Below are 57,671 nucleotides of genomic sequence, written 5' to 3'. Positions count from 1 at the left end.
CACGCTCGTGCTCGCCGGGCTCGCGTTCGCGATGGTGGTCCTGCTCGCCGTCCCCGCCGGGCTCGGCATGGCCGTGCACACCCGCGAAGACCGGCACCCCGGCGTCGAATTCGGCTTCACCGGGCTGTCCGCGACGATGGGCCTGGTGCCCAACTTCGTCCTGGCCACCGTGCTCGTCGCCGTCTTCGCGGTGGCCGTGCGCGCGCTGCCGGTCGCGGGGATGGCCGGACCGGGTTCGTACGTGCTGCCGGTGCTTTCGCTCGCGCTGGGCCCGGCGGCGCTGCTCGCGAGGATCGTCCGGGTGGAAGGCCGCAAGGTGCTCGGCGAGGACTACATCCGCACCGCGCGGGCGAAACGGCTGCCCGCGCGGCTGATCTACCTTCGGCACGCGCTGCCCGGCATGCTCACCGCGACGCTCACCGTCGGCGGCATGCTCCTGCCCGGGATGGTCGCCGGGACAGTGCTCGTCGAGAACGTCTTCGCCTGGCCGGGACTGGGCAGCCAGATCACCGGGGCGGTGCTGGTGAAGGACTATCCGGTGGCCCAGGCGGTGGTGCTGCTGCTCGGCCTCCTGGTGCTGGCCGTCAACGTCGTGGTCGATCTCGCGCTGGCCGTGCTCGATCCGCGCTCCACGATCAGGAACGGGTGAGCCGGTGAAGCGATTCCGTGCGCTGACCGGCTCCCCGGCCGGCCTGGCCGCGACCCTGCTGCTGGCCGTGGTCCTGCTGCTCGCGCTGATCGGCCCGGTCGTGTGGGGGCCCGCCGCCGAGACTGTCGACACCGGCGCGCTTTGGCAGCCACCTTCGGCGGAGCATCTTCTCGGCACCGACAGCCTCGGCCGTGACCTGCTGGCCAGGGTGCTCGTCGCGGCCAGGCTGTCGCTGACGCTCGCGGTCGCCGCGACGCTGCTCGGCGCGGTGACCGGGGTGCTGCTGGGAGTGCTGCCGTCGGTGCTCGGGCCCCTCGCCGGGCAGGTGATCGGCACCGTGATCGACATCCTGCTGATGTTTCCCGCGTTACTGCTGGTCATGTTCCTGGCCATCGTCTTCGGTGCCGGGACGACCGGGGTGCTGGTCGCGTTCGCGATCGCTTCGATGCCCGGCTTCGCGAGGCTGACCCAGACGCTGGCCGCCTCGGTGGCGGGCGCGGACTTCATGGCCGCCGCGCGCGTGCTCGGTGTGCGGCGGCACCGGCTGCTGTACCGCCACGTGCTGCCCAACATCGTCGAACCGCTGGCGATCACGGTCACCTCGTCGCTGGCGTTCGCGCTCGTGGCCATCAGCGGGCTGAGCTTCCTCGGTCTCGGGGTCGGCTCGCCTTCCTACGACTGGGGACTGCTGCTCGGCCAGGGCCTGGACCGGATCTACCTGTCGCCCGCGGCCGCGCTGGGGCCGGGCGTGGCGATCGTGGTGGCGGGGCTGGGTTTCCAGCTGTTCGGCGAGGCGCTCGCACGGGCCGCGGGCGGCCGTCGGCGAGAAGCGCGTTGCGTCGGCGGCGAAGCCTCGGCCTCGCCGCCGGAAGGTGATCACGCGCTGCGGGCGCGGGCGCTGACGGTCGACTTCCCCGGTTCACGGCCGGTCCGGGGAGTGGATCTCACGATCGGGCGAGGCGAGATCGTGGGAGTGGTGGGGGAGTCGGGTTCGGGCAAGACCCTCACCGCGCTCGCTGTCGCCGGTCTCGTCCCGCATCCCGGCAGGGTGTCGGTGGGAGAACTCGAGGTCGACCGCGACGCGCTCGCCATGGTGTTCCAGAACCCCGGCACGGCGCTGCATCCGACGATGCGGGTCGGCAGGCAGCTGGCCGAGATCGCCGAGGTGCACGCCGGACTGTCCAAAAAGGACGCGATGAGCAGGGCCGTCTCGCGGCTGCGCGCGGTGGCGATCCAGGATCCGCCCAGGCGGGCCCGCCAGTACGCGCACGAGCTGTCCGGCGGGATGCAGCAACGGGCGGTCATCGGGATGGGCTTGATGGGGACACCGAAACTCATCGTCGCGGACGAGCCGACCACCGCGCTGGACGTCACCGTGCAGCGCCGGATCCTGGGGCTGCTCGCCTCGATCAACGCCGACACCGGGGCCTCGGTGCTGCTGATCAGCCACGACCTGGCGGTGGTCGCCGAGATCAGCGGCCGCGTGCTGGTCATGTACGCCGGCCTGATCGTCGAAGAGCTGCCTGTGAGTGCCCTGCGCGCCAGAACACCCGCCCATCCCTACACGGCCGCTCTCCTGGCGACCAGCGTCGACCTGGACACCGACCGGGACAGGCCACTCGCGACCATTCCCGGCCGCCCGCCCGCCGAAGTGCCGGACGGCTGCCCGTTCGCCCCGCGCTGCCCACGGGCCACCCGCCGGTGCACCACCGAAACCCCGCCCCTGCGCGCGCACGCGCGTGCGCACCGAGTCGCCTGCTGGCATCCGCTGTGAGCGGCCTGAGCTTCGACGGGCTCACCGTCCGGTACCGGGGCCTGACCGCGGTGAACGACGTCAGTCTCGACATCCCGCACGGCCGGATCGTCGGGCTGGTCGGCGAATCCGGCTCGGGCAAGTCCACCCTCGCCCGCGCCGCCGTCGGCCTGTCCCCGGTGAAGGCCGGGAGGGTGCTGCTCGGCGGCGAGGACATCACGCACGCGAAAGGGGCCCGGCGGCGACGGCTCGGCAGCCGGATCCACCTGGTGTTCCAGAACCCGCACAGCGCGCTCGACCCGCGGATGACGGTCGGCGAGACGATCTCGGAGGCGCTGACCGCGCACCGCGGCCTGCGCAGGAGCGAGCGGCGTTCCGAGATCGACCGGCTGCTCGACCTGCTCGCGCTGGACCCGGCGCTGGCGTCGGCCCTGCCCAGCGCGCTTTCGGGCGGGCAACGGCAGCGGGTGGCCCTGGCCAGAGCGCTCGCGGTGGAGCCGGAGGTGCTGATCGCGGACGAGATCACCTCCGCGCTGGACGCTTCGGTGCAGTCGGCGATGCTCAATTTGATTCGCGACCTGCGGGACAAGCTGGATCTGACGATCCTGTTCATCGGGCACAACCTGGGCGCCGTCCGCTACGTCGCCGACGTGATCGCTGTGCTGCGTCAAGGCGAACTCGTCGAAGTGGCACCCACCGACAAGCTGTTCGCCGACCCTCGGCACCCGTACACCCGCGGCCTGCTGGACTCCGTCCCCCGCATCGGACGGTGACGTCCCGGGATCATTCGCGAGCGGGTCCGGGGTCGGCGGCCATGGCGAACCTGATCGCCAAGGTCGCGGCCCTGGTCGCGTTGAGGGCTTCCTGACAGGTATCGGCGGTGGTGCGGCGCTCGGCGAGGGCGGCGCAGATTCGTTCGGCCGCTTCGAGACAGGCGAGGCCGGCTTCGGCGAGGGGGTCGGTGCGGGCGTTCGCGAGACGGAGGGTCAGGCGGTGGATCTCGGTGTGCAACTCCTCGGCGACCAACATCGAGGTCAGGCCGGGGTGAGGGTGAAGAAGCGGTCCTGCCAGAGCGCGTACAGCTCCGCGTGCAGATCCTCGGTGAGCCCCAGCTCGCCCAGCGTGGTCCGCCCGTCGGCCTTTTCCACCACGGCGAACAGGTCCGAGGACACCGAGGCGCGCGGGCCGGTCGAGTAGTCGAGGAAGATTTCCCTTGTCACGACCCGGCATTTCGTGATCTGCAGATGCTCGGCCAGCCGGGTGGTGGGCCGGAAGTGGAGGACGGCGTCGGTGAGGTGTTTTGTCCAGTGGGGTTTGCGTTTGACGAGGTGGTTTTCGATGACGAGGTAGTCGAGTTCGGTGGTGAGGTAGCAGGTGAGTGCGTCGTGGACGGTTTGGACGATGGGTTCGGCGTTGTTGTTGAAGGAGGTGTTGAGGAGGACGGGTGTTCCGGTGAGTTCTCCGAATCTGGTGACCAGCCGGTGAAAACGTTCATTGGTGTCGGGGTCGATGATCTGGAGGCGTGCTGTTCCGTCGATGTGGGTGACGGCGCCGAGCGTTTCTCGTTGTTCTTCGCGGACGTTGAGGACGAAGGACATGAAGTCGTGGTTGCCTTGCGCCGCGGGGATTTCGAAGTAGGTGTGGGCGGCTTCGGGTGTGGTGACGGGTGCGAAGGGGCGGAAGCTTTCGCGTTTCTTGACCATGGCGTTGATGCGGGTTTGGTTGGTTTTGGGTCTTGGGTCGGCGATGATGCTGCGGTTGCCGAGGGCGCGTGGTCCGAATTCGGAGCCGCCTTGGGCCCATCCGAGCACGGCTCCCTCGGCGAGAAGTTGGGCTGCTCGTTCGATGATGTCGTCCGGTTGCTCGACGTCGACCCAGGGACTCCACTCGCGAAGGGTCGACTCGATCTCTTGCCGTGTGCCGAGGGGGGGACCGAAGTCCGCGGTACGCAATCGGGTCGAGACGGGTGTGGCACCGAGTCGATCTCCGGCCAGCAGTGCCGCGCCTTCGCCGGCTCCGGAGTCGTGGGAGGCGGGGTGGATGAAGACTTCGTCGAAGAGGCCGGAGCGGAGGATGACGCCGTTGAGGCTGGAGTTGTGGGCGACGCCGCCGCCGAAGGCCAGCTGTCGGAGTCCGGTGAGTTCGGCCCAGTGGGACAGGACGTGCAGGACGATCGTTTCGACGGCCTCTTGGATTCCGGCGGCGATGTCCTTGTGCTGCTGGGTGAACTCCTCGCCCTTGCGCCTCGGCAGGATGCCGTGGCCGAACAATGTGGGGCCGACGACGTTCAACCCGAGATTGCTCGGCGCGATCTCGTAGTTTCCCTTCTCCTGTAACGTGTAGATGGATTTGAAGATGTCCCGATACGTGCCGGGGTCGCCGTACGGCGCCAAGCCCATCACCTTGTACTCGTCACCGAATCCGTAGCCGAGTTGCTGGGTCGCCGTCAGATAGAGCCTGCCCAGCGACTTCGGGATCGAGTAGGACGCGATGCTTTCCAGGCGCTGGCCGCTTCCTCGGTACACGGTGCCCGAGTTCTCCTCGCCGGCGGCGTCCATCACCACCACGAGCGCCTCGCTCATGCCCGAGCGGGCGAAGGTGGAGCGCGCGTGCGCGAGATGATGGGGGCTGTAGAAGAGCTTGTCGTCGGGCAGGTCCCAGCCGAGCTCCGACTTGAGCCAATCCTTGATGAGCCGCCTGCTGTACCGGACGGGTACCGAGTTGCTTTCGGTGTAGAGGAAGTTCAGCGACAGGTCGATGGTCTCTTCGGGAAAGTAGTAGCCGACGGCGTCGATGTCGGCGGGGGTGACGTTCGCGCGTTCGAGGCAGGCGCGGATGGCGTTGACGGGGAACTTGGTGGTCTTCTTGATCCGGTTGAGCCGTTCCTCCTCCACCGCCGCGATCAGCTCGCCGTCGCGGACCAGGCAAGCGGCGGCGTCGTGGAAGAAGTACTCCATCATGCCGTCCACCAGATCGGTGTCCGCGGGGGAGAAGTTGCCGTTCAGTCCGAGCACCAGCATCTCGTTCACCGGCCAATCGGGGTGAGGGTGAAGAAGCGGTCCTGCCAGAGTGCGTACAGCTCCGCGTGCAGATCCTCGGTGAGCCCGAGTTCGCCCAGCGGCCTCCGCCCGTCGGCTTGCTTCAGCACCGCGTACAGCGGTGGCGACACATCGGATCGCGGACCCGTCGAATAGTCGAGCCGGATCTCACTTCCTTCACCCTGCGGACCGGACTTCACGAACCGGGTCAGCCGGGTGGTGGGCCGGAAAGCGAGGACGGCGTCGGTGAGGTGTTTTGTCCAGTGGGGTTTGCGTTTGACGAGGTGGTTTTCGATGACGAGGTAGTCGAGTTCGGTGGTGAGGTAGCAGGTGAGTGCGTCGTGGACGGTTTGGACGATGGGTTCGGCGTTGTTGTTGAAGGAGGTGTTGAGGAGGACGGGTGTTCCGGTGAGTTCTCCGAATCTGGTGACGAGACGGTGGAATTCCTTGTTGGTGTCGGGGTCGATGATTTGGAGGCGTGCTGTTCCGTCGATGTGGGTGACGGCGCCGAGCGTTTCTCGTTGTTCTTCGCGGACGTTGAGGACGAAGGACATGAAGTCGTGGTTGCCTTGCGCTGCGGGGATTTCGAAGTAGGTGTGGGCGGCTTCGGGTGTGGTGACGGGTGCGAAGGGGCGGAAGCTTTCGCGTTTCTTGACCATGGCGTTGATGCGGGTTTGGTTGGTTTTGGGTCTTGGGTCGGCGATGATGCTGCGGTTGCCGAGGGCGCGTGGTCCGAATTCGGAGCCGCCTTGGGCCCATCCGAGCACGGCTCCCTCGGCGAGAAGTTGGGCTGCTCGTTCGACGATGTCGTCCGGTCGCTCGACGTCGACCCAGGGACTCCACTCGCGAAGGGTCGACTCGATCTCTTGCGGCGTGCCGAGCAGGGGGCCGAGGTCCGCGCCGCGTAGCCGTACTGGAATCTGAGGAGCGCCGAGTTGGCGCTGGGCGGCCAATGCCGCACCCTCCCCGGCCCCGGAGTCGTGGGAGGCGGGGTGGATGAAGACTTCGTCGAAGAGGCCGGAGCGGAGGATGACGCCGTTGAGGCTGGAGTTGTGGGCGACGCCGCCGCCGAAGGCGAGCTGTCGGAGTCCGGTGAGTTCGGCCCAGTAGGACAGGACGTGCAGGACGATCTTCTCGACCGCTTCCTGGATGCCGGCCGCGAGATCCTTGTGCTGCTGCGTGAACTCCTCGCCCTTGCGTCTCGGCGGGATTCCCTTGGCGAACAACGCCGGCCCCAGATTGTTGAGCCCGAGCGCGCCCGGCGTCAGTTCGTACTCTCCCTTTTCCTGCAACGTGTACAGTGAGTCGAAGAGCTCCCGATAGGTGCCGGGGTCGCCGTACGGCGCCAGGCCCATCACCTTGTACTCGTCACCGAACTTGTACCCCAGCTGCTGGGTCGCGTTGAGGTAGAGCGATCCCAGCGACTTCGGGATCGGATACGAAGTCAGGGCGTTCAGGTGCCCGCCTTCGGCACGGTAGATGGTGCCCGAACTCTCTTCCCCCATGCCGTCCATGATGACCACCAGCGCCTCCGTCATCCCCGAGTGGAGATAAGTGGACAGCGCGTGCGTCGTATGGTGCGGACTGTAGAAGAGCTTCTCGTCGGGCAGATCCCAGTCCAGCTCCGACTTGAGCCAATCCTTGATCAGCTGCCGGGTGTACCGCGTCGGCGCTTCCCGGTGCTCGGTGTACAACTGGTTGAGGACCATGTCCATGTGATCTTCGGGAAAGTAGTACCCGACGGCGTCGATCTCGCCCACGCGGACGTTCGCTCGCTCGAGGCACGCGCGGATGGCGTTGACGGGAAACTTGGTCGTTTTCTTGATCCGGTTCAGCCGTTCCTCTTCGACAGCCGCGATCAGGACACCGTCGCGGATCAGGCTGGCCGAGGAATCATGGCAGAAGAACTCCAGCATGCCGTCCACCAGATCGGTGTTCTCGGCGGAGAAGTTCCCGTTCAAACCGAGCACGAGCATTGTTTCACCGGACCAATCGGTGTCGATGGGAACCGCCGGAGCCAGCCTAGCCAGCGTGCTGCCGGGACCGGGAGTTCCGTGGTTCCACTGGCCGCCCACTCGCTCCCAAGCGAGCACGCGACTTCTGTCCGGCTCTGGGGTCGCTCGGTTGCGATTCGTGTGTGGGTGGCGGAAGCGGTGTTGCGAAAGTGGCTTTCGCAACATGGCGCTGGCGCTCCGGGTGGCGGGCCGCGGTGGTCGGGGTGGTCGTGAGTGTTTCGGGTCGTTAGAACGACACTTAGCACTCACGACCACGCCGACCGACGCCTCACTGCCACGTCGGCTGTCGTGAAAGCCACTTTCGGGACGTCAGGTGTCGCGAAAGTGGCTTTCGCAACACGCCCGCCGCCCGGACCGACGAAACCACTCACGACCACAGCGACGTCTTCGAGGCGGCAACCGAAGCCAGCCTCTCGGCGACCTCGTCGACATGAGGCAGCGCAAGCAACTCACGCTGCGCATGCCGGGAACGCGCGCCGATTTCCTGACTGTCGAGCGCTTTCTGACACACGCCGGCCATATCCGAGGCGTCCCCGACCTGCTCGCCCAGCCCAAGCTCCGCCACTTTCCGCGCATTGTCGAGCTGATCGCCGAACAGCGGAGCGACCACCATCGGCACACCCGCGCGGATGGCTTCACGGACGCTGTTGTAGCCGCCGTGGGTGACGAACAGCTGGACGGTCTGCAGGAGCAGCGGCTGGGGGACGTGGTCGACCACCCGCACCCGAGGGGGAGCGCCTGCGCGCGGAAACGGGACACCGCCTGTCGAAACCACCGCCTCGCAGTCCAGTTCGGACAGTGCGTCGACCATCGAGGCCAAGGCTCTCACCGGGTCCGCGGGGATGGTCGCAGCCATCCCGTTGTCCCTTAGCGACGCGGCCATCGGCAACGCGATACCGATGGCGCCGTACACCAAGGGCTTGCCGGGGTCGAGGTCGGCGATCCACGCCGGGAGCGGGGTGAACCGGTCGGCCGTCTCGGGTTGCCGGTACGCCACCGCCCGCGGGATCCCGCGCGCCGCGAACGAGTATCGCGCTGGGAGGGAATCGATACGGCCGTACCGGTAGATCGCGAGCGGATCGTCCTGGACGTCCAGCCCGAGTTCGGCGCGACGCTCGTTCAGCACCGGCGCGATCGCGGCCGGGTCGAGGGTGTTGACCGCGCCGGACGGGGTCGCCACGTGCGGGATGCCGAGACGCTCGGCGACAAGACAGCCGCACAGCTCCATGCCGTCGCGGAGCACGAGATCCGGCCGGTACCCGGAGGCGATCTTGAGCAGATCCGGATAGCCCCGCGCGATGAGGGTCCGCCCGGCGACGACCTTGATCACCTGATCGTGGCCGGTGTCGGTGATCTCGGACCAGCTTTCGCTCTGATCCGGCAACCCGGCAACGGCTTTCAGCCCCACCGAGGTGAACTCCTCGACGAGCTGAGGGACGCACACGACCAGCACCTCGTGCCCCGCCCGTGCCAGCGCGCCTGCCGCCGGCAGCATCTCCCTCGCGTGGGAGGGCGCGCCGGTCACCGTGCACAGTATCCGCAGCCCGCTCACGAACCCACGCTCGCACGGGGGATCATCTCGGCCCCGCGCTGCGCGGGTACGTGTTTCGCCGTGAGTGACTTCGAGCGGTGGTACGCCAGCAGGAGCGCGTCCCGTGCGGGTTGGAGCTCGACCCAGGTCGCGGCCCGCTGGTGTTTGTCCGCGCGGACGGCCTGCGGGATCGTCTGGTAGGCGATGTCGCGGATCAGCTTGTGCCGGAACTCGTAGGTGGTCACGCCCGGTTCCCTGGTGCGCACCCGGGTGAGCAGGCCGTGCCGCTCGAGATGTTCCAGCGCGCCCGAAACCTCGTCCTCCGCTTGGCCGCCCACCGCGCTCACCCCTTCCGCGCGGATGCCGGAACGGATGACCGCCGCGTCGACCAGTACCGCCTTGGTGGCGATCGGCAGACTGTCCAAACGGGACGCGACGGTCCGGTGCACCAGCTGCGGCACGGGCGGGCCGGGGCTGCCGGGGTCCTCGGCCGCGTTCTCGCGCAGCATGCGCGCGAAAGCGCCCGCGAAGAGCGGATTCCCGCCGATATGCGAGACGTAGGACCGAAGCGCCCGCCCGGTACCCCTGCCGTCCTGCAGGATGGCCAGCAGCCGTGTGATGTCCTCGTCGGAGAGCGGATCGAGGGTGATCGTGGTGGCACCGGCCTTGCCACCCGCCCACGTGGGCCGCCGGTCCAGCAACTCGGTCCGCGCGGTGACCACCACCAGGATCGGGAACAGGCCGGCGTTGCCGGTGAGGTGGTCGATGAAGTCCAGCAACAGGTCCTCGGCGAGATGGAGGTCTTCGACGACGAGCACGAGCGGTTCCTCACCGCTCGCCGCGTCGAGGAACTGCCGCCAGGCGGGGAAGGATTCGCGCGAGATCTCCAGGTCCGTGCCCAGCCCGAGCAGGGTGCGCAGATGGGCGAGCAGCCAGGCCGACCTGGTCCCGCCGCCGGTCAGTTTCGCCACCGTTTCGGTCAGCTTGAGGTCCGCGCGCTCCGCGGTGTCGATGTCGCTTATTCCCGCGTAGGACCGCACGCAGTCGGCCAGCGCGGCCAGCGTGCCCGGCGTTTCGAAACGCGAAGACCTGCCGGTGGCGAACCGGGCCCTGGCCGCGGTCGTGTGATGGAACTCGGCGATCAGCCTGCTCTTGCCGATCCCCGGTTCGCCGAGCACGGTGACCAGATGCGGCCTGCTTCGGGTGCCGACCTGGTTCAGCGCGCCGAGCAGCATCCCGAGCTCCCGGTCCCGGCCGACGAACGGCGCCGTCGACCGGGCTTGAGACTGCCTCGGCAGCACGGTGACGGCCGGCGAGCCTTCGTCATGGCTCCCGGCGATGGCGTAGGCGATTTCGGAGTCGCTGGCCGACCGGGTTTCGGCGCAGACCCGGACCTCGTCGTCCGGGACCTGGGTGAGCAGGCGGAGACAGCGGTCGAGCACCGCGCCGGTGACCATCGGTGGTTCGCCGACCTCGCCCTGGTGCCGCCGGACGAGCGCGTCGCCCGTCGCGACGGCGACCGCGACGGTCAGCGTGCTGGCCCGGCCGGTGGGGCGGAGCAGCCGGTCCCTGATGGCCAGCGCCGCGCGGACAGCCCGCGCCGCGTCGTCCTCCCGGCAGCGCAACGGCCCGAACAGGGCGAGCCACAGCGGGCCGATCGTGCCGCCGATGATGCCGCCGAGCTGTTCGGTCTCTTCCCGGATCGTCGCCGCGACATGCTGCAGTTCGGCGTCGACGTGTTCGGGGCCCGCGTTGCGGACGTCGCGGCCGAACCGGGTCATCACGACGACGACACTGACCCACTTGAGTTCCGCGATCTGCCCGGACGGTTCGCGCTGTTTCACCGGACGCGGGGTGACGTCGACAGGTCGCCGGGGTTCGGCGGGCGAGACGGGCCGGGCGGGTTCGAGCACCAGCTCCTGGTTGAGGATCGCCTGCTCCAGCTCCTGCAGCTCGCGGCCGGGGTCGAGCCCGAGGCCGTCGATCATCCTGGTCCGGATGCGGCGGTAGACGCCGAGAGCGTCGGCCTGGCGGCCGTTGTGATAGAGCGCGCGCATGAGCTGGCCGCACAGTCGTTCCCGCAGCGGCTCGGCCTCGACCCAGGTCTCCAGCTCGTGCATCACCTCGCCGAAGCGGCCGCAGGCGAACTCGGCTTCGACGTAGTCCTCGATCGCGGCCAGCCGCGCGTTGCGGACGGTCGTCAGCACCGGCCAGTCGATGCCGAGCTCGACGAGGTCGGCGAGCACGGGGCCGCGCCACAGTGCCAGCGCGTCGCGCAGCGTGCTCGCGGCCTGGAGCCAGTCGCCGTCCGCCAGCTTCGTCCGGCCGTCGTTCACCTTGTCGTGGAAGCGGTTCAGGTCGACGCTGTCCGACGGCGCGCGGAGCAGGTAGCCGGGAGCGTGGGTCAGTAGCACGGTGGAATCCGAGTTGTAGCCGCTGGGGGACAGCAACTGGCGCAGCCCGGAAACGGCGTTCTGCAGCATCTTCCGGCCCGTGGTCGGCATTTCGACCGGCCAGAGCGCCTTGAGCAGGGTGCTGGTGGCGACCACGCTGTTGACGTGCAGGAGCAGGAAACCGAGCGCGGCACGCTGTTTGCTGCCGTTCACCGCCAGCGGTCTGTCGTCGTCGACGACCTCCAGCGGGCCTAGCAACTGGAATCGCATGTCTCCCCCTGGCGTGAGGTTGCGGTGGTGGCAGGGCGGTTCGGGCACCGGTCAACCGGCCTCCCCGACCTGCAGCCGCCAGAGCGAGGCGTAGATGCCGCCGAGACGCAGCAACTCCTCGTGCGTGCCCTCCTCGGCGGGCACCCCGTCCGTGCCCATGACATAGATGTGGTCGGCGTGCCGGATGGTCGACAACCGGTGCGCGATGACGACGAGGGTCCTGTCCCGCGCGAAATCCCTGAGCGCGTGCTGGATCGCGGCCTCGGTCTCGTTGTCCACGGCGGACGTCGCCTCGTCCAGTACGACGATCGGCGCGTCCTTCACGAACGCGCGGGCCAGCGAGACGCGTTGCTTCTGGCCGCCGGAGAGGGAGACACCACGCTCGCCGATCGCCGTGGCGTACTTCGACGGCAGCGTTTCGACGAACTCGTCCACGGCCGCCATCCGGGCGGCGTCCACCACCCGCCGATGGCTTGCCTGGAAGGTCCCGTAGCGGATGTTGTCCTCGATCGTCCCGTCGAACAGGAACGCGTCCTGCGCGACGAAACCGATCGCCTTGCGCAGATCGCGCAGCCGGAGCTCGGCGACGTCCTGCCCGTCGAGGAGGACCCGTCCCGATTCCGGCCGCTGGAACCGCAGCAGAAGCTTGGCGATCGTCGTCTTGCCCGCGCCGGTCACCCCGACGATGCCGGTGACCTTCTTCGGCGCGACGCGCAGGGTCAGCCCCCGCAGGACCGGGGGACGGCCGGGGTAGCCGAAGGTGACGTCCTCCAGCACCATTTCGCCCTTGACCTGCGCCACGTCCAGCCGCCGGCCGCGAGCGTCGGACTCGACAGGGAGGTCTTCGAGGTAGCGGACCCGACGCAGCGCGGCCGCTGTCTGCTGGTAGCCGTCGACGACGTTGCCGAGGTTCGGCAGCTTCCACAGCACCTGCTGCGGCAGGCCGACCAGCGGGTTGAAGATCTCGAACCGGAGGGTCTCCGCCAGCACCGCGCGCCCGCCGAGCAGCAGGATGCCCGCGAGTGACACAGTCGCGGACACTCGCACGGTCTCGGTGTAGGAGACGGCGCCGCGGTCGAGCCGCTTGCCGCTGTCCCGGTACCGCGCGCTGAGCGCGCTGACCCGCTTGATCTCGTGGTTCTCCGCGGAAAAGCTCTTCACCGTCGCTGTCGCCGCCAGGTTGTCCGTGAGCCTGCTGTTGAGCGCGGACTCGTTCTCGGCGACGTCCAGATAGTCCGGGCCCACCTTGTCGTGGTGACGGAACGAGAGCCAGGTGACGATCGGCACCGGCAGGAAGGCGACCCACGCGATCTGCGGCGCGAAGACGAGGAACACCGGTACCAGGACGAGGAAGCTGGTGGTCAGCGAAAGCACCTCGTGCGCCGAGGAGGCGAGGAAAGTGCCCAGCTGGTTGATGTCGTCGGTCAGCAGCCTGGCCACCCGCGTGGTGCGCTCGTCCTCGAGATGGCGGAGTTCGAGGCGCTGCACGTGGGGGTACAGCCGGTCCCGCCACTCGTGCCGGACGTCGTGCGCGAGGGCACGCCACTGGATCCCGGCGGTGTAGGAAAGGGCGGCGAGGCCGAGGCAGACCAGCGCGGCCGCCGCGGCGAGCACCCAGATCTGGGTGGTGGCACCGGTCAGGCCGAGGCTGATCAGCGCGGCGCTCTCGCCGCGGACCAGGACGAGCACGATCCAGCCGATGACCAGCACCAGCAGCATGTCCATGAGCTGCCCGAGAACCGAAAGGGCCGCCGCGAAGTAGAAGCGCCTGCGGTGCTTGCCGACGATCGTCAGCAGCGGTGGCTGTTTCGCCCATTTCGGTGGCGACGGCTCTCGCAGGGCCGCACGGGCGGACTTCCGCCACGCGGTGCGGATGATGATCGCGGTGGTGCCGAGCACGGCGCCGAGCCCGATGAGGGGCGCGGGCACCACCACCGCGACGATCGTCGCCGAAGCACCGGCGGCGATCAGGGCGAGGCCGCCGTCGGTCTTGGCCTGTCCGGCCGTCGTGACCTGGCCGGAGCCGGTGATCCCGCGGACCACGCCGGCGACGGCTCTCAGCACTATCCGGGCGACCTGATCACCGCTCAGCCGGGTGTCGTGGTGAATGAGCAGCCTGCCGGTGACCGGATTCGCGCGTGCCGCCAGCACACCCGGCGTGCCGCACAGGTTCGTCTCGAGCGTTCCGGCCAGCCGGGGTCGCCCACTCACCACGCCGATGTCCCAGCGCTGGCGCCCCGGAATGACCGATCTCGGCCGCGCGCTCAGCTTTTCGTGCCGTCGCCCCTTTGTTAATGGCATGTTTCGCTGTCACCGATTTCGTGGTCGGGGAATTTCGCGTTCACCGGGGGCGGTCAGGAGGTGCTTCTCTTCTTCTTTTCCGCTAGCTCGGCGTCTCTGACCTCGGCCGCGAGATCCTGCAACTCTTCGCTGGTCTGTGCGGCCATCTTGCGCACTTCCAGCGCTACTCCGACCGTGGCCCGGACGGCGCCGCGGGCGAGCGGCTTCACCATCTTGCCGGCGAGCGGGGCGATTATCAGTCCGATCAAGAAAGCTGGCAGTGGTGGTAGCATCTCGCATCCGTCCTCGTACCCTACATTTTCCTGATGAGTGCGAAGCATCTGTTGCATCGAGTCGGACTTGCTTTTTTGAATGGCAAGAACTCCGCAGGGGCGGGCTCGCTGATTTCTCCCGTATTCCCAAGTTATCGCCGGGACCGGGACCGGTCAAGGTAATCGGTGCGCGTCACCGGTCCGGGGCACCGGCGCCGGTCGGAAACCATGCGACTTTGCCACTGTTTTGCCACTGTGTGGGGATATTTCACGTTGTCTCGGGCGGGATCCCGACACGCGGTCGTGGTCGGCGTTGCTCCGTTGAGGGGGTCGTTCCACTTGATCAGTCGCGCTGGGTCGCCGTTTACCCGGCAGTCGGATATTCACTTTCCGGTCGCCACCTCTTTTTCCTGGCCAGCGTGATTCCGTCGGCCATCACGATCAGGGAGAGCTCGACCCGGTCGTCGTCGCGGAGCATGCTGTTGAGCTTGCGAATCGCGAGAGTGTCCTGGTCGTTCGAGCCGGGATCCGCGACCTTGCCGAGGAACAGCGTGTTGTCGATGACGATCAGGCCATCCGGACGGGTGAGGAGCATTGCTTCCTCGTAATACCAGGGATAATTCACCTTATCGGCGTCTATGAAAACCAGGTCGAACCGGCCGCCGCCTTGTTCGGTGCGGAGTCCGGCCAGGGTCTCGATGGCGTCGCCGACTCGGACCTCGATGCGATCCGCGACCCCCGCGCGGCGCCAGAAGGGTTCGGCGATCGCCGGCCATTTCGCGCTGACGTCGCAGGTGACGACCCGGCCGCCGGGAGGAAGCGCGCGTGCCATGCTCAGCGTGCTGTACCCGGTGAAGGTGCCGATCTCCAGCACCCGTTTCGCCGAGACGAGCCCGACGAGCATCCCGAGCAACTGTCCTTCCTCGGGCATCACCTGAAGGTGCCGTCCTGCCGGGAGCCTTGCCGTTTCCGCGCGCAGGTCTCGGAGAATCTCGTCCTCCCGCAAGGAGACCCGTCTGACATAGTCGATCAGGCGATCGGTGGTGCCGACCTGCTCACCCATGGCCATTCCGTTCCAGTGCCGGTGACAAGATCTGGATGGTCTCGGATTCCGGTTGGGGAACCGGGGCGAGGTGCATTCGCCGCACCCCGGACTGCTCGCCGAACGTGGTGGCGCAGGAACAGCCGTGCCGGGGGAGGTCGTCGAACCCGGCGAACCGGTAGGCGATCTCCATCATCCGGTTGCGGCCGGTCCGCCGGAAGTCGGCCACGAGGTGGACGCCGGCCGCGACGGCCCGGCAGGCGAGCCACGAAAGCAGGGCGCTGCCCGCGCCGAACGAGACCACCCGGCACGAGGTGGCGAGCAGCTTGAGGTGCCAGGACAGCGGATGCCGTTCGAGCAGGACGATGCCGACGGCGCCGTGCGGCCCGAACCGGTCGGACATGCTGACCACCAGCACGTCGTGGCCGGGAGCCGAGAGCAGTTCGCGCAGCGTCCGGTGGGAGTAGACCACGCCGGTCGCGTTCATCTGGCTGGTCCGGGCGGTCAGCTCGGAGACCCGCGACAGATCCTCCTCGGTCGCCGGGCCGATCCGCATCACCAGGGACAGCGACTTCAGGAACTCGGTGTCCGGGCCCTGGAAATCGGCGCGCTCGGCCTCGCGCCGGAACCCGGCCTGGTACAGCTGCCTGCGCCGCCGGGAGTCGATCGTGATCACCGCCGGGCTGAACTCGGGCAGCCGGGTCAGCGCGGCGGCCTGCTCCGCGGGGTAGCACCGTATCTCCGGGAGGTGGAAGCCGACTTCGGCGCGCTCGGCGGGCTGATCGTCGATGAACGCGATCGTGTGCTGTGCGAAGCCCAGCTTGTCGGCGATCCTGCGCAGCGCGCCGGACTTGGCTCCCCAGCCGATCTGGGGGAGCACGAAGTATCCGGCGAGGCCGAGCTCCACCAGCCGTTCCCAGGCCCGGTCGTGGTCGTTCTTGCTGGCGACCGACTGCAGGATGCCGCGCGCGTCCAGCTCCACGATCGTCGCGCGGACCTGGTCGGGCAGCGTGACGTGGTCCCCTTCGCTCAGGGTCCCTTGCCACAGGGTGTCGTCCAGGTCCCAGACGAGGCATTTCACGTCGCCGGTCACCGGCCGGCCCCGCCCAGCGCGTGCCCGGCGAGCATGACCAGGCACAACTCGTTGGTGCCCTCGATGATTTCCATGAGCTTCGCGTCCCGGTACGCCCGCGCCACCAGGCTCCCGGCGTGCGCGCCCGCCGAGGCGAGCACCTGCACCGCGGCCGACGCACCGGCGGCGGCGTTGACCGCGCTGACCTGTTTGGCCAGCACCGTCGTCATCACCACATCCGGTGAACCGGAATCCCAGTGCTCGCTGGCGTGCTCGCAGACCCGCGCGCTGACCTGCTCGGCGATCAGCAGCCTGCCGAGATGCCCGGAGACCAGCTGGTGATCGGCGAGGGGCTTGCCGAACTGCGATCGTGAACGCGCGTGGTCCGTCGTCGCCGCGAGACAGCCGCGGAGCATTCCGGCGCAGCCCCACGCGACGGACAACCGGCCATAGGTCAGCACGGACGTGACCAGCAGCGAAAGCGATTGCCCGACGCCGCCGAGCAGACTGTCCGCGGGCAGCCGTACCGCGTCGAGTTCCACATCGGCGTGGCCGGCGGCGCGGCACCCGAGCGGATCGGGGATCCGGCGTACTCGCACCCCCGGCGCGTCCGCGGGGACGACCACGGCGGCGCCTCCGTCGCCGTACCTGCCGAACACGACGATCAGGTCGGCGTAGTGCCCGCCGGTCACCCACACCTTGTGGCCGTCGAGCACCACGGTGTCGCCCTCGTCGCGGATCCGCGTCGTCATCGCCGACAGATCGCTGCCCGCCCCCGGCTCACTGAACGCCACGGCGGCCAGCTCGCTGCCGGTCAGCCTCGGCAGCAGGCGGGCGCGCTGCGCCGCGTCACCCAGCCGCTGGATCGCCCACGCCGCCATCCCCTGCGTCGTCATGACACTGCGGACCGAACCGCACAGGCTGCCGGTGTGCGCGGTGAGTTCGCCGTTGTCACGGCTGCTCAACCCGAGGCCGCCGTGTTCGGCGGCGACCTGCGCGCACAGCACCGGACCGAGTTTGCCGAGCAGTTCCGGCGGCAGCAGCCCGGTCCGGTCCCACTCTTCGGCCTGCCCCTCGACCAGTTCGGTGATCAGGGCCGTGGCCCGCGCGAGCGCGTCACCCGGCATGGTTGTCCCGTAGCCGGTCCACCAGGGCCGTCATCGCGTGCACCGTGCGGAAATTGTCCAGCCGCAGGTCGGCACCGGCGATCACCACGTCGAAGACCTGCTCGATGTGGACCACCAGTTCCATGGCGAACAGCGACGACAGGCCGCCCGCGGTGAACAGGTCGCGATCGGGCTCCCAACTCGCCTTGGTGCGGGATTCCAGATAGCGCAACAGGTCCTGCTCAACGGTGGGTGCGGTCATGGCATCGCCTCCTGGTAGTCGAAGAATCCGCGGCCGCTTTTGCGCCCGAGGCTGCCTTCGCGGACCTTGGCCAGCAGCAGCTCGCAGGGCAGGCAGTCTTCGTCCCCGGTCCGGGCGTGCAGTACCGCGAGCGAGTCGACGAGGTTGTCCAGGCCGATCAGGTCGGCGGTGCGCAGCGGTCCGGTGCGATGCCCGAGGCAGTCGCGCATCAGCGTGTCGACGGCTTCGGCGGTCGCCGTGCCCGCCTGCACGACGCGGGCGGCGGCGTTGATCATCGGATGCAGGATGCGGCTGGTCACGAACCCGGGGGCGTCGCCGACGACCACGGGGACCCGGCCGAGCGCGGTCAGCAGCCCGGTCACCGCGTCCATCGTCGCCCGCGCGGTCCCGGCGGCCCTGACCACTTCCACCGTGCCGATGAGGTACGCCGGGTTCATGAAATGCGTCCCGGCGAGGTCTTCCGGGCGATCGAGGACGGCGGCCAGTTCGGCGATCGGGATCGACGAGGTGTTGGACACCAGCGGCGTGCCAGGGCGCACGATCCGGGACACTTCGCGCAGCGCCTCGGCCTTGAGGTCCGCGCGTTCGGTGATCGCTTCGATGACGACCGTCGATTCCGCCGCGTCGGCGACGCTGAGGCTCGTCGACAGTTCGCCGGTGTCGCCGCCGCGCGCGCCCATCAGCTGCGCCATCCGCAGCTGAGCACCGATGCCGGCTCGCGCCCTGTCCAGCGCGGCCGGGTTGACGTCGATCAGCAGTACCGGAAATCCGTTACCCAGCGCCAAAGTCGCGATACCGGCGCCCATCACGCCCGCGCCGAGCACCGTCACCCGGTCCGTCACCCGATCACCAGTCACGGAGGTCACGGTAGGTGCGGCCGGGCCCGCCGAGGCAGGGAAGCTGTTCCACTCTCCGCCCATCGCCACGGAAATGGGCTTCCGGTTACGTCCCGGTGGAACCATCCCCGCCGTGATCGCGTTGTCGCCCGAGCCGGTCCGGGCCTACATTCGGGACACTCCGGCTCCAGGAAGGAAATCCATGGCGGACAAGGCATTCGACGTCATCGTGATCGGCGGCGGCCCGGCGGGCTCGGTCTGCGCGGCCGCGCTCGCCGACCGCGGCCATTCCGTCGCGGTGCTGGAGCGGCAGGAATTCCCGCGTTTCCACATCGGTGAATCGATGCTGCCGTACATGGTCGGCCTGCTGGAGCGGCTCGATCTCGTCGACGCGGTCGGGAAACAGGGCTACGTCGTCAAACGCGGCGGCGAGTTCATCGACCCGACCGGGACGAAGTTCATCACCCCGGGTGTCTACCGCGCGGATTTCTCCAAACAGGGCGAGGGCAGGCACAGCGAGACCTTCCAGGTCGAGCGCGCGCATTTCGACCAGGTGCTGCTGGAGAAGGCGCGGGCGAACGGCGCCGAGGTGATCACCGGCGCGGCGGTACGGGAACTGGTCATGACGGGCGACCGGATCACCGGCGTGCGCTATCGCCACGACGGCGGCGAGCACGAGATCAGCGCCTCGTTCGTGGTCGACGCGAGTGGCCGGGCCGGCACGATCGCGAACCGGTTCGGGCTCCGGAAGACGACGGACGGCCTGCGGATGGTCGCGATCTTCCGGCACTACGAAGGACTGGACGAGCGGTACAACCCCGGGCACGAGGGCGACATCCAGATCGGCAGCCACGCCGACGGCTGGGTGTGGGCGATCCCGTTGTCGGGGGACAAGGTCAGTGTCGGCACGGTGATGCCGCGAGCGGTGTTCCGCGAGGCCGCGAAGGAAGACATCTTCGCCGAGCACCTCGAGCGGATTCCCCGGATCGTCGAGCGGCTGGCCGGTATCCGGCCGGTGTCGGAGTTCCGGGTGGAGACCGACTACAGCTATCACACCGACGAGGTGACCGGCCCAGGCTGGCTCATGGCCGGTGACGCCGGCTGTTTCGGCGATCCCATGTTCTCCGGCGGGACGCTGGTCGCGATGGTGACCGCCGCGCGCGCCGCCGACACGATCACCCGCGTGCTGGCCGATCCCGGTGCCGAGCGGGCGCTCACCGACGAGTACGCGAACTTCTTCAAGACCGGGTACGACACCTACGTCCGGCTCATCTTCGCCTTCTACCAGAGCGAACTGATCAGCGCGGTCGCCGACGCGAGCACGGTGGTGGAGCGCGAAAAGCTCGAGATGTACATGGTGCGCCTGCTCGGTGGCGACTTCTGGAGCGAGCACAACCCGATCGCGCAGGCACTGCGGGCCAATCCCGCCTGGCGGACCTTCGCGCCGTTCCGGCCGGTGTTCGGCTGCCCGGTGTATCCGGAACTGGACGCGGCGGACCGCGCCGAGGTCGCGGGGGCGCGCGCATGACCGAGTCCGCCGTGCTGATCGCGGGCGCCGGGCCCACCGGGCTCGCGCTGGCGTGCGGGCTGCGGGCCCAAGGGATCCCGGTGCGCGTGGTGGACCGCGCGGACGGGCCGATCGGCACCTCCCGGGCACTCGGGGTGCAGCCGCGCGGTGTCGAGGTGCTGATCCGGCTCGGCGCGCTCGCCGACCTGCCTGATCAAGTGATCCCGCTGCGCGAAGTCAGGATGTACGTCGCGGGGAAGCTGATCTCCACCATGCCGATGGACCGGATGGGGGCCGCGTCCGGGCGCTCGCCGCTGCTCGTGTCCCAGGTCGAGGTCGAAAGCGCGCTGCGTGAGCGGCTGGCGGGCCTCGGAGTGTGGCCGGGCTGGGGACGGGAACTGACCGGCTTCACCCAGGACTCCAGCGGGGTCACGGCCACCCTGAACGGCCCGTCCGGGCCGGAAACCGTGCGGGCCGGATGGCTGGTGGGCTGCGACGGCGCGCACAGCCAGGTCCGCAAGCTGTCCGGGATCGGGTTCCCCGGTGTGCCGGTCGCGGAGCACTTCCTGATCGCCGACGTCCGCGCCGACTGGCGGCTGGACCGGCAGGTGATGGGCAGCTGGTCGCACGGCGGCGACATGATCAGCGTATGCCCGCTCCCCGGTGAGGGCCGCTGGCGGCTGATGGGGCCGTCGCCGTCCGGCACCGAGGGCGAGCTGAGCCAGGACGGCATCCTTTCGCTCGTCGAGCGGCAGCTCCTCAAGTGCACTCCGTATCGCGAAACGGGGATCCGGGAGGTCGAGTGGCTCTCGACGTTCCGCATCCACCGCAGGCTCGCGGACACCTACCGCAACGGGCGGGTGCTGCTGGCCGGGGACGCCGTCGCCATCCATCACCCGTTCGGCGGGCAGGGGATGAACACCGGGCTCGGTGACGCGGAGAACCTGGCCTGGAAGCTCGCCTTGGTGATCGCGGACCGCGCCGGCGAACGTCTTCTCGACAGCTACGAGGCCGAGCGGCGTCCGGTCGCCCGGGGTGTGCTGGCGGGCACCGGCTTCGTGACGAGGCTCGTGATGGCCGAGAACAAGGTGACCGGTCTGCTGCGCGACCGGGTGGTGATGCCGCTGATGAACACCGAGAAGGTCCAGAACCTCCTGTGGCGGAACGCGTCGCAGCTCGGCGTGCACTACCGCGGCGGTCCGCTCGCCGCGTCTTCACGTCGGCGCTTGGGTCCCAGGCCCGGTGAACGCGTGCCGGACATCCTGTGCCGCGACAGGGACGGGCCGGCCGTCCGGTTGCACGAGGCGCTTCAGGGCAGGTGGGCGTTGCTCGGCGGTCCCGGCGACACCGAGAGCGTCGCCGCCGCGGCGGACGTGCTGGGGGAGAAAGACGTCGTATCGCTGACCCCGGCGGAAGGGCTCCCGCGCGACGTCCTGCTGATCCGCCCGGACGCGCACCTCGCCTGGCGTGGGCGTCCCGCGCCGGGGGAGCTGTCCCGCTGGCTCGCCGGCGCACTCGGCTGAGCCGGGCCGAAAGGAGGCGTCACGGCATGAGGTTCATGCTGCTGATCCACACCAGCGCGGATCGCTGGAAGACGTTGACCCAGGCGGACAAGGAGGAATTCCTCGCGGAGTACCTGGCCTTCACCGAGAAGATCAAGGCGTCCGGCGAGCACCGGTACGGCGGTCCGCTCGCCGACCGGACGCAGGCGCACACGGTCCGGGTGCGCGACGGCAGGCGGGACGTCACCGCCGGACCGCTGACCGGCTCGGACGAATACCTCGGGGGCTACTACGTCGTCGACTGCACCGGGCTGGACCGCGCTGTCGAGCTCGCGGCGGAGATCCCGGACGCGAAGCTGAACGTCGTCGAAGTGCGGCCGCTGGCGCCCATGGGCGGCCTGGAGTCTTGATTTCGCCTATCGGAAGGCTACGTCCATGACGATCCACGGCACCTACGAAACCGTCGACTGCGAGGGCGTGCATGTCCGCTACGCCGATCACCTCGATGGCGGCGGCAGCGACTTCGGCCGGGCCTATGTACCGTTCATCGCCTCGCGGTTCGGCAAGGTACCGCGACTGCTGGAGTGGTGCTGCGGACCGGCGTTCATCGGCTTTTCCTTGCTGGGCGCGGGATTGTGCGAGCAGCTCGATCTGAGCGACGTGAACGAGGAGGCGGTGGCCGCCGCACGGGAGACCGTGACCGCCAACGACCTCGATGACCGGGTCTCGGTGTTCCACAGCGATTGCTTCGACAACGTGCCCGCGGATCGGACGTGGGACCTGATCGTCGGCAACCCGCCGCATATGAACGTGACCACCGCGCCCGCCGAGCACATCGAGGTGTTCCGGAAGATCAAGCCCGAGCTGGTCTACGCGGACAAGGACTGGGAAATCCATCGGCGCTTCTATGACCAGGTCGGTGTCCGGCTCGCGCCCGGTGGCAGCGTCCTGCTCCAGGAATGCTGGGCGGCCTCGGATCCTGAGGTGTTCCGGCCGATGATCGCTGACGCCGGGCTGGAGGTCGCCGGGGTCTTCCCGTGCGAGGCTCCGCATGAGCTCTTCTACTTCTTGTGGGTGCGGGCCGCGGCTTGAAGGTTGTCGTGAGTGAAGGGGTCCTTCAGGACACGACGTCGAGTCACCGAACCCCAGGGTGTCCCCAATGTGGCATTGGGGACACCCAACGTCCCCAATGCCACATTCGGCGCACGCCTCAACGGCGCGCCACGTTTGCCTCACCCCTCATTGCCACTCACAACCCCTTCGCAAAGCGCATATATAGGCATGAACCGGGCATTCGGAAAAGTGTCCCTTATGGACAGTGAGGGCGCGGCCGACTCCGATCTGTCGGTCCAGACCCGCACGCTGTGAAGACTCCTTGTCTTGAAGCAAGGCGAAGAAGGTCCTGGCAGCAGGGGGCCGATCGTGGCCCGCCGCCCGAACGCCGATCTTGCGTGTCGCGAAAGCCACTTTCGGGACGTCAGATGTCCCGAAAGTGGCTTTCGCGACACTCCTGCTGTCACCCGGCGCGGCATTTTCGCCTTACCCCTCAAGAACCCCCAGCGCCCTGGCCGCCAGCCGGTAACCGAAAGACCCCAAACCCGCGATCATTCCCGCGGCCAGCGGGGCGAGCACGGATTCGTGCCGGAAAGACTCCCGCGCCCAGATATTCGAAAGATGTACCTCGATCCACGGTTTCGGATAGTTCGCGAGCGCGTCGCGCAGGCTCCAGCCGTGGATCATCAGCGCGCCGGGGTTGATGATCGCGCCCGCGCTGTCGTAGTTCTCCTGGATGAAGCGAACGAGTTCGCCTTCACAGTCATGTTGGTACGCAAGGACCTTCCAGTCGAACTCGGCTACCTCATCGCAGACGGCCGCCTCGATGTCGGCGAGCGTGTCCGTGCCGTAGATCTCCGGTTCGCGCCGGCCGAGCATGCCGAGATTGGGCCCGTTGATCAGCAGTATTCCGGTCACGATCGACGATTATGTCAGCCGATCCGGAAAAGGTGGGACCGTCGTGGCGAGTAAGGGGGAATGAGGGGATTCATAGGGGGTTGGGCAGGCGTAGCGTCATCGGTAGCTTCGAAAGAGTCGATCAGTCCGGCGGAATGAGGATCGAGACCATGGAATTGGAATTCCCGTCGTGGCCCCGGTACGGTGACGAAGAGCGGACCGGGCTGAGCCGAGCGTTGGAACAAGGCCAATGGTGGCGAATCGCGGGCAGCGAGGTCGACGCCTTCGAGGCCGAGTTCGCTGAGCACCACGGCGCGGCGCACGCGCTGGCGGTGACGACAGGGACGCACGCGCTGGAACTGAGCCTCGAAGTGCTCGGAGCCCGCCGCGGCACCGAGGTCATCGTCCCCGCGTTCACCTTCATCTCCTCGTCGCAGGCCGCACAACGGCTCGGCGCGACCGTCATCCCGGTCGACGTCGACCCGGACACCTACTGCCTCGACCCCAGCGCCGTCGAGGCCGCGATCGGCCCGAAGACCCGCGTGATCATGCCGGTGCACATGGGCGGCCAGTTCGCGGACATGGACGCGCTGGCGAAACTGTCCGCCGACTCCGGGGTACCGCTGCTCCAGGACGCCGCCCACGCGCACGGCGGGCGGTGGCAGGGCAAACGTGTCGGTGAGCTGGGTTCGATGGCGGCGTTCAGCTTCCAGAACGGCAAGCTGATGACGGCGGGCGAGGGCGGTGCTGTGCTGTTCGACGACAGCGACCAGTATGAGGAGGCCTTCCTACGGCACAGTTGCGGCCGTCCGCGCGATGACCGGGGGTACTTCCACGCGACGTCCGGGTCGAACTTCCGGGTCACCGAGTTCACCGCGGCCGTGCTTCGTGCCCAGCTGACGAGGCTGGAGCAGCAGATCGACCTCCGTGAGCAGCGCTGGCCGGTGTTGTCCGCCGCGCTGGCCGAGATCCCCGGCGTCGTCCCGCAGTCTCGTGACGACCGCTGTGACCGGAACCCGCACTACATGGCGATGTTCCGGATTCCCGGGATCACCGAAGAGCGGCGCACGGAACTCGTCGCCGCGCTTGTCGGGCACGGCATTCCCGCGTTCGTCGCCTTCCGTGCGATCTACCGGACGAAGGCCTTCTGGGAGACCGGCGCGCCCGAAACGACGCCCGAAGAACTCGCTCGTTCCTGCCCGAATTCCGAGTCCTTGAGCCAAGACTGTGTCTGGGTGCACCATCGGGCCCTGCTGGGCACCGAGCAGCAGATGCGGGACATCGCGTCGGTCCTGGCCGGGCTCCTGTGACGATCCGGGTCGCGCTGGTGGGGCTCGGTGTGGCGGCCAAGTCGATCTGGCTGCCCCAGCTAGCGAGTCACCCTGCGTTCACGCTGACCACGGTGGTCGATCCCGATCCCGCCGCCAGAGCCGGCCTGGATTCCGGCCGCCTGACGGTGGCGCCCGGCATCGGCGCGCTCACACCGTCCGAAGTGGACTTGGCCGTCGTGGCCGCGCCGAACCACCTGCACTGCGAACTCGCCTGCGCGTTGCTTGCCAAAGGAATCCCGGTGTTCGTGGAGAAGCCCGTATGCCTGAGCACGGCCGAGGCGGACAGGTTGCGGCAGGCGGAACGAGACGGCGGCACCGTGCTGCTCGGCGGTAGTGCCGCGCGATACCGGGCCGATATCCGCGCCTTGTACGAGCTGTCCGGGCGCCTGGGCCGGATCCGGCACATCGAGCTCGGCTGGGTCCGGGCGGGCGGCGTGCCGGGTGGCTGGTTCACCCGGCGAGAGCTCTCCGGCGGCGGCGCGCTGATCGACCTCGGCTGGCACCTGCTGGATACGGCCTCGCCGTTGCTGGGTGGTAGCGCCATCGCGCAAGCGGCGGGGACGCTGTCCGCGGACTTCCTCGGCGACGAACGCCGCCGGGTCACCTGGCGGGCGGATCTCGGCGGAGGGAGCCTTGGCGACGTCGAGGACACCGCGCGCGGATTCCTGGTCACCGAGGACGGCGTGTCGGTGTCGCTGCGCGCCGGCTGGGCGTCACACGAACCGGTCGACACCACGACAATCCGGGTCGAAGGAAGTGGCGGCACGGCAACGCTTTCTTGCACCTTCGGTTTCAGCACCGACCGCGCGGGCGGCTCGGTGCTGACCCATCTGCGGGACGGGAAGAGCGTGCCGGTCACGGTGGCGGCGGAGCCGATCGGGGCGGAGTACCGCAGGCAGCTCGACCTGATCCCGCGTCAGCTCACCGATCCCGCCTGCCGCGGCCGGGTGATCGAAGACGCCGCCTGGACCGTCGACGCCATCGAGCGCTGTTACGCGTCGGCAGCCGTTTACGTGTGAAAGGAGCGAGTCCTTGGACGCGACAGTGACAGTGCCCGATCGACGTCCGCCGCTCGGGGTGATCTTCGATCTCGACGGTGTGCTGGTCAACAGCTTCGACGTCATGCGGCAGGCCTTCACCACCGCCTACGCCGAGGTGGTCGGCGCGGGGGAGGCGCCGTTCGCCGAGTACAACCGCCATCTCGGCCGCTATTTCCCCGACATCATGCGGATCATGGACCTGCCGCTGGAGATGGAGGAGCCGTTCGTCCGGGAGAGTTACCGGCTCGCGGACCAGGTGCCGGTCTTCGACGGCGTCCCCGACCTCTTGCGGACGTTGCGCGAGCGCGGGCTGCGCCTCGCTGTCGCGACAGGCAAGAGCGGTCCCCGCGCGCGGTCACTGCTGGAGGTGGTGGGGTTGCTCCCGGAGTTCGAGTACGTCATCGGGTCCGACGAGGTCGCGAACCCCAAACCGGCGCCGGACATCGTCCGGCACGCGCTCGACAAGCTCGGTCTCGGCCCGGCCGACGCGATGATGGTCGGCGACGCGGTCACGGACCTCGCCAGCGCGACCGCGGCCGGGACACTCGCGGTGGCCGCGCTCTGGGGTGAGACGGACGAGGCCGAACTTCTGCGTGCCAGGCCGGACGCGGTGCTGCGTCAGCCCGCCGACCTGCTGGATCTGTGCCCGGAGGTCGTCCGCCACTGATCATGGAACGCCTGCTGTCCGCCAGTGAAAAGGGTGTGGGCGGGTCGGGGGTCGGTCCGGTGCTCGCCCTCGCGAGTGTCGGCGAGACCGTCGACGCGCGGATCCTCGCCGACGCGCTGGAAATCCTCGCGGCGGAACATCCCTTGCTGCGAGGGAAGGTCGTCGGCGACAGGCTCCGCGTCGGGGAACACGGGCCCGAACTCGTCGTGGGCGGTGACCTGCTCACCGAGATCACCACCCCTCGGCCCGGAATCGCGCGGGCGCTGCTGTCCGGGCCCGATGTGGTGCTGGGCGTCGAACACGCCTTCGCGGACGGCCGGTTCTGCGTCACGATGCTGTACGGGCTGCTGAGTCATTACGTGAGGCTGGCCGCCGGTCGCGTGGTGCGCCCGAATCCGGCCGCACCGCTCGAATCGCCGCTGGACGTCCGGTTGAGCGGCCGCTACCACCACTTCGACGACCTGCCCGGGCCGCCGCCCCGGGTGGACCGGCTTCCGGCCGGGCGCACGGACGCGACGGGCTACGGCGTCCGCACCCTCGTGTTCGGGCAGGCGGCGACGACCGGCCTGATCACCGCCGCCCGGCGTGCGGAGCTGTCGGTGCACGCTCTGCTCGGCGGGATCCTGTCAGCGGCACTGTGCGCCGAACTCGACGCGGGCCCGTGCGTGCTGCTCGTGACGTCTTCGGTCGATCTGCGGCCTCGGCTGGCGCGGCCTGTCCGGCCTTACGACGGGCTGAACTGCGTCGGCGACATCCCCGCCGTACTGAAGGGGCCTGCCGACCCGGTCGGCTTCGGCAGGCAGCTCTTGCCGCAGCTGCGTTCGGGGCTCGCCCGCGAGGTCCCTCAGCGGCGGTTCGCCATGGTCTTCTGCGGGCCGGGTCCCCTGACGGCTTTCCCGCCCGCGTCGCTCGCGATCTCGAACCTCGGGCGGCTCGATTCGCCCGCGTACCTCGGGATCACCTCGATCCGGTTCCTCACCACGGCTCCCGGCCCGACGCCACTGATCTTTGTGACCACAGTGGACGGTCGCCTGACCATCGACGTCACCTACGATCGCGCCCACGTCTGCGAGGCCCGTGTCGTCAGCTGGACCACTCACGTCCAGCGCCTCCTCCAGACCGCTCGTGAGTGGTAGGGACGGTTCTAACCGTCCTCACCACTCACGAGGTTAGGGTGCTGAGGACGACCGACTCGGGGACCTCGACGAGCTCCGGGCCCTGCGGGCCGTCGAGGACGAAGGTCAAACCGTGCCGGGCCTTCTTGTCGGACCTCATCAGCGCGACCAGCCGCACGGGGTCCAGATCCGCCGGGACGGTCGTGGCGAGGCCGTACCCGGAGACGACCTCCGCGTGTTCGTCGACCCGTGCCTGTCCGATCCGGCCGAGCGCGCCCGCGAGGCGACCGGCGAAGACCGTGCCGATGCCGACAGCCTCGCCGTGGCGGAGTTCGAAGTCCGTGGCGTGTTCCAGCGCGTGCCCGAGTGTGTGGCCGTAGTTGAGCAGATGCCGCAAGCCATGGTCGTGCTCGTCGGCGGAGACGACGGACGCCTTGAGCGTGACACTGGCGACGATCTGTTCGTGCACCGGTAACCCCCGGAGATCGCCGGCGCCGATGAAATGGCATCGGGCGATCTCGCCGTACCCGTTGAGCCAATCGCGGCGCGGGAGTGTTTCGAGGAAGTCGGTGTCGCACAGCACGGCTCTCGGTTGCCAGAACACGCCGACGAGATTCTTGCCTTCCGGCAGGTTCACCGCCGTCTTGCCACCGACGCTGGCGTCCACCTGCGCCAGCAAGGAAGTCGGCAGGTGCACCACGGACACACCTCGGTGGTACAGGGCGGCGGCGAGCCCGACCACGTCGGTCGTGGTGCCGCCACCGCACGACACCACGACGTCGGACCTGGTCAGCCCGAACCGCGCGAACCGGCGGCACAGCCGTTCGACCTGGGTGAGGCGTTTGTCCCGCTCGCCGTCCCGGAAGGGCACCTTGAGCGTCGGCACGCCGAGGTCGGGAAGCCATTCGATGGGGCGCGCGGAGACCACGGCGGCGCGGCGGGCACCGAGTTCGGCGACGAGTCCCGGCAGGCGCGAGCGGGCGCCGGGTCCGATGTGGACGGAGTACGACCGGTCGCCGAGCGCCACTTCGACCTCGTTCATGGAAGTCCATTCTCGTGCCAGCCGGAGGATCCACGGCGAGGGGAAGTTCCTCTGCCCGGTAACCGGATGGTCTGAGGGGTTGGTTAGGGGGGTGAGTTCGCGCGGTTCCGGGTGAGGCTGGGAAGGTGCTACGTACCGACTTGATCCGGCCTTTGCCCGAGTTGCTCACGGCGCACGCCTCGGTGTCGGGTGACAAGGTCGCCTTCCGCGACGCACGCCGCGCGGTCACTTACGCGGAACTGGAGCGGCGGACGCGATGGCTGGCCGGGCACCTGTCCCGGCGCCGGGTGCAGCCCGGGGACCGCGTGGCCATCCTCCTCGGCAATCGCGTGGAGACGGTCGAAAGCTATCTCGCGATCGTCAGGGCGGCCGCTGTCGGGGTACCGGTCAACCCGCGTTCCACCGACGCCGAGCTGGCGTATCTGCTCGACGACAGCGGTGCGCGGACGGTGATCACCGACGCCGCGCAGGCCGGACGGCTGGACCGCATGCGCACGCGGCGGCCTGAGCTGGACGTCGTTGTCGTCGAAGGGAACTACGCCGCCTTCACCGGCACCGATCCGGGCGTCCCGGCCCGTGACGACCTCGGACTCGACGACATCGCCTGGATGCTCTACACCTCCGGGACCACTGGCGCGCCCAAAGGCGTGCTGTCCACGCAGCGCAACTGCCTCTGGTCGGTGGCCGCCTGCTACGTGCCCGTGCCGGGGCTGACCGGCGCCGATCGCGTCCTGTGGCCGCTGCCGCTGTTCCACAGCCTCTCCCATATCGCCTGCGTGCTCGCGGTCACCGCGGTCGGGGCCAGCGCCCGGATCGTCGACGGGTACTCGGCGCACGACGTTCTCGACGCGCTGAGCTCGGATCGCTCGACCTTCCTCGCCGGTGTCCCCGCCCTGTATCACCATCTGATCCGCGCGGCGCGTGAGAAGGGCTTCCGTGCGCCGGATCTGCGGATGGGCCTGGTCGGCGGCGCGGTCACCACCGCCGCGTTGCGCAACGCTTTCGAGGAGACCTTCGGCGTCCCGTTGCTCGACGCCTACGGCAGCACGGAAACCTGCGGCTCCATCACGATCAACTGGCCGACCGGGGCTCGCGTCGAAGGCTCGTGCGGGCTGCCGGTGCCGGGCCTCGGCGTGCGGTTGGTCGACGTCGAGACCGGGATCGACGTCGCCGACGGCGCGGAAGGCGAAGTGTGGGTGCGCGGGCCGAGTGTCATGGCCGGCTACCACAACCAGCCGGAGGAGACGGCGGCCGCGATGGGCGGAGGCTGGTACCACACGGGCGATCTGGCCCGCCGTGACGAGGACGGCTACTTCACCGTCACCGGCCGCCTCAAGGACCTGATCATCCGGGCCGGGGAGAACATTCACCCGACCGAGGTCGAGAACGTCATCCGCGCTGTACCCGGTGTCGCGGACGTCGCCGTCGTCGGCAAGCCGCACGGCGTACTCGGTGAGGTTCCGGTCGCGTTCGTGGTGCCCGGTGAAGGCGGGTTCGACCCGGACAGGCTCTTGGCCGTCTGCCGCGAGCGGCTCTCGTACTTCAAGGTGCCCGAGGAGCTCTACGAGATCGATCGTGTCCCGCGTACGGCGTCCGGCAAGACGACCCGGCACGCGCTGCTCGACAAACCCGCCAGGCTGCGTGCTTGCGGCGGTGACCACTACGAGTCGCTGTTCCGGGTCGACTGGGTGCCGGTGGCCGCCGACTCGGCCGCCGCCGATCCCGGTGAGGTGGTGTGGTGCCCGCCGGTGCCGGAGCTCTCCGGCGCCGCGATCCGGCGGAGCGTCGACGAGCTGCGGGCGCGGATCGACGGGCCGGGCCCGCGGCTGACCGTGGTCACGCGGGGCCCGGCGCACGCCGCGCTGCGGGGACTCGTCCGCTGTGCGCAGGAGGAAGAGCCGGATCGTTTCGTGCTGGTCGACCTCGAACCCGAGGCCAACGCACTGCCGTCGCTCGTCGAGGGCGAGCCGGAACTGGCGGTGCGGTCGGGCGTGGTGCTCGCGCCGCGGCTGGTGCGGGTCTCGGTGGGGGAGGAGCCCGATCCCTGGCGCGCGGTGGCGATCACCGGTGCCGACGGCGAATTGGCCACGATCCTGGCCAGGCATCTGGTGACCGGACACGGACTTCGTGACCTGCGGCTGATCGGCCCGGAGCTGGCCGCGACCCGTGCCGGGCTGGGAGACGCCGTTTCCTGGTCGGCGGACCGGGCGGCACTGGCGGAGGTGTCCGCCGTGATCCACCTGCCTTCGGGCGACCTCGAATCCTTTGTGGACGAAGTGCTTCAGCTCGACGCGCTGACCGAAACGATCGATCTGATCGTTTTTTCCCCGCTCCACGGCGTTTCAGGCGAAGCGGCGTTCCTGGAGATGGTCATCGGCGAGCGCCGCGCACGGGGCGGGCGCGGAATGGTGCTGACGTCGGATACCCCGAGACCTCCGGCACAGCGGCTCATGGCGATGTTCGACGGCGCCCGCGCGACAAACCAGGTCTCCGCCGTGGTCACCGACCTCGACACCTCGGCCTTCGACGCGGTCCCACCGCTGTTCAGGGGCCTCATCGACACGGTCGCTCCTGCGGCGGAACCGGTCCGGTTGGCAGGGTTCGGCGAGCCGGAGCAGTATCGCCTGCTGCTCGAACTCGTACGTTCCGAAGCCGCGAAGGTACGGGATTGCGCGGGGCTCGCCACTCCCGGCCGCGAGCCCACGTTCACGAGCCTCGGGTTCACCTCGGCTTCCGCCGTCGCCTTGCGAAACCGGCTCGCCGCGGCCACCGGGCTGGACCTGCCCGCGACGATCGCCTTCGACCATCCGACACCGTCCGCGCTCGCCGAGCGGCTCCAGTCCGATCTCACCGGTGAGCGGGTGGAGCCTGTCGTGGCGCGACAGGTGTCCGAGCCGAACGAGCCGATCGCGATCGTCTCCCTCGCCTGCCGATTCCCGGGCGGCGTGGCCTCGCCCGAAGACCTGTGGTGCCTGGTCGCCGATGGCGGTGACGCGATCTCGGCCTTCCCGGACGATCGCGGCTGGGACCCGGCGGGCGGAAGCTACGCCCGCGAAGGCGGCTTTCTCCCCGATGCCGCCGATTTCGACGCCGAATTGTTCGGGGTGAGCCCGCGCGAGGCCCTGGCGATGGATCCACAGCAGCGGCTACTGCTCGAGACGTCCTGGGAACTCCTCGAACGCGCGGGCCTCGATCCACTGTCGTTGCGCGGAAGCGACACCGGGGTCTTCACCGGGGTGATGCACCGGGACTACCTCAGCCGGCCCGGGTCACCGCCCGAGGACGTCGAGGGTTACCTCAGCACGGGCAACGCCGGGAGCGTCGCGTCGGGGCGGGTGGCCTACACGTTCGGCCTGGAAGGTCCGGCGATCACGGTGGACACGGCGTGTTCGTCGTCGCTGGTGGCGATGCATCTCGCGGTGCAGTCGCTGCGCCGCGGCGAGTGCTCGCTGGCGCTGGCCGGTGGCGTGACGGTGATGTCCACCCCGGAGAGTTTCGTGGAGTTCTCCCGGCAGGGCGCGCTCGCGCCGGACGGTCGCTGCAAGTCCTTCGCCGCCGCGGCCGACGGCACGGCGTGGTCCGAGGGCGTCGGCGTGGTGTTGCTCGAAAAGCTTTCCGTCGCCCGGGAACTCGGGCACCCGGTGCTCGCCGTGGTGCGCGGTTCGGCGGTCAACTCCGACGGCGCTTCGAACGGCTTGACCGCGCCCAGCGGGCCATCTCAGCAGCGGGTCATCCGGTCCGCGCTGGCCGACGCCGGCCTGTCCACTTCGGACATCGACGCCGTCGACGCGCACGGCACCGGTACCCGGCTGGGCGATCCGATCGAGGCGCAGGCCCTGCAGGCGACCTACGGCCAGGATCGCGACCGTCCATTGTGGCTCGGCTCCGTGAAGTCCAACCTCGGCCACACCCAGGCTGCCGCCGGGATCGCCGGCGTGATCAAGATGGTGCAGTCGATGCGCCACGGTACTCTCCCGAAGACCCTGCACGTCGATGCCCCCACTCCCCAGGTCGACTGGTCGTCCCACGGCGTCGAACTGCTGACGGAGTCGCGTGAGTGGCCGGAGCCGCGTCGCGCCGGGGTGTCCTCTTTCGGGGTGTCCGGCACGAACGCCCATCTCATCCTGGAGTCGGCCGAGCAAGCCGATCATCCCGGCGCGGAAGAAGTCCCGGCGGGGCCTTGGCCGGTGGTGCTGTCGGGGGCGAGCGCCGAGGCGGTGCGGGCGCAGGCACGGCGGCTGACGGAGTTCGTCGGGACGCGTCCCGACGTGAAGGTCTCCGACCTCGCCCGCTCGCTGGTCGAAACCCGGGCGTTGCTGCCGAGCCGGGCCGTCTGCGTGGCCGGCTCGATCGAGGAACTGACGGAGAAGCTGGAGGCCTGTGATGTGGGTTCTGCAGATGTGGTGGGCCGAGTTGTGTGCGTATTCCCTGGTCAGGGCGCCCAGTGGGCAGGAATGGGCCGGGCACTCCTCGGAACCAGCCCGGTGTTCCGGGAGGCGATGCTCGACTGTTCCCGGGCGCTCGAACGACTCGTCGGCTGGGACCTGCGGGAGGTGCTCGCGGACGAGGTGATGCTGGCCCGCGTCGACGTGGTGCAGCCGGTGTCGTTCGCGGTGATGGTGTCCCTGGCCGCGGTCTGGCGGTCGCTCGGCGTCGAGCCCGACGCCGTGATCGGGCACAGCCAGGGCGAGATCGCCGCCGCCCACGTCGCCGGGATCCTCACCCTCGACGACGCGCTGCGGATCGTGGTGCGCCGCTCCGCGATCATCGCCCGTGAACTGGCGGGCCACGGCGGGATGATGTCGGTGTCCGCCTCCGAGACCCGGGTGCGTGAGCTGCTGGGCGGCACCGTGTCCCTCGCCGCGGTGAACGGTCCCGAATCCGTTGTCGTGTCCGGAGAACCGGAGGCGCTGGCCACCCTCGCCGAAGACTGCGCGGCGCTCGGGATTCGTACCCGCGTCGTTCCTGTCGACTACGCCTCCCACAGCCCCCAAGTCGACCTCGTCCACGACGACCTTCTTCAGGCACTGGCAGAGATCCGGCCCGCGGCTGGAACAGTGGCCCTGTATTCCACAGTGGATGGACACTGGGCCGACGGCACGGGCATGGACGCCGGATACTGGTATCGCAATCTGCGCCAGCCGGTCGGTTTCGAGCCGGCGATCCGGGCACTCGCGGCCGAGGGTTACGACACCTTCGTGGAAGTCAGCCCGCACCCCGTCCTCACCACCGCTGTCGAGGACATCGTCGACGACGCCGGGCCCACGGTCGTCACCGGAACCCTGCGACGCGACGACGGCGACTGGGCGAGGGTTCTGGCCTCGGCGGCCCGGCTCCACGTCCGCGGCATCCCCCTTCGCTGGGAACTCGGCGCCGGACCACGGATCGACCTGCCGACCTATCCCTTCCAGCGGCGGCGCTACTGGCTGGAGCTCACCAGCCGGACGGCCACCGGGCATCCGTTCGCCGACACCGTGGTCGGCCTGGCCGGCGACGGCGAGGACGTGGTCGTCACCGGTTCCGTCTCGTTGTCCCGCCATCCGTGGCTGGCCGACCACGCGGTGTCCGGGGTGGTCGTCTTCCCCGGCACCGGCTGGGTCGACCTGGTTATCCGGGCGGGTGACGAGGCCGGGCGGCCGGTGATCGACGACCTCGTCATCGAGGCCCCGCTCGTGGTGCCGGACAGCGACGAGGTCGAGCTGCAGGTGCGGGTCGAGAGCGACGGCTCGTTCAGCGCGTATGCGAGAGTCGCGGGCGGATCCTGGAACCGCCACGCGTCGGGCTCCTTGTCCGCCGATGCTCCTTTGGCGGAAGGGCTCGGACAGTGGCCGCCCGCCGGAGCGGTTCCCCTTGACGTACGGGACTTCTACGAACGCCAGGCGGAGGCGGGCTACGAATACGGCCCCGCGTTCCAAGGGCTGCGGACGGTCTGGACACGGGGTGAGGAGATCTTCGCCGAGGTCGAACTGACCGGGCAGGCGTCCGGGTTCGGCCTGCATCCCGCACTGTTCGATGGTGCCCTGCACGCGTCCAGTCTCTGCTCCGGGCAGCGGTCGGCCGAGATCCTGCTGCCGTTCGCCTGGACCGGGATTTCCCTGCACGCCACGGGCGCGTCCGCGGTGCGGGTGCGGGCTGTCCCGATCGGACAGGCCGAGGTCTCGGTCCTGATGACCGACCACAGTGGACAGATCGTCGCCGTGATCGAGTCGCTCCGGCTCAGGCCGGTCACGGACGGACAGTTGCGCGTCGCGACGGGGGCAGCGCTGTTCCGCTCCGAATGGGTGCCGCGCACGCTGCCGTCGGCGTCCGCGGACTTCGCGACACTCGACCTCACCGAAGACCACGGCGACGCCCGCGCGATCACCTCGCGGGTGCTGGCGGCGTTGCAGGGCGACGACGCGCCACTGGCCGTGCTCACCCGCGGCGGTGTCGACGCCGGACCCGCGCAGGCCGCGGCCTGGGGACTGGTCCGGGCGGCACAGTCGGAAAGCCCGGGGCGCTGCTTCCTCATCGACATCGACGACGATCCCGCGTCCTTGGCGAGGGTGCCGTCCGTGGTCGCGTCCGGCGAACCCCAGGTCCTGATCCGGGCAGGCGTGGTGTCGGCGCACCGGCTCGCCCGCGCGGCCGGACGCGCCTGGCGATGGGAGGCGGCCGGGACCGAACTCGCCGTCGTGCCTTGCCCTGAAGTGCTCGAACCGCTGTCCGCCGGGCAGGTGCGGGTCGGCGTGCGGGCGGCCGGGCTGAACTTCCGCGACGTCATGGTGGCGCTCGACATGGTGCCCGGCCAGTCGGGGATCGGCGGCGAAGGCGCCGGAGTCGTGCTGGAGGTCGCGCCCGACGTGGTGGGGCTGGCCGCCGGAGACCGGGTGATGGGCACCTTCGACCGCTCCTTCGGCGCGTTCGGGCCGGTGGCGGTCACCGATCGGCGCTTGCTGGTCGCGATGCCGGACGGCTGGACGTTCGAGCGGGCCGCGTCGATTCCGGTCGCCTTCCTCACCGCCTGGTACGGACTGCGGGATCTGGCCAAGGCCGGACCGGGGGAGCGGGTGCTGATCCACGCGGCCGCCGGTGGCGTCGGGATGGCCGCGGTCCGGCTGGCCCGCGGGCTCGGGCTGGAGGTGTTCGGCACCGCCAGTCCGGAGAAATGGGATGCGCTGCGGGAACTCGGTCTCGACGACGAGCATCTCGCGTCTTCGCGCACGCTGGAGTTCGCGGACCGCTTCCCGGCCGTCGACATCGTGCTGAACTCGCTCACCGGCGACTTCGTGACCGCTTCGCTGGATCTGCTCGCGCCCGGCGGCCGGTTCCTCGAACTGGGGAAGACCGATCTCCGGGAGGGGATTCCGGGTTACCGCGCCTACGACCTGCGCGAGGCCGGACCGGATCGCACGCAGGAACTGCTGACCGAACTGACAGGCATGTTCGAACGCGGCGAGCTCACCCCGCTGCCTGTGACGAGTATGCCCGCGCGGCGGGCACCGGCGGCGTTCCGGCATGTCGCCCAGGCCCGGCACGTCGGCAAGGTCGTGCTGTCCATGCCGGGCGAACTCGGCCCCGGCACGGTGCTGATCACCGGTGCGGGCACCCTGGGCGGGCTGGTCGCGCGGCATCTGGTGGCCGAGCACGGGATCCGGCGCCTCGTCCTCACCAGCAGGCGGGGACCGGCCGCGCCGGGAGCGGACGAGTTGGTCGCGGAACTGGCGGAGGCAGGCGCCGAGGTCGACGTCGTCGCCTGCGACGCCGCCGATCGTGACGCGCTGGCCGCTGTTCTCTCGGCCATTCCCGATCTCACCGCCGTGGTGCACACGGCCGGTGTGCTCGACGACGGCGTGATTTCAGCCCTGACCCCGGAGCGGTTCGACACCGTCTTCCGGCCGAAGGTCGACGCCGCCTGGAACCTGCACGAGCTGACCAAGGAGCGGGACCTCGACGCGTTCGTCCTGTTCTCCTCGGCTTCGGGTGTGCTGGGGAATCCGGGGCAGGGCAACTACGCGGCGGCGAACGCGTACCTGGACGGTTTGGCCAGGTACCGGCACTCGCTGGGGCTTCCCGCGGTGTCGCTCGCCTGGGGCCTGTGGGCGATGCCCAGCGGGATGACCGGCCGGCTCGGCAAGGCCGATCTCGAACGCACCAGACGGGGCGGGATGACCGCCTTGTCCGTCGAAGAGGGACTGCGCCTCTTCGACGCCGCCCTGCACTCCGTCGAACCTGTCCTGCTTCCCGCGAAACTGGACCTCCGGACCGGCCGTACCCGGCGTGTCTCAGCGGACAGGCCGCAGACGACGGGGCTCGCGTCCCGGCTGGCCGGTATGTCCACAGTGGAGCAAGAGACCCTGCTGGTGGAGCTGGTGCGGGCGCAGGCGGCAATCGTGCTGGGACACGCCTCCGCCGAGGCGGTCGCTCAGCGGCGGCCGTTCAAGGAAGCCGGATTCGATTCGCTGACGGCGGTCGAACTGCGCAACCGGCTGAACACCGAGACTGGTCTGAAGCTGTCCGCGACAGTGGTGTTCGATCACCCGACCCCTGTCGCGCTGGCCCAGCTGATGCGGAGGGAACTGGCCGGTGAATCCCCGGCTACCGCGGCTCCCGTCACCACTTCGGTTTCGGAGGAGCCGGTGGCGATCGTGGCGATGGGCTGTCGTTTCCCCGGTGGGGTGCGTGGCCCGGAGGATTTGTGGGAGCTGGTTCATCGTGGTGGTGACGCGGTCGGCGACTTCCCTTCGGATCGTGGCTGGGATCTGAACGGTTTGTTTGATGCTGATCCTGATGCGGTGGGCCGGTGTTCGGTGCGTCAGGGTGCTTTTCTGGAGGATGTGGCGGGGTTCGATGCCGCGTTTTTCGGGATCAGTCCGCGTGAGGCGGTCGCGATGGATCCCCAGCAGCGGCTGTTGCTGGAAACCTCGTGGGAGGTGTTCGAGCGGGCGGGGATCGATCCGGAGTCGTTGCGGGGCAGCGACACCGGAGTCTTCACCGGCGTGATCACCCATGACTACGCCACGCTTTTGCGTGAAGCCGCCGATGACACCGATGGCTATCTCACCACCGGCGTTTCGGCGGGGGTGGTGTCGGGCCGGGTGGCTTATACGTTCGGGTTGGGAGGTCCGGCGTTGACGGTGGACACCGCGTGTTCCTCTTCGCTGGTGGCGATGCATCTGGCGGCGCAGTCGCTGCGGCGCGGTGAATGCTCACTGGCTTTGGCCGGTGGAGTGACCGTGATGGCCACACCCGGGCTACTGGTGGACTTCAGCCGCCAACGCGGCCTCGCCCCCGACGGCCGGTGCAAAGCCTTCGCCGGTGCCGCGGACGGAACCGGATTCAGCGAAGGCGTAGGACTGGTCTTACTGGAACGCCTCTCCGACGCCCAACGCCATCGACATCCGATCCTGGCCGTGGTGCGTGGTTCCGCGGTGAACTCCGACGGTGCTTCCAACGGCCTGACCGCGCCGAACGGGCCTGCTCAGCAGCGCGTCATCCATGCCGCCCTGGCCAACGCCGGGTTGTCTCCCGCCGACGTCGATGTGGTGGAGGCACACGGGACCGGAACCCGCCTCGGTGACCCGATCGAAGCCCAAGCCGTGCTGGCCACCTACGGCCAGGATCGCGACCGCCCGGTCTGGCTAGGGTCGGTGAAGTCCAACATCGGCCACACCCAGGGCGCCGCCGGAATCGCCGGAGTCATCAAGACAGTCCTCGCCATGCGACACGGCGTCCTCCCCAAAACCCTGCATATCGACACTCCGACACCCGAGGTCGACTGGGGCAGCGGCAACACCGCCCTACTCACTCAACACCACGACTGGCCCGAACCTCGACGCGCGGCCGTGTCCTCCTTCGGCATCTCCGGCACCAACGCCCACCTCATCCTCGAGTACCAAACTCAGTCCACAGTGGACCCGGGTGTGGGGCCGTGGCCACTGGTCGTGAGCGCGCGCACCGAATCCGCTTTCCATGATCAGGCAAACCGGTTGGCGAGACATCTGCGGGAGCACCCCGAGATCGGGATCGCCTCGGTCGCGCGAACACTGCTGAGCCGGGCGCAGTTCGACCAGCGTGGTGTCGTAGTCGCCGAGAACCGGGACGAACTCATCGCGGCCTTGGAGGACCTGACCCCGATCGTCACCGGTGGCAAGACGGCGTTCGTGTTCAGCGGGCAGGGGACCCAGCGGGCCGGGATGGGCCGCGAACTCCACGAGGCTTACCCGGTCTTCCGCGAGACGTTCGACGCCCTCTGCGAGCACTTCGAGTTTCCCTTGCGGGACATCGTGTTCGAGTCCGATCAGCTGGACGGGACCAGATATGCGCAGGCCGGGCTGTTCGCCGTCGAGACCGCGCTCTTCCGCCTGCTCGAATCCTTCGGCCTCCGGCCCGACTTCGTCGCCGGGCACTCCATCGGCGAGATCACCGCGGCCCACATCGCCGGTGCACTGTCCTTAGAGGACGCTTGCACTCTCGTGGCCGCACGTGGCGCGCTCATGCAAGACCTTCCCGAAGGCGGGGCGATGGTCGCCATCGCCGTGGCGGAGGACGAGATCGCGGCGGCGCTCGACGGCCGGGCAACCCTCGCCGCGGTCAACGGCCCGACCTCGGTCGTGATCTCCGGCGAGGAGCACGCTGTCCTCGCCGTCGCCGCCGAGTTCGCCGGACGCGGCCATCGGACCCGGCGATTGCGGGTCAGCCACGCCTTCCACTCGCCCCTGATGGACCCCATGCTCGACGAGTTCACCGCCGCGCTGAAAGACATCCGGTTCAAGGAAATGGAAATCCCGCTGGTGTCCACGGTGACCGGAGAAGTCCTGACCGAGCACAGCGCCGAGTACTGGGCCGGGCAGATCCGGCGGCCTGTGCGGTTCCACGATGCTGTCGTGGCGTTGCGCGAGCTCGGGGTCACGACCGTCCTGGAGATCGGTCCCGACGCGGCCCTCAGCACCATGGTCGACGGGGCCGTGCCGGTGCTGCGCCGCGACCGGACCGAAAAGCGGGCGGTGCTGGAGGCTTTGGCCGCCACCGGCCTCCCCGTGCGCTGGGATCGCACGTTCGATGGGTCCGCCGAGCTCGCCGACCTGCCCACCTATGCATTCCAACACGAACGCTACTGGCCGGCGGCCGCGGCCCCCACGGCCGCGGGGTCGACAGGGCTGGGGCATCCGCTGCTGGACGCGATGCTGGACCTGCCCGGCACCGAGGAGCTGGTGTTCACCGGTTTCCTGTCGAGGGACAGGCAACCGTGGCTGGCCGACCATGTCCTGCGGGGACTGGTGGTCGTTCCGGGCACCGCGTTGCTGGAGCTGGTGATGCGGGCGGCGGAGAGCGTGGGCTGCCCGCGTGTCGAAGAACTGACCAACGAGGCTCCGTTGCTGTTGCCGGACGGCGGTGTCCAGGTACAGGTCACCGTCGGCCGAGCCGACGAGCACGGCAAACGGGCGGTGGCCGTGCATTCGCGTCCGGAAGCCGGGCCGGGAGGCTGGACCCGGCACGTCGAGGGAACGCTCACCGCGGACGCGATGCCGCCCTCCTTCGAACTCTCCGAATGGCCGCCGGACGGCGCGGTTTCCCTTGACGTCAGCGAGTTCTACGAAGGCTTGCGCGACCGGGGATACGGTTACGGGCCCGCGTTCCAGTGCCTGCGGGCGGCGTGGCGTCGAGACGGCGAACTCTTCGTCGAGGTCGCGCTGCCCGGCGAGCAGGCCGATCGGTTCGCGGTGCATCCGGCTCTGCTGGACGCCGTCCTGCAGGCCATCACCCTCGGCGGCTTCGAAGACGAGGAAGAAGGCCGGCCGCGGGTCCCGTTCGCCTGGCGGGGCATCCAGGAATGGTCCGACGGCGCGACCCGGCTGCGCGCCCGGCTGGCGGCGGACGGAAACGGCGGGGTGACCGTCGGACTCGCCGATGACACCGGGGCGCCGGTCGCGGAGATCGAGTCCCTGCTTTCCCGTCCGGTGACCGGCGCGCGATGGGGGACGGGCGGCGGACTGTTCGAAGTCGAGTGGGTGCGAGCGGAGCGCGGTCGCGGGGATCCCGGGTTCGTCGTCTGCGAAGCCGGCGGAGGAGACGTGCGCGAAGTGGTCACCCGGGTGCTCGCGTTCTTGCAGACTGCCGACGCGCGCAAGCTCCTGGTGGTGACCCGCGAACAGGTCGGGCCGGGCCGCGGTGACCCGGTGGGACACGCCGTGTGGGGGCTGGTGCGGGCCGCTCAGGCGGAGGAGCCGGGACGGATTGTCCTGGCGGACCTGGACGCGGACGCCTCGCCCGGACTCGTGCCCCGGCAGGAGCCGGAAGTCGTGATCCGCGGTGACGCCGTCTTCGTGCCGAAGCTTCGGCCGGTGACCGGAAAGCAGACGGTCCTGGAGCCCGATGGCACGGTTCTGATCACCGGCGGCACCGGCGCGCTCGGCCGGGCCGTCGCCCGGCATCTGAGCGAAGTGCACGGGGTCCGGCATCTGCTGCTGGTCAGCCGGTCGGGCGGGACGATCGACCTGCCCGGCGCGCGCGTGGTGGCCTGCGACGTCGCGGACCGGGACGCGCTGGCCACCGTCCTCGACGACATCCCCGCCGGACAGCCGCTGACCGGGGTGGTGCACGCCGCGGGCGTACTCGATGACGGTGTGCTCGGATCGCTGGACCGGGAACGACTGGGAACCGTGTTCGCGCCCAAGGTCGACGGCGCGCTCAACCTGCACGAGCTCACCCGCGACCTGTCCCTGTTCGTCCTGTTCTCCTCGATCGCCGGGACCTTGGGCAACGCCGGGCAGGGCGGTTACGCCGCGGCCAACGGTTTCCTCGACGGTCTCGCCAGGCAGCGGCACGCCGAGGGGCTCCCGGCGACGTCGCTGGCGTGGGGACCGTGGGACCTCGGCATGGCCGCGGGCCGGGCACCCCGTGGCGGAGTGAAGCCGTTGGCGACCGCCGAAGCGCTGGCCTTGTTCGATCTCGCGATCGGCGCGGGCCGTCCGATCCTGATCCCGGCCCGGCTGGAGCTGGAAGCGCCGCCGAAACCCCGCAGGGCGAAGTCGCGCCTCGTGCTGGACGGCGATCCACGCCGGACAGTGCTCGAACTCGTGCTCGCCGAGGCTGTCTCCGTCGTGCGTTCCGGAAAGGACTCCTTGAAAGCGGACCAGGCGTTCCGAGAGGTCGGATTCGATTCGCTCACCGCCGTCGAACTGCGCAATCGCCTCGTGAGGGTCACCGGCGCGGAACTGCCCGCCACAGTCGTCTTCGACCATCCGACACCGCAGGCACTCGCGCTCCGCGTCCACGCGGAGCTGTTCCCCGACGCGGTGGCCGCCGAGATTCCCGAGAGCAGAGTGCCCGACTTCGACTCGATGGACGCGGCCGAACTCGTGCGGCAGGCGATGAGCCCCGAGGCTGGAGTGGCCCGTGACGACCTCTGAGGAACAGCTCGTCGAAGCGCTTCGCTCGACGCTCAAGGAAAACGAGCGGTTGCGAAGGCAGGGTGCCGGCTCCACCGATCCCATCGCCGTCGTGGCCATGGCCTGCCGGTTCCCCGGGGGTGTTCGGACGCCGGAGGAGCTGTGGGCGCTCCTTGACGGCGGCGTGGATGCGATCGCGGGGTTCCCGGACGACCGCGGCTGGGATCTGGACACGTTGTTCGACGCCGACCCGGACGCGTCCGGCAAGTCGTATGCCCGCGAAGGCGGATTCCTTTACGACATGGCCATGTTCGACCCTGGCGTCTTCGGGATCAGCCCGCGTGAGGCACTCGCGATGGATCCGCAGCAACGGCTGCTGCTCGAGACCTCGTGGGAGGCGTTCGAACGGGCGGGTATCGACCCCGGTTCGGTGCGCGGCGAGAAGATCGGGGTCTTCGGCGGCATCATCAACCACGACCACGGGACACGGCTGCGCCCGGTGCCCGAAGAAGTCGAGGGTTACGTCGGGACCGGCAGTTCGGGCAGCGCCGCGATCGGGCGGGTGGCTTACACATTCGGGCTGGAGGGCCCGGCGATCACCGTCGACACGGCGTGTTCGTCTTCGCTGGTGGCGATGCACCTCGCCGTGCAAGCGCTGCGCCGTGGTGAATGCGCGATGGCGCTGGCGGGCGGGGTGACCGTGATGTCGACGCCGGACACGTTCGTGGAATTCTCCCGGCAGCGTGCGCTCGCCCCCGACAGCCGATGCAAGTCCTTCGACGACGCCGCCGACGGCACCGTGTGGTCGGAAGGGGCGGGCATGGTGCTGCTGGAGCGGCTTTCGGTCGCCGAGGAGCGCGGACATCCGGTGCTGGCGGTCGTACGTGGTTCCGCGGTGAACTCCGACGGCGCGTCCAACGGCCTGACCGCGCCGAACGGCCCTTCCCAGCAGCGGGTGATCCGGTCCGCCCTCGCCGACGCCGGTCTGTCCACTGTAGACGTTGATGCGGTGGAAGCGCACGGCACGGGCACCCGGCTGGGCGATCCGATCGAGGCGCAAGCCCTGCTGGCGACCTACGGCCAGGACCGCGAACACCCGGTGCGGCTGGGCTCGGTGAAGTCGAACATCGGCCACACGCAGGGCGCGGCCGGGGTCGCCGGGGTGATCAAGATGGTGCTGGCCATGGGCCACGGCCTGCTCCCCAAGACGTTGCACGTCGACACCCCCACGTCGCGGGTGAACTGGTCGTCGGGTGCGGTGGAGATCCTCACCGAGGCGTGCCCGTGGCCCGAACTCGATCGTCCGCGTCGCGCCGCGCTTTCGGCTTTCGGCGCCAGCGGGACCAACGCCCACCTGATCCTGGAGTCGGTTCCGAGGCCCCACGCCGAGAGCGGCGGTCAAGCCGGACCGTGGCCGGTGCTGGTGTCGGGCGCCACCGCGGAGGCGGCGCGGGCACAGGCCGAGCGGGTCGCCGAGTTCGTGCGCACACGGCCCGACGTCGAAGTGGGCGATGTGGCCTGGTCGCTGCTGTCGTCGAGGGCGGCGTTGGCGCACCGGGCCGTCGTGGTGGCGGACGGCCGCGAAGATCTGGGCGCGAAGCTGGCAGGAGCGGAGCCGAGGAGCGCGGACGTCACCGGGCGGCTCGTGTTCGTCTTCCCTGGTCAAGGAACGCAGTGGGCGGGGATGGGGCGCGAGCTGGGGGAGTCGTGCGCGGTGTTCCGCGACTCGATGCTCGCGTGCGCCGAGGTCCTGGAAGGTCTGGTCGGCTGGAAGCTGTGGGACGCGCTCGACGACGAGGCGGCACTCACGCGGGTGGACGTCGTGCAGCCGGTGTCGTTCGCGATGATGGTGTCGCTGGCCGCGGTCTGGCGTTCGCTGGGTGTCGAGCCCGACGCGGTCGCCGGCCACAGCCAAGGCGAGATCGCGGCGGCGTACGTCGCCGGGGTCCTGTCGCTGGAGGACGCCGTCCGCGTGGTGGTGCTGCGGTCCGCGGTCATCGCCCGGGAACTGTCGGGGCGCGGGGCGATGCTGTCGGTCGTCGCCCCGGAGGACCAGGTGCGGGCGCTGCTGCCCGGCTTCGAAGGACGGCTTTGGGTGGCCGCGGTGAACGGTCCGGCGTCGGTCACCGTCTCGGGGGACGCGGACGCGATCGAGGAGTTCGGCCGCCTGCTGTCCGCCCGGCGCCTGTTGCGCTGGGCGCTGCCCGGCGTGGATTTCGCGGGCCACTCCGGCCAGGTGGAGGCCGTGCGGGAGAAGCTGCTGGAGACATTGGCCGACGTCCGTCCGGCGCCGGGCACGGTGCCCGTCTATTCCACTGTGGACGATCGCTGGTTCGACGGCACGGAGATGGACGCCGGTTACTGGTACCGGAATCTGCGACAGCCGGTGGTTTTCGAGTCCGCCATGCGCGGGCTGGTCGCCGAGGGGCACCGCGCGTTCCTGGAAGTGAGCGCGCATCCGGTGCTGACCACGAGCATCGCCGACGTCGTCGAAGAGCCCGCGGTGGTGACCGGGACACTGCGCCGCGATGAGGGCGGCTGGGGAAGGTTCCTGGCCTCGGCGGGGGAACTCCACCGGCGCGGTGTGCCTGTCGACTGGAAACCCGCCTTCGACGGACCGTACCGGCGGGTGGACCTGCCGACGTATCCGTTCCAGCGTCAGCGGTTCTGGCTGGACGCGCGCACCGGAGCCGGGGACGTGACGGCGGCGGGCCTGGCCGCGGTGGACCATCCTCTGCTCGGCGCGGTCGTCCGGCTTCCCGAAGACGACGGGGTGGCGCTGACCGCGCGGCTTTCGCTCGCCACGCATCCGTGGCTCGTGGACCACGTCGTGTTCGACACGACCGTCGTACCCGGGGTCGCGCTGGTGGAGCTGGCGATCCGGGCGGGTGACGAGGTCGGCCACCCGGTGGTCGACGAGCTGGTGATCGAGGCGCCGCTGGTGCTGCAGGACCGGGAAGCCCGCCAGCTCCGGGTCCGGGTGCGGCCGCCCGACGCCCACGGGCGCCGCGCGCTGGCCATCCACTCCCGTTCCGACGAGGCCGGGCCGGACGCCGAGTGGACCCGCCACGCGAGCGGGTTCCTGGCCGAGTCTGGTGCGCCTGCTGGCTTCGAACTCGCCGAATGGCCACCGGCCGGAGCGACACCTGTGGACATCGAGAACACCTACGCGGGATTCGCCGCCGCGGGACTGGCGTACGGACCGGGTTTCCAACGGTTGCGCGCGGTGTGGCACCGGGGCGAGGAGATCTTCGGCGAGGTCGCCCTGACCGAGGAACAGAGCCTCGAAGCCGGTCGGTTCGGCCTGCATCCGGCGTTGCTCGAATGTGCGTTGCACGCGAGCACCTTCACCGGTCAGGAGGTCGCGACGCCCGACGGTGACGTCCGGCTCCCGTTCTCGTGGACCGGCGTTTCGCTCCACGCCTCGGGCGCGACGCTGGTGCGCGTCCGCGCCGTCGCCAGGGGAGAGGGCGAGGTTTCGCTGCGGCTGGCCGACGAAACGGGCGCTCCGGTCGCCACCGTCGAGTCGCTGGTGTTCCGGCCGGTGTCCCTCGCGGGGCTGCGGACCACGACCGGCGGTTCGTTGTTCGGGGTGGAGTGGGTGCCTGCCCAGATCGAGGCCGCCGATGTGGACGTCGTGGTGTGCGAGGCCGGTACCGGTGACGTACGGGAAGTGGTGTCGAGGGTTCTCGAGCGGGTGCAGGAGTTCGTGCGGGAGGAAAGCTCGTCACGCCTGCTGGTGCTGACCCACGGCGTGTCCACACCGATAGGGGCCGCAGTGTGGGGCCTGGTGCGCTCCGCACAGGCCGAAGAACCCGGCCGGATCGTGCTGGCAGACCTCGACGACGACCCGAAATCCCGCGCCCTAATACCCCAGGTCGCCGCCAGTGACGAACCACAGGTCGCGATCCACGCCGGTCAAGTCCGGGTGCCCCGGCTCGCCCGGGTGAAGCCTGCCGGTGAGCCGCTGGTGCTGGACCCGGACGGAACAATCCTGATCACCGGCGGCACCGGCACCCTCGGCCAGATCATCGCCCGCCACCTGGTCGACACGTACGGGGTCCGGCATCTGCTGCTCCTCAGCCGCACCGGCGGCACCACCGACCTCCCCGAAGCACGAGTCGTGGCCTGCGACGTCGCCGACCGCAACGCACTCGCCACCGTCCTCGACGACATCCCGCCCGAACACCCCCTGACCGGCGTCATCCACACAGCCGGAGTCCTCGACGACGGAGTCCTCACCACCCTCAACCCACAACGCCTCGACACCGTCTTCACCCCCAAAATCGACGGCGCCCTCAACCTCCATGACCTCACCCGACACCACAACCTCAGCCTGTTCGTCCTGTTCTCGTCGGTCGCCGGTGCGCTCGGCAGCGCCGCGCAGGGCAATTACGCGGCGGCCAACGGCTTCCTGGACGGACTCGCGCACCAGCGTCACGCCGAAGGGCTCCCCGCGACGTCCCTCGCCTGGGGGCTGTGGGAGCCGACAGGCCTGACCGCAAGACTCTCCGACACCGACCGTCGCCGCTTGGCGAACACCGGTATGCGGCCACTGTCCGCAGTGGACGGTATGGCGCTGTTCGACAGCGCGATGGCGACGGGACTGCCGTCGCTCGTCCCGGCGCGGTTCGACCTCGCCGCGGTCGGGTCCGGTGAAGTACCGCCGCTTTTCCGGTCCCTGGTTCGGCGACGGCGCGCGGTCCGGATTGGATCCCCGGATTCACTCGCCCGGCTTCCCGAAGAAGAACGTCGTCAAGCGGTGCTCGACCTGGTGCGCCGGGAAGTCGCCGCCGTCCTCGCGCACGCCACGAAGGACGCCGTTGACGAGGTCAGGGCGTTCAAGGAGATGGGCCTCGATTCGCTGACCGGTGTCGAGTTGCGCAACCGCCTCGCCGCCGCGACTGGACTGCGGCTGCCCGCGACCCTGGTCTTCGACTATCCGAACCCCGGCGGATTGGCCGGTCACCTCTGCGAGCGGCTGTCGGGAGGGGAACGCAGGCGCGCCATGTCCCGCGTCACCGCCGTCGCGGACGAGCCGATCGCGATCGTGTCCATGGCGTGCCGGTTGCCGGGTGGCGTGGTGTCCCCCGAAGGCCTGTGGGACCTCGTGGCGGGCGGAGTCGACGCCGTGACGGACTTCCCGGCCGACCGCGGCTGGGAACTGGGCTCGTTGTACGACCCCGATCCGGACGCCGCCGGGAAGTCGTATGTCCGGCAAGGCGCGTTCGTCGACGACGTGGCCGGTTTCGACGCGCGGTTCTTCGCGGTGAGCCCGCGCGAGGCGCTGGCGATGGATCCGCAGCAAAGGCTGTTGCTGGAGACGTCCTGGGAGGTCTTCGAGCACGCGGGCATCGATCCCACGTCGATGCGGGGCAGCGACACCGGCGTCTTCACCGGCGTGACGAACCACGACTACGACCACTACCGCAACCCCGGTGCCGGTGACCTGGACGCCTACCGGATCACCGGGGTGTCCGGCAGCGTCGTGTCGGGCCGGGTCGCGTACACCTTCGGCCTGGAGGGGCCGGCGATCTCGATCGACACGGCGTGCTCGTCCTCGTTGGTGGCGATGCATCTCGCGGTGCAGTCGCTTCGCCGGGGCGAGTGCTCGATGGCCCTCGCGGGCGGGGTGACGGTGATGGCGACCCCCCGCGGTTTCGTGGAGTTCTCGCGACAGCGCGGATTGGCTCCCGACGGCCGGTGCAAGTCGTTCGCGGCCGCCGCCGACGGGACGGCGTGGTCGGAAGGCGCCGGTGTGGTGCTGTTGGAACGGCTTTCGGACGCTACTCGGCTGGGGCACCGAGTGCTGGCTGTCGTCCGCGGCTCGGCGATGAACTCCGACGGCGCCTCGAACGGCTTGACGGCCCCGAACGGTCCGGCACAGCAACGGGTGATCCTGTCCGCGCTGGCCGACGCCGGTCTGTCCACTTCGGACATCGACGCCGTGGAAGCGCACGGAACGGGCACACGTCTCGGCGATCCGATCGAGGCGCAGGCCGTACTGGCGACCTACGGCCAGAACCGGGATCGCCCGGTGTGGCTCGGTTCGCTGAAGTCGAATCTCGGCCACGCCCAAGGCGCCGCGGGGATCGCCGGGGTGATCAAGATGGTGCTCGCGATGCGGCACGGGGTGCTCCCGAAGACGCTGCACGTCGACGCGCCCACCCCGGAGGTCGACTGGTCGTCCGGATCCGTGGAGTTGCTCACCGAGCCTCGTGAGTGGCCCGAACCTCGCCGCGCGGGGGTTTCGTCCTTCGGTGTTTCCGGCACCAACGCGCATTTGATCCTCGAGTCCGTCGCTGAGACCGGCGAACCCGAAGCCGAGGCCGGTGACCATCGCGGGCCCTGGCCGGTGGTGCTGTCCGGGGCGACGGCGGAGGCGGTGCGGGCGCAAGCGCGGACGATGGCGGAGTTCGTGTCGGCGAACCACGACGTCGCCGTGGAAGATCTGGCGAAGTCGCTGGTGTTCTCACGGGCGATGCTGGCACAGCGTGCCGTGGTGGTGGCGGACGACCGTGACGAACTCCTGGCCGAGCTCGCCGCCTTGAGCCGTGACGCGGTCGAGGTGGCTCCGGCCGAGGGCAAGCTGGCCTTCGTGTTCAGCGGGCAGGGCAGCCAGCGAGCCGGGATGGGCCGGGAGCTGTACGAGAAGTTCCCGGTCTTCCGCGAAGCCTTCGACGAAATCTGTGGGCACTTCGCTTTCCCTTTGAAGGACAAGGTCTTCGAGTCCGACCAGCTGGACGGGACGCGATACGCGCAGGCCGGGTTGTTCGCGGTCGAGACCGCGCTGGCCCGGCTGCTGGAGTCCTTCGGGGTGCGGCCCGACCTGGTGGCTGGACATTCCCTCGGCGAGGTGACCGCGGTCCACGTGGCGGGCGCGTTGTCCCTGCGCGACGCGTGCACGCTGGTCGAGGCGCGCGGCAGGTTGATGGGCGACCTGCCACCGGGCGGAGCGATGGCCGCGGTGGCGGCCTCCGAACGGGAAGTCTCCGCGGTGGTGGAGGAACGCGCCGGCCGGATCGCCCTCGCGGCGGTGAACGCGCCGCGGGCGGTCGTGGTGTCCGGCGACGAGGACGCCGTCTCCTGGGTGACGGACCGCTGCGGCGAACACGGATGGCGGACCCGGCGGCTGCGCGTCAGCCACGCGTTCCACTCGCCCTGCGTGGACGAAGCGGCCGCGGGGCTGGAAGACGTGGTCCGCGGGCTCACCTTCACCGAACCCCGGCTTCCGGTGGTCTCGAACGTGACCGGCGACGTCGTCGGCGCCGACGTGCTGGGCGAACCCGGCTACTGGAGCACCCACCTGCGCTCGACCGTCCGATTCGCCGAGGGCGTGGCCCGGCTGCGCGCCGCCGGCGTCGGCAAGGTGCTCGAAGTCGGACCCGGTCGCGCACTGACCGGCATGGTCCGTGACTGCTGGGAAGGCGAGCGCGACACGCTGGTCGTGGCGGGACTGCGGGAACGACGCGAGACGGCCGGATTCCTTTCCGGGCTGGGCGAGTTGTCCGCGGGCGGGGTCCCGGTGGACTGGCCGTCCGTACTCGGCGGCGCCGGACGGCTTGTCGGGCTGCCGACGTATCCGTTCCAGCGGCGGCGTTTCTGGCTCGAACCCGCGAACCCGGAGCACCCGCCGACCCCCGCCGTGCCCGTCGTCGACCGGCCCGTCGTCGACGAGGTGACCATGGCCGAGCGGCTCGGGAAGCTGCCTCGCGCCGAACAGGAACGCGAACTGCTGGACCTCGTCCGCGAGCAGGCCGCGCACGTGCTCGGTTACGAGAGAGGCGCCAGCACCGGCTCGCGGGAGGCGTTCCAGGAACTGGGCTTCGACTCGGTGACCGCGGTCGAACTGCGCAACCGGATCGTCTTCGCCACCGGCCTGCGCCTCCCGGCCACCATCCTCTTCGACCACCCGACCCCCGCCGCCGTCGCCCGGGTGCTGTGGACCGAAATGTTCTCCGGGGCCTCCAACGGATCCCTTGCGCTGCTTCACGATCTGGACCGGCTCGAAGCCGTCCCGGCCGACACGCTCGACGACGGATACCGCGCCGCCGTACTCGCGCGGTTCCAGCGGATCACCGAGGGCTGGGCCCCGAGGCCGGAGGCGGACACCGGGACGGCGGACCGGCTCCGGACGGCGTCGGCGGCCGAGGTCCTCGACTTCATCGACAACGAACTCGGCCGGGCGGCGAAATGAGGCGGCATGGAGAAGCCGGTCACGAAGCGCCATCGGCTGTGGCCTTGGCTGGTGGTCTGCGCCGTCCTGGTGGCCGCGGCGTTGTTCGGCGTGGCTCAGCTCCCCGGCCCGCGCGGTGCGGAACCCCAGGCCCAGCCGGCGTCGATCCCGCAGTGGCGGGCGTTGTTCGCCGTCGCGCTGGTCGTGCTCGTCGCCCGGCTCGGTGGAACGCTGGCCACCAGATTCGGCCAGGCAAGGGTGCTCGGGGAGGTGGTCGCCGGGGTGCTGCTCGGCCCGTCCTTGCTCGGCGCCGTGTGGCCCGCCGCCCAGCTGTGGCTGTTCGACCCCGGCGTCCGCGCCACCATGGAAACGTTGGCACAGCTGGGTGTTCTGGTCTTCATGTTCCTCGTCGGGATGGAATCCGCGGTGCCGTCGCAGGGCGTGCCGCTCCGGCCGGTCGTGGCGATCGGCTTCTGCGGTCTCGCCGTGCCGTTCGCGCTCGGGGTGCTGCTCGCGGCGATCCTGTCCGGGATTCCCCGGCTCGGGCTGCCGAACGGCGGGGACGCCGCCTTCGCGCTGTTCATCGGGGTGAGCCTGAGTGTCACCGCGTTGCCGGTGCTCGCCAGGCTCGTTTCGGATCTTGGGCTGCGCGGGACCACGCTGGGAGCACTCGCTTTGCGCTGTGCCGCGGTGACCGATCTGGTGTGCTGGTGCCTGCTGGGCGTGGCCGCCGCGCTGGCGGGGAACCGTTCGCCGATGGGCGTGGCCGGATCGCTGGTGCTGACCGCGGCCGTCGCCGTCCTGCTGCTCGGCGTGGTGCGCCGCGGCTTGAGCAGGCTCGGCGAGCGGCGGGCGGACCGTATCCCGTCCGGGGTGGCCGTCGGTCTCCTCGGGGGAGCGCTGCTGACGGCCGCGTTCACCGACCTGGTCGGCGTGCACAGTATTCTCGGAGCCTTTCTTTTCGGTGCCGCTGTCCCGAAAGAGCTCGCCACGAAGCTCCGGCTCGACGAAAAGCTGCGGCCCTTGGTCTCGTGGCTGCTGCTTCCGCTTTTCTTCTGCGTCATCGGTATCGACGTCCACCTCGACGCGATCGTGGAAACACCGGCGCTGCTCGCTGTCCTTCTGCTCGTGGTGCTCTTCGCGGTGGCGGGAAAATGGCTGGGTACCGGGGTGACCGCCCGATTGTCGGGATATTCCTGGCGGCGGGCGAATCTGCTTGCCACCCTGCTCAACTGCCGGGGCCTGACCGAACTCGTCGTCCTCGACACCGGGCGCCGAATGGGGATCTTGACCGACACCGTCTTTTCGTTGTTCGTCCTGATGACACTGGTGACCACTGTCGGCTGCTCGGTGCTGGCGGCCGGATTCACCGGAAAGTGTCAGACCGGGGAAAAGTCCTTGCCAGCGCAGGATTCCCGGTTTCTTGCTGCTCCGAACCGGTGATACCGGCTGGTCCGGTAAGGGACCTCGGCGACGACGATCTTGACCCTGTCCGATCGCGCTGTTTAGCTGAAATTCTCACGGCGCATTTTCCGGGAAGGGGGCGGTGTGGAATCGGCTGACCAGATGATGGTTGAACTTTCACGGTACCCGCGTGCAACGGAAATGGAGTGACGATGGTAGCGCCTGTTGTGGCCCCGTTCGTGATCGGATTCGTCGCCGGGCCGGTGACACTCAAACTGGTGAAACCGGTGGTGCGTGGTGTCATCCGGACTTCGGTGGCGATCGCGATGGAGGTGAAGAAGGCCGCCGCGCAAGCCGGTGAGGAATTGCAGGACCTGGCGGCGGAAGTGACCGCGGAGATGGCCGTTTCGCAGACGGAGAAGCCCGCGCCGGCGAAACCACCGGCGAAGGCCAGGCAAACCAGCGCGGCACGCTGATCGCCTCGGTGATGGGCAAGGCAGCCACGCTGGTCCTCCACGCGCTCGTGAAGGTCAAGGTCCGGCCCAGGTCGGTCCTGCCCGGGCGGCAACGCTGGGACATCCCGGTGATGCGCGGCCGCCCGGAGGTCGCGAAACTGCTGGCGGCCCGGCTGGAGAGCGCCTCCGGCGTGCTCAGGGCCCAGGCGAGCCCGGTCACCGGGACGATGCTCGTCCACCACGCCGCGTCGCTCGACCAGGCCGAACTCGGCCGGGTGGTGCGGCGGACCGTGACCGCGGCCGTCGGCGAGGCCCGGGCGCGGGCGGGACGAAAGGATTCCCGGCCCGGCACGGGGCCGGGCGTCCTGGCCACCGGCGTCGCGGCCACGGTCGCCGCGTTCGGGATCTGGTCCGGGCTGCTGCGCGGCCGATGACCTTCCTGGCACTGGACATCGGCGGTACCAAACTCGCGGTCAGGGCCACGTTGGCCGACAAGACGTGGGAGCGGATCGAGCCGTGGCCGCAGGACGGCGTGGAGTCCGATCTCGCGCTGCTGCGTGCCGTGCTGGCAGCGGCGCCGCCGGAGGTCGTGCGGGCGGGAGTGTCCGCCGCTCCGACGGTCGATCCCGACGGCCGGGTGACGGCGTGGCCGAGCAGGCCTTCGTGGTGCGGCCTCGACCTGCGGCGGACGATCGAGGAGACCATCGGCGCGCCGGTGCTCTTCGGCGACGACGGCACGCTCGCCGCGGTCGCCGAAGCCGAAGCGAGCGGCTGTGCCGACCTCGTCTACCTCGGGCTCGGGACTGGCGTCGGCGGCGGGGTGATCAGCGACGGACGCCTGCTCCGGGGCGCGTGGGGCACCGCGGGCGAACTCGGGCACCTGCCGATGGACCCGGCCGGACCGCTCTGCCGGTGCGGACGCGACGGCTGCCTGCAAGCCCTGCTCTCTCCCGAAGCCCTTTCCCGCCGGACAGGGCTCCCCTCGGAAGAGCTCGTCACTTCCGGGAAAGTGGTCGCCTTCGTGGCCGAAACCCTGGCTCGCGTCGTCGTGCTCCTGTCCGAACTGGTCCAGCCGAGCCGGGTGCACATCGGTGGCGGGTTCGGCGTGGCGCTGCCCGGTCTGCCCGCCCGCGTCGAAGAACGGTCGCGTGCCTGGATCAGGCAAGGGCATCGGCTGCCCGCCGTCGCGACGGCGGCTTTCGGCGCGCATGCCTCGCTGGCCGGGGCGATGGTGCTGGCGAGAACGGGCGGAACGAAGCGGTGAAGTCGCCGTCAGTCGCGATGGGCGTAGACCATGTGGATGTCGGTGCCGGAGAAGTACTCCTCGCGGAAGTACTCGACGCGGTAGCCGCGCCGGTCCAGTAGTTCGCTGATTTCGGCGAGCCGGCCGTCCTTGTCGTGCACCTCGATGGCCAGCCTGCGTACCTTCGCCCAAAGGAGATCTCGTCGATTCCGGTGCCGGAGAGGGCATCCGCCAGCGTGGTCATCGCTACCGTCTCGTGCCGGATGCCACGGTCGAACCTGTCCCAGAACTCCGCCCGGAATTCGGCGGACGGATCGAACTGCTCGAACAGGACCCGGACGTTGTGGCGGTCTTCCTCGTCGTCGACGTACAACGTCGACATGGTCGAGCGATGCGGGTAATAGGTGAGCCTCGCTTCCCCGGTCGCCGAACCGAGGGCGAGGTTGGCCACCCGTGCGCCCGGCGCGTGCCGCGAGCAGTTCTCCGCAAGGCAGTGGTAGGACGCCGACGCGGGTTCGAACGCGTAGATCCGGGCGCCCACATCGACCAGCACACTGCCCGGCGGAAGGTCCGAAACCCCTTTCGAATACGCCTGGCTGTGGACGACCTCGCTCCAGACGGATTCGGGATAGTCGGTCTTCGCGGCGAGGACGACAAGGTCACTTTCGATGACGTGGTCGGAGAACATGTCGTTTTCGAACCCCTCTGTGAAAGCGAAGAAAACAGCCTAACCGGCGGAAAACGGTGCGGGGGAGAGGGATTTCTCCAATCCGGGTTCATCCGCCGGGTAACCGGCGTCACATGTTGTTAGTAGTTAGTAACCAGTAACTTAGCTCCATGGCTGAACGGATGAGCGGGACCGAGCGACGCGCCCAGGTGCTGGCCATCGCGGCGAAGGAGTTCGCGGAACACGGGTTGCACGGGGCGTCGACGGAGGCGATCGCGAGGGAAGCGGGGATCACCCAGGCGTATGTCTTCCGGCTGTTCGGGACGAAGAAGGCCCTGTTCCTGGAGCTGATCCAGGCGGCGTTCGAGCGGGTCAGCGAAGGCATGCGGGACGCGGGCGAGGGGAAGGCCGGTCTGGGGGCGCTGTCGGCGATGGGTGCCCAGTACTTCGACCTGCTTGCCGACCGGACCGGATTGTTGTTGCAGCTTCAGGGCTTCGCCGCGTGCGGTGATCCGGAAGTGCGGGACGTCGTGCGGGAGTGCTTCGGGCGGATGTGGGACACCGCCGAGGACGGGACCGGGCTGGAACCGGTGACCGTGAAGACCTTCCTCGCGTTCGGGATGCTGCTGAACGCCGGCGCCGCGATGGACATCGGGCAGGTCGAAGCCGGGTGGGCCGACGGTGTCCGCACCCGGATCCAGCCGGGGCTGTTCGCGCACGTCACCGCCGAGACGAACCGATGAGCGGGCGTGGCGACGTCGCCACCCGGCGGGACGGACGGCTGAGCCTCGCCCTGGTGTGCACGGCGCTGGCGGGAGCGGTGATCGGCAGTGTCGGGGCGCCCCTCGTCACTCCGGTCGCCACGGGAACGCACGTGTCCCTGGACGCCGCGCAGTGGACGTTGACGGTGCCCCTGTTCAGCGGCGCGATCGCGGGCCCTGTCCTCGGCAGGCTCGGCAGCGGCCCGTACCGCCGCGTCACGATCCTGGGCACCCTCGCCGTGGTCACGGCGGGCGGGCTGCTGACCGTGCTGCCGCTCCCGTTCGCGGCGTTGGTGATCGGACGCGGCCTGCAGGGGCTCGCGATCGCGGTCGGGGCACTGTTGATGAGCGTGGCCCGCGAACACCTGCCGCCGGAGCGCTCGGCGTCCACGATCGCCGCGTTGTCGGTCGCGACGACGGTCGGCATCGGGGTCGGCTATCCGGCGGTCAGCCTGCTCGACCAGGTCGCCGGTCTGCGCGTCGCCTACGGGCTCGGGCTTCTCCTGTCCGCGGTCGCGCTCGTCGTCGCCTGGCGGACACTGCCCGCCGAGGCGCCGGGGGAGCGGCCCCGGATCGACGTCCCTGGCGCGCTGCTTCTCGCCCTCGGCACCCTCGGGCTCCTCGTGGTCATCGCCGAACCCTCGATCTGGGCGAACGCGTGGACGGCGGCAGGCATCCTCGCCGGTGCCGTCGCGTCCCTGGCCGCGTGGACGTTGATCGAACGGCGCGCCACGGCGCCGCTGGTGAATCTGCGGCTGCTCGGACAAGGCCCCCTTCTGCGCGCGAATCTCGCGATTCTCGTTGCCGGGACTGGGTTGTACCTGCTGTTCAGCGTGTTCACCCGCTACGTGCAGACCCCGTCCGGCGCCCACTACGGATTCGCCCTGCCCGGGGTGGCCGCGGGGGCGGCACTGATCCCGTTCTCGCTGCTCGGGTTCGCCGCCGGGAAGGCGGCGCCGCGTCTCATCGCGCGCTTCACCGAACGATGGACCTACACGCTCGCGCTCGCGATCGCCGTCGTCGCCGCACTGCTGTTCGCGGCCGGACCACAGTCGCTCTTCGTCGTCCTCGCCGCGATCGCCCTGCTCGGCTTCGCCGTCGGAGGTGTCTTCGCGGTGATGCCGAAGCTCGTCCTCGTCGGTGTGCCCCGAGAAGAGACGGCCAGTGTGCTCTCGATCAACCAGATCTCCCGCAGTATCGGGATGAGCGTCGGCAGCGCGTTCGCCGGTCTCCTGCTCGGCGCCGCCACGCCGGACGGCGCCGTGTTCCCGGCCCAGAACGGTTATCTCACCGCCGTGCTGTGGGCCCTGCCCCCGCTCGTCGTGAGCGCGCTGATCATCGTCAGGCGCGATCCTTCAGCCATCGGTCCGCCGTCCGCCAGATGACCTGCGGATCGACCTCGGCGGCTTGCCAGGTGGTGGCGCGGGTGGTGCCGAGGTCGCGGTACTTCCGCATGATCGCGACGTGGGCGGGGAGCCCGACGAAACCGCGGAGGCCTGTGCGGTCGCGCCAGACCGAGATCGAGCCCAGCCGCCGTCGCAACGGTTCGGCCCACAGCCACTGGCCGATCGCGCCGGGCAGCCGGGGCCACTCGCGGCTGAGCGTGTAGCCCGCCCGGTACGCGCCTGGTGTGAGCCGAAAGTCGTTCAACGTCAACTCGGTGACGCTGACCAGTACGTCTCCCGTGACGTCCGTCGCCGGGCCGGTGATCCACTTGCTCCTGATCATGCGCGCTCCTCGTATCGTTGCACTTGGTAGATGATACGCACATGCTTATGACTGTGCGCCAAGTGGAGTAACACCTCTTGACACCCGTGACAGTATTTTTCCAACTACATGACTAGTGCGTTGCCAGGGTTGTGACTGTGCAGACGACGATCCGGGCCGGCGCCTCTGGGGAGAGGATCTGTCCATGCAGCCAACCCGCCGTCTCTCGGTGGTTCTCGCACTCGGCGCCGCGGCCGGGATCGCCTTCGCTTCACCGACCATCGCGGGACCACTCGTCGCCGACGGCGGGGCGACAGCCGCCGACGACTACTACAAGGACGCGGAGGGCAAGACCGGCGCCGAACTCAAGACGGCGTTGCACGGGATCATCAGCACCGGCACCAAACTGACCTACGAGCAGGTGTGGGACGGGATCAGGGCCACCGACGAAGATCCGGCCAACCCGTCGAACGTCGTCCTGCTCTACAGCGGCCGCTCGCAGGCGAAGACCGCCAACGGCGGGGGAGTCGACGACTGGAACCGCGAGCACGTCTGGGCCAAGTCGCACGGCGACTTCGGCACGGCTGTCGGGCCCGGAACCGACCTGCACCATCTGCGCGCGGAGGACGCGTCGGTCAACAGCACCCGCGGGAACAAGGACTTCGACGCCGGCGGCTCGCCCGTCGAGGAAGCGCCCGGGAGCCTCACCGATGACGACTCGTTCGAGCCGCGGGACGCGGTCAAGGGCGACGTCGCCCGCATGATCCTGTACATGGCCGTCCGCTACGACGGCACCGACGGATTCCCTGACCTGGAACCGAACGACGCCGTCGACAACGGCTCCAAACCCAACATCGGCCGCCTCTCGGTCCTGATGAGCTGGAACACCCAGGACCCGCCCGACGCGGGCGAGCAGCGCCGGAACCAGGTCATCTACGACCAGTTCCAGCACAACCGCAACCCGTTCATCGACCACCCGGAGTGGGCTGCGTCCATCTACGGCTAGCGGCTTGGCCGCTTGTCGCTTGGCCGCTTCGGCTGAAGCAGGCCGGTGCCCTGCGGCTATGCGCCGCGCTGGCGGGTGTCGCGAAAGCCACTTTCGGGACATCAGACGTCCCGAAAGTGGCTTTCGCGACGAACCCGACCCGCCCCCCTCAGGCCTCCGGAGCGAGCATACCCCACACCAACAACACCCCGTAAATCTACACGTAAGGC

General features: G+C 69.5%; 35 protein-coding genes and 1 pseudogene (1 of these 36 running past the window's edge). 20 read left to right on the top strand and 16 right to left on the bottom strand.

Features of this window, described 5'->3' with window-relative positions; all coding sequences use genetic code 11:
* The 3 genes in view from ACZ6YV_RS41365 to ACZ6YV_RS41355 are tightly spaced (at most 4 nt apart) and all read left to right on the top strand, a layout consistent with a single transcriptional unit that may run on beyond the window.
* On the top strand, positions 1 to 649 hold the 3' portion of the coding sequence (locus ACZ6YV_RS41365) for an ABC transporter permease (protein WP_465514859.1). 311 nt of this gene lie to the left of the window's left edge; 649 of the gene's 960 nt are visible here — the last part of the coding sequence; its start codon lies off the left edge, out of view; its stop codon occupies positions 647 to 649.
* Between the two features lie 4 nt (positions 650 to 653).
* Positions 654 to 2,423: a dipeptide/oligopeptide/nickel ABC transporter permease/ATP-binding protein gene (locus ACZ6YV_RS41360; protein ID WP_465514858.1), complete on the top strand. Its 1,770-nt coding sequence runs from the start codon at positions 654 to 656 to the stop codon at positions 2,421 to 2,423.
* Positions 2,420 to 3,175, top strand: coding sequence for an ABC transporter ATP-binding protein (locus ACZ6YV_RS41355; protein ID WP_465514857.1), 756 nt, complete (start codon positions 2,420 to 2,422; stop codon positions 3,173 to 3,175). The genes ACZ6YV_RS41360 and ACZ6YV_RS41355 overlap by 4 nt, the downstream gene beginning before the upstream one ends.
* Positions 3,176 to 3,185: 10 nt before the next feature.
* On the opposite strand, the gene ACZ6YV_RS41350 is transcribed toward ACZ6YV_RS41355, so the two are convergent.
* The 12 genes from ACZ6YV_RS41350 to ACZ6YV_RS41295 all read right to left on the bottom strand — a co-directional run bounded on the left by ACZ6YV_RS41350 (position 3,186) and on the right by ACZ6YV_RS41295 (position 18,525).
* Complete coding sequence (locus tag ACZ6YV_RS41350; RefSeq protein ID WP_465514856.1) at positions 3,186 to 3,431, bottom strand: hypothetical protein; 246 nt, start codon at positions 3,429 to 3,431, stop codon at positions 3,186 to 3,188.
* 5 nt (positions 3,432 to 3,436) lie between these two features.
* Complete coding sequence (locus tag ACZ6YV_RS41345; RefSeq protein WP_465514866.1) at positions 3,437 to 5,422, bottom strand: carbamoyltransferase family protein; 1,986 nt, start codon at positions 5,420 to 5,422, stop codon at positions 3,437 to 3,439.
* Between the two features lie 5 nt (positions 5,423 to 5,427).
* Positions 5,428 to 7,416 (bottom strand): carbamoyltransferase family protein, encoded by a 1,989-nt coding sequence (locus ACZ6YV_RS41340; protein WP_465514855.1) that lies wholly within the window; start codon positions 7,414 to 7,416, stop codon positions 5,428 to 5,430.
* Between the two features lie 406 nt (positions 7,417 to 7,822).
* A complete protein-coding gene (locus ACZ6YV_RS41335) occupies positions 7,823 to 9,007 on the bottom strand; it encodes a glycosyltransferase (protein ID WP_465514854.1) in 1,185 nt (394 codons plus the stop codon).
* Positions 9,004 to 11,649, bottom strand: a complete 2,646-nt coding sequence (locus tag ACZ6YV_RS41330) for a BTAD domain-containing putative transcriptional regulator (protein ID WP_465514853.1) — start codon at positions 11,647 to 11,649, stop codon at positions 9,004 to 9,006. Before ACZ6YV_RS41330 ends, ACZ6YV_RS41335 begins: the two co-directional genes overlap by 4 nt.
* Before the next feature lie 51 nt (positions 11,650 to 11,700).
* On the bottom strand, positions 11,701 to 13,863 hold the full coding sequence (locus ACZ6YV_RS41325; RefSeq protein WP_465514852.1) for an ABC transporter ATP-binding protein: 2,163 nt from the start codon (positions 13,861 to 13,863) through the stop codon (positions 11,701 to 11,703).
* A 140-nt stretch (positions 13,864 to 14,003) separates the two neighbouring features.
* Positions 14,004 to 14,198 carry a DUF5132 domain-containing protein gene (locus tag ACZ6YV_RS41320; protein ID WP_465514851.1) on the bottom strand — a complete coding sequence of 65 codons (195 nt, stop codon included), beginning with the start codon at positions 14,196 to 14,198 and terminating at the stop codon, positions 14,004 to 14,006.
* 367 nt (positions 14,199 to 14,565) lie between these two features.
* Positions 14,566 to 15,264, bottom strand: a complete 699-nt coding sequence (locus ACZ6YV_RS41315) for an O-methyltransferase (RefSeq protein WP_465514850.1) — start codon at positions 15,262 to 15,264, stop codon at positions 14,566 to 14,568.
* The gene (locus tag ACZ6YV_RS41310) at positions 15,257 to 16,336 is read right to left on the bottom strand and encodes an HAD-IIIC family phosphatase (RefSeq protein WP_465514849.1); all 1,080 of its coding nucleotides are present in this window, start codon (positions 16,334 to 16,336) and stop codon (positions 15,257 to 15,259) included. The genes ACZ6YV_RS41315 and ACZ6YV_RS41310 overlap by 8 nt, the downstream gene beginning before the upstream one ends.
* A complete protein-coding gene (locus ACZ6YV_RS41305) occupies positions 16,333 to 17,442 on the bottom strand; it encodes an acyl-CoA dehydrogenase family protein (protein ID WP_465514848.1) in 1,110 nt (369 codons plus the stop codon). The genes ACZ6YV_RS41310 and ACZ6YV_RS41305 overlap by 4 nt, the downstream gene beginning before the upstream one ends.
* Entirely contained in the window at positions 17,432 to 17,683 is a 252-nt protein-coding gene (locus ACZ6YV_RS41300; RefSeq protein WP_465514847.1) for an acyl carrier protein, read from the bottom strand. Before ACZ6YV_RS41300 ends, ACZ6YV_RS41305 begins: the two co-directional genes overlap by 11 nt.
* Positions 17,680 to 18,525 carry a 3-hydroxyacyl-CoA dehydrogenase family protein gene (locus ACZ6YV_RS41295; RefSeq protein WP_465514865.1) on the bottom strand — a complete coding sequence of 282 codons (846 nt, stop codon included), beginning with the start codon at positions 18,523 to 18,525 and terminating at the stop codon, positions 17,680 to 17,682. The genes ACZ6YV_RS41300 and ACZ6YV_RS41295 overlap by 4 nt, the downstream gene beginning before the upstream one ends.
* Before the next feature lie 196 nt (positions 18,526 to 18,721).
* Here ACZ6YV_RS41295 and ACZ6YV_RS41290 point away from each other — a divergent pair, with 196 nt between their 5' ends.
* Genes ACZ6YV_RS41290 through ACZ6YV_RS41275 form a run of 4 tightly spaced genes read left to right on the top strand, consistent with a single transcriptional unit; the run spans position 18,722 to position 22,620 of the window.
* Positions 18,722 to 20,047, top strand: a complete 1,326-nt coding sequence (locus ACZ6YV_RS41290; RefSeq protein ID WP_465514846.1) for an NAD(P)/FAD-dependent oxidoreductase — start codon at positions 18,722 to 18,724, stop codon at positions 20,045 to 20,047.
* Positions 20,044 to 21,549, top strand: a complete 1,506-nt coding sequence (locus ACZ6YV_RS41285; protein ID WP_465514845.1) for an FAD-dependent monooxygenase — start codon at positions 20,044 to 20,046, stop codon at positions 21,547 to 21,549. Before ACZ6YV_RS41290 ends, ACZ6YV_RS41285 begins: the two co-directional genes overlap by 4 nt.
* A gap of 26 nt (positions 21,550 to 21,575) precedes the next feature.
* Complete coding sequence (locus tag ACZ6YV_RS41280) at positions 21,576 to 21,938, top strand: YciI family protein (protein WP_465514844.1); 363 nt, start codon at positions 21,576 to 21,578, stop codon at positions 21,936 to 21,938.
* A 25-nt stretch (positions 21,939 to 21,963) separates the two neighbouring features.
* Positions 21,964 to 22,620, top strand: coding sequence for a methyltransferase (locus tag ACZ6YV_RS41275; protein WP_465514843.1), 657 nt, complete (start codon positions 21,964 to 21,966; stop codon positions 22,618 to 22,620).
* Positions 22,621 to 23,067: 447 nt separating this feature from the next.
* Here the strand turns inward: ACZ6YV_RS41275 and ACZ6YV_RS41270 are convergent, their stop codons facing one another.
* On the bottom strand, positions 23,068 to 23,499 hold the full coding sequence (locus tag ACZ6YV_RS41270) for a type II 3-dehydroquinate dehydratase (RefSeq protein ID WP_465514842.1): 432 nt from the start codon (positions 23,497 to 23,499) through the stop codon (positions 23,068 to 23,070).
* A gap of 149 nt (positions 23,500 to 23,648) precedes the next feature.
* On the opposite strand from ACZ6YV_RS41270, the gene ACZ6YV_RS41265 reads away from it, so the two are divergent.
* From ACZ6YV_RS41265 to ACZ6YV_RS41250, 4 genes are read left to right on the top strand one after another with little or no spacing between them, the layout of a single operon-like run.
* On the top strand, positions 23,649 to 24,788 hold the full coding sequence (locus ACZ6YV_RS41265) for a DegT/DnrJ/EryC1/StrS family aminotransferase (protein WP_465514841.1): 1,140 nt from the start codon (positions 23,649 to 23,651) through the stop codon (positions 24,786 to 24,788).
* Entirely contained in the window at positions 24,785 to 25,828 is a 1,044-nt protein-coding gene (locus ACZ6YV_RS41260) for a Gfo/Idh/MocA family protein (protein WP_465514840.1), read from the top strand. The genes ACZ6YV_RS41265 and ACZ6YV_RS41260 overlap by 4 nt, the downstream gene beginning before the upstream one ends.
* Positions 25,829 to 25,841: 13 nt before the next feature.
* Positions 25,842 to 26,516 (top strand): HAD-IA family hydrolase, encoded by a 675-nt coding sequence (locus ACZ6YV_RS41255; RefSeq protein ID WP_465514839.1) that lies wholly within the window; start codon positions 25,842 to 25,844, stop codon positions 26,514 to 26,516.
* Between the two features lie 2 nt (positions 26,517 to 26,518).
* Positions 26,519 to 27,652: a phthiocerol/phthiodiolone dimycocerosyl transferase family protein gene (locus ACZ6YV_RS41250; RefSeq protein ID WP_465514838.1), complete on the top strand. Its 1,134-nt coding sequence runs from the start codon at positions 26,519 to 26,521 to the stop codon at positions 27,650 to 27,652.
* A gap of 25 nt (positions 27,653 to 27,677) precedes the next feature.
* Here ACZ6YV_RS41250 and ACZ6YV_RS41245 read toward each other — a convergent pair whose 3' ends face one another.
* On the bottom strand, positions 27,678 to 28,673 hold the full coding sequence (locus tag ACZ6YV_RS41245) for a 3-dehydroquinate synthase family protein (protein WP_465514837.1): 996 nt from the start codon (positions 28,671 to 28,673) through the stop codon (positions 27,678 to 27,680).
* A gap of 125 nt (positions 28,674 to 28,798) precedes the next feature.
* Here ACZ6YV_RS41245 and ACZ6YV_RS41240 point away from each other — a divergent pair, with 125 nt between their 5' ends.
* The 6 genes and pseudogenes from ACZ6YV_RS41240 (at position 28,799) to ACZ6YV_RS41215 (ending at position 53,342) form a co-directional block, all read left to right on the top strand.
* Positions 28,799 to 42,064 (top strand): SDR family NAD(P)-dependent oxidoreductase, encoded by a 13,266-nt coding sequence (locus ACZ6YV_RS41240; protein WP_465514836.1) that lies wholly within the window; start codon positions 28,799 to 28,801, stop codon positions 42,062 to 42,064.
* Between the two features lie 19 nt (positions 42,065 to 42,083).
* Positions 42,084 to 50,240: pseudogene (locus ACZ6YV_RS41235) on the top strand (SDR family NAD(P)-dependent oxidoreductase); the annotation flags it as partial.
* Positions 50,241 to 50,246: 6 nt separating this feature from the next.
* Positions 50,247 to 51,662: a cation:proton antiporter domain-containing protein gene (locus ACZ6YV_RS41230; protein WP_465514835.1), complete on the top strand. Its 1,416-nt coding sequence runs from the start codon at positions 50,247 to 50,249 to the stop codon at positions 51,660 to 51,662.
* A 173-nt stretch (positions 51,663 to 51,835) separates the two neighbouring features.
* On the top strand, positions 51,836 to 52,099 hold the full coding sequence (locus tag ACZ6YV_RS41225) for a DUF5132 domain-containing protein (RefSeq protein ID WP_378243745.1): 264 nt from the start codon (positions 51,836 to 51,838) through the stop codon (positions 52,097 to 52,099).
* An 11-nt stretch (positions 52,100 to 52,110) separates the two neighbouring features.
* Complete coding sequence (locus ACZ6YV_RS41220) at positions 52,111 to 52,512, top strand: hypothetical protein (RefSeq protein ID WP_465514834.1); 402 nt, start codon at positions 52,111 to 52,113, stop codon at positions 52,510 to 52,512.
* Complete coding sequence (locus ACZ6YV_RS41215; protein ID WP_465514833.1) at positions 52,509 to 53,342, top strand: ROK family protein; 834 nt, start codon at positions 52,509 to 52,511, stop codon at positions 53,340 to 53,342. Before ACZ6YV_RS41220 ends, ACZ6YV_RS41215 begins: the two co-directional genes overlap by 4 nt.
* An 8-nt stretch (positions 53,343 to 53,350) precedes the next feature.
* Here the strand turns inward: ACZ6YV_RS41215 and ACZ6YV_RS41210 are convergent, their stop codons facing one another.
* The gene (locus tag ACZ6YV_RS41210) at positions 53,351 to 53,482 is read right to left on the bottom strand and encodes a hypothetical protein (RefSeq protein WP_465514832.1); all 132 of its coding nucleotides are present in this window, start codon (positions 53,480 to 53,482) and stop codon (positions 53,351 to 53,353) included.
* A 676-nt stretch (positions 53,483 to 54,158) separates the two neighbouring features.
* Between ACZ6YV_RS41210 and ACZ6YV_RS41205 the strand changes: the two genes are divergently transcribed.
* Together ACZ6YV_RS41205 and ACZ6YV_RS41200 are read left to right on the top strand one after the other, a co-directional pair.
* Entirely contained in the window at positions 54,159 to 54,731 is a 573-nt protein-coding gene (locus ACZ6YV_RS41205; protein ID WP_465514831.1) for a TetR/AcrR family transcriptional regulator, read from the top strand.
* Positions 54,728 to 56,134, top strand: a complete 1,407-nt coding sequence (locus ACZ6YV_RS41200) for an MFS transporter (RefSeq protein ID WP_465514830.1) — start codon at positions 54,728 to 54,730, stop codon at positions 56,132 to 56,134. Before ACZ6YV_RS41205 ends, ACZ6YV_RS41200 begins: the two co-directional genes overlap by 4 nt.
* Here the strand turns inward: ACZ6YV_RS41200 and ACZ6YV_RS41195 are convergent.
* The gene (locus ACZ6YV_RS41195; RefSeq protein WP_465514829.1) at positions 56,091 to 56,477 is read right to left on the bottom strand and encodes a hypothetical protein; all 387 of its coding nucleotides are present in this window, start codon (positions 56,475 to 56,477) and stop codon (positions 56,091 to 56,093) included. The genes ACZ6YV_RS41200 and ACZ6YV_RS41195 overlap by 44 nt on opposite strands.
* Before the next feature lie 184 nt (positions 56,478 to 56,661).
* On the opposite strand from ACZ6YV_RS41195, the gene ACZ6YV_RS41190 reads away from it, so the two are divergent.
* Positions 56,662 to 57,462, top strand: coding sequence for an endonuclease I family protein (locus tag ACZ6YV_RS41190; protein ID WP_465514828.1), 801 nt, complete (start codon positions 56,662 to 56,664; stop codon positions 57,460 to 57,462).
* Positions 57,463 to 57,671: the final 209 nt, after the last annotated feature.

This window comes from Amycolatopsis sp. NPDC102522, assembly GCF_055584485.1.
Note: the sequence above shows the minus strand (reverse complement) of the source record. Positions and strands in the feature narration are given on the sequence as shown.

Excerpts from the sequence above, each read along its gene's own strand:
- ACZ6YV_RS41215 (WP_465514833.1), top strand. The coding sequence starts at position 52,509 with ATGACCTTCCTGGCACTGGACATCGGCGGTACCAAACTCGCGGTCAGG.
- ACZ6YV_RS41305 (WP_465514848.1), bottom strand. The coding sequence starts at position 17,442 with ATGCCGGGTGACGCGCTCGCGCGGGCCACGGCCCTGATCACCGAACTG.
- ACZ6YV_RS41200 (WP_465514830.1), top strand. The coding sequence starts at position 54,728 with ATGAGCGGGCGTGGCGACGTCGCCACCCGGCGGGACGGACGGCTGAGC.
- ACZ6YV_RS41315 (WP_465514850.1), bottom strand. The coding sequence starts at position 15,264 with ATGGGTGAGCAGGTCGGCACCACCGATCGCCTGATCGACTATGTCAGA.
- ACZ6YV_RS41350 (WP_465514856.1), bottom strand. The coding sequence starts at position 3,431 with ATGTTGGTCGCCGAGGAGTTGCACACCGAGATCCACCGCCTGACCCTC.
- ACZ6YV_RS41265 (WP_465514841.1), top strand. The coding sequence starts at position 23,649 with ATGGAATTGGAATTCCCGTCGTGGCCCCGGTACGGTGACGAAGAGCGG.
- ACZ6YV_RS41250 (WP_465514838.1), top strand. The coding sequence starts at position 26,519 with ATGGAACGCCTGCTGTCCGCCAGTGAAAAGGGTGTGGGCGGGTCGGGG.
- ACZ6YV_RS41190 (WP_465514828.1), top strand. The coding sequence starts at position 56,662 with ATGCAGCCAACCCGCCGTCTCTCGGTGGTTCTCGCACTCGGCGCCGCG.
- ACZ6YV_RS41300 (WP_465514847.1), bottom strand. The coding sequence starts at position 17,683 with ATGACCGCACCCACCGTTGAGCAGGACCTGTTGCGCTATCTGGAATCC.
- ACZ6YV_RS41275 (WP_465514843.1), top strand. The coding sequence starts at position 21,964 with ATGACGATCCACGGCACCTACGAAACCGTCGACTGCGAGGGCGTGCAT.
- ACZ6YV_RS41245 (WP_465514837.1), bottom strand. The coding sequence starts at position 28,673 with ATGAACGAGGTCGAAGTGGCGCTCGGCGACCGGTCGTACTCCGTCCAC.
- ACZ6YV_RS41205 (WP_465514831.1), top strand. The coding sequence starts at position 54,159 with ATGGCTGAACGGATGAGCGGGACCGAGCGACGCGCCCAGGTGCTGGCC.
- ACZ6YV_RS41225 (WP_378243745.1), top strand. The coding sequence starts at position 51,836 with ATGGTAGCGCCTGTTGTGGCCCCGTTCGTGATCGGATTCGTCGCCGGG.
- ACZ6YV_RS41195 (WP_465514829.1), bottom strand. The coding sequence starts at position 56,477 with ATGATCAGGAGCAAGTGGATCACCGGCCCGGCGACGGACGTCACGGGA.
- ACZ6YV_RS41290 (WP_465514846.1), top strand. The coding sequence starts at position 18,722 with ATGGCGGACAAGGCATTCGACGTCATCGTGATCGGCGGCGGCCCGGCG.
- ACZ6YV_RS41345 (WP_465514866.1), bottom strand. The coding sequence starts at position 5,422 with ATGCTGGTGCTCGGACTGAACGGCAACTTCTCCCCCGCGGACACCGAT.
- ACZ6YV_RS41220 (WP_465514834.1), top strand. The coding sequence starts at position 52,111 with ATGGGCAAGGCAGCCACGCTGGTCCTCCACGCGCTCGTGAAGGTCAAG.
- ACZ6YV_RS41280 (WP_465514844.1), top strand. The coding sequence starts at position 21,576 with ATGAGGTTCATGCTGCTGATCCACACCAGCGCGGATCGCTGGAAGACG.
- ACZ6YV_RS41230 (WP_465514835.1), top strand. The coding sequence starts at position 50,247 with ATGGAGAAGCCGGTCACGAAGCGCCATCGGCTGTGGCCTTGGCTGGTG.
- ACZ6YV_RS41285 (WP_465514845.1), top strand. The coding sequence starts at position 20,044 with ATGACCGAGTCCGCCGTGCTGATCGCGGGCGCCGGGCCCACCGGGCTC.
- ACZ6YV_RS41340 (WP_465514855.1), bottom strand. The coding sequence starts at position 7,416 with ATGCTCGTGCTCGGTTTGAACGGGAACTTCTCCGCCGAGAACACCGAT.
- ACZ6YV_RS41330 (WP_465514853.1), bottom strand. The coding sequence starts at position 11,649 with ATGCGATTCCAGTTGCTAGGCCCGCTGGAGGTCGTCGACGACGACAGA.